General features: G+C 69.5%; 51 protein-coding genes (1 of these 51 only partly in view). 11 read left to right on the top strand and 40 right to left on the bottom strand.

Features of this window, described 5'->3' with window-relative positions; translation table 11 throughout:
* Positions 1-479 precede the first annotated feature (479 nt).
* Positions 480-800, top strand: a complete 321-nt coding sequence (locus tag KPL78_RS27360) for an energy transducer TonB (RefSeq protein WP_219766402.1) — start codon at positions 480-482, stop codon at positions 798-800.
* Positions 801-812: 12 nt separating this feature from the next.
* Here the strand turns inward: KPL78_RS27360 and KPL78_RS27365 are convergent, their stop codons facing one another.
* The 3 genes from KPL78_RS27365 to KPL78_RS27375 form a co-directional block, all read right to left on the bottom strand.
* Positions 813-1040, bottom strand: a complete 228-nt coding sequence (locus tag KPL78_RS27365; RefSeq protein WP_219766404.1) for a hypothetical protein — start codon at positions 1038-1040, stop codon at positions 813-815.
* A gap of 243 nt (positions 1041-1283) precedes the next feature.
* Positions 1284-2477: an MFS transporter gene (locus tag KPL78_RS27370; protein ID WP_219766406.1), complete on the bottom strand. Its 1194-nt coding sequence runs from the start codon at positions 2475-2477 to the stop codon at positions 1284-1286.
* Between the two features lie 206 nt (positions 2478-2683).
* The gene (locus tag KPL78_RS27375; RefSeq protein WP_219766408.1) at positions 2684-3046 is read right to left on the bottom strand and encodes a DUF1127 domain-containing protein; all 363 of its coding nucleotides are present in this window, start codon (positions 3044-3046) and stop codon (positions 2684-2686) included.
* Positions 3047-3208: 162 nt separating this feature from the next.
* On the opposite strand from KPL78_RS27375, the gene KPL78_RS27380 reads away from it, so the two are divergent.
* Positions 3209-4984, top strand: a complete 1776-nt coding sequence (locus KPL78_RS27380) for an aminopeptidase P family protein (RefSeq protein WP_432761296.1) — start codon at positions 3209-3211, stop codon at positions 4982-4984.
* 340 nt (positions 4985-5324) lie between these two features.
* Here the strand turns inward: KPL78_RS27380 and KPL78_RS30680 are convergent, their stop codons facing one another.
* The 3 genes from KPL78_RS30680 to KPL78_RS27395 all read right to left on the bottom strand — a co-directional run bounded on the left by KPL78_RS30680 (position 5325) and on the right by KPL78_RS27395 (position 7662).
* On the bottom strand, positions 5325-6506 hold the full coding sequence (locus KPL78_RS30680; protein ID WP_219766410.1) for a cupin domain-containing protein: 1182 nt from the start codon (positions 6504-6506) through the stop codon (positions 5325-5327).
* A 60-nt stretch (positions 6507-6566) separates the two neighbouring features.
* On the bottom strand, positions 6567-7160 hold the full coding sequence (locus tag KPL78_RS27390; protein ID WP_219766412.1) for a hypothetical protein: 594 nt from the start codon (positions 7158-7160) through the stop codon (positions 6567-6569).
* Between the two features lie 100 nt (positions 7161-7260).
* Entirely contained in the window at positions 7261-7662 is a 402-nt protein-coding gene (locus KPL78_RS27395) for a hypothetical protein (RefSeq protein ID WP_219766414.1), read from the bottom strand.
* A gap of 709 nt (positions 7663-8371) precedes the next feature.
* Here KPL78_RS27395 and KPL78_RS27400 point away from each other — a divergent pair.
* A complete protein-coding gene (locus KPL78_RS27400; RefSeq protein WP_219766416.1) occupies positions 8372-9538 on the top strand; it encodes an acyl-CoA dehydrogenase family protein in 1167 nt (388 codons plus the stop codon).
* A 205-nt stretch (positions 9539-9743) separates the two neighbouring features.
* Complete coding sequence (locus KPL78_RS27405; protein ID WP_219766418.1) at positions 9744-10208, top strand: MarR family winged helix-turn-helix transcriptional regulator; 465 nt, start codon at positions 9744-9746, stop codon at positions 10206-10208.
* On the opposite strand, the gene KPL78_RS27410 is transcribed toward KPL78_RS27405, so the two are convergent.
* Genes KPL78_RS27410 through KPL78_RS27430 form a run of 5 tightly spaced genes read right to left on the bottom strand, consistent with a single transcriptional unit; the run spans position 10205 to position 15326 of the window.
* Positions 10205-11287: an ABC transporter ATP-binding protein gene (locus tag KPL78_RS27410; RefSeq protein ID WP_219766420.1), complete on the bottom strand. Its 1083-nt coding sequence runs from the start codon at positions 11285-11287 to the stop codon at positions 10205-10207. The two genes, KPL78_RS27405 and KPL78_RS27410, sit on opposite strands and share 4 nt — an antisense overlap.
* The gene (locus tag KPL78_RS27415) at positions 11284-12096 is read right to left on the bottom strand and encodes an ABC transporter permease (protein WP_219766422.1); all 813 of its coding nucleotides are present in this window, start codon (positions 12094-12096) and stop codon (positions 11284-11286) included. Before KPL78_RS27415 ends, KPL78_RS27410 begins: the two co-directional genes overlap by 4 nt.
* A complete protein-coding gene (locus KPL78_RS27420) occupies positions 12093-12911 on the bottom strand; it encodes an ABC transporter permease (protein WP_219766424.1) in 819 nt (272 codons plus the stop codon). The genes KPL78_RS27415 and KPL78_RS27420 overlap by 4 nt, the downstream gene beginning before the upstream one ends.
* Before the next feature lie 2 nt (positions 12912-12913).
* Positions 12914-13978, bottom strand: coding sequence for an ABC transporter substrate-binding protein (locus tag KPL78_RS27425; protein WP_219766426.1), 1065 nt, complete (start codon positions 13976-13978; stop codon positions 12914-12916).
* 25 nt (positions 13979-14003) lie between these two features.
* Positions 14004-15326: an LLM class flavin-dependent oxidoreductase gene (locus KPL78_RS27430; RefSeq protein ID WP_219766428.1), complete on the bottom strand. Its 1323-nt coding sequence runs from the start codon at positions 15324-15326 to the stop codon at positions 14004-14006.
* A 667-nt stretch (positions 15327-15993) separates the two neighbouring features.
* Between KPL78_RS27430 and KPL78_RS27435 the strand changes: the two genes are divergently transcribed.
* From KPL78_RS27435 to KPL78_RS27450, 4 genes are all read left to right on the top strand, one after another.
* Positions 15994-16167, top strand: coding sequence for a UTRA domain-containing protein (locus KPL78_RS27435; protein WP_255569528.1), 174 nt, complete (start codon positions 15994-15996; stop codon positions 16165-16167).
* Positions 16168-16266: 99 nt separating this feature from the next.
* Positions 16267-17040, top strand: a complete 774-nt coding sequence (locus tag KPL78_RS27440; protein ID WP_219766432.1) for an SDR family NAD(P)-dependent oxidoreductase — start codon at positions 16267-16269, stop codon at positions 17038-17040.
* A gap of 33 nt (positions 17041-17073) precedes the next feature.
* Entirely contained in the window at positions 17074-17898 is an 825-nt protein-coding gene (locus tag KPL78_RS27445; protein ID WP_219766434.1) for a polysaccharide deacetylase family protein, read from the top strand.
* A gap of 153 nt (positions 17899-18051) precedes the next feature.
* Positions 18052-19638, top strand: coding sequence for an ABC transporter substrate-binding protein (locus KPL78_RS27450; RefSeq protein WP_219766436.1), 1587 nt, complete (start codon positions 18052-18054; stop codon positions 19636-19638).
* A gap of 235 nt (positions 19639-19873) precedes the next feature.
* Here the strand turns inward: KPL78_RS27450 and KPL78_RS27455 are convergent, their stop codons facing one another.
* The 8 genes from KPL78_RS27455 to KPL78_RS27490 all read right to left on the bottom strand — a co-directional run bounded on the left by KPL78_RS27455 (position 19874) and on the right by KPL78_RS27490 (position 28636).
* Positions 19874-20638 (bottom strand): aspartate/glutamate racemase family protein, encoded by a 765-nt coding sequence (locus KPL78_RS27455; protein ID WP_219766438.1) that lies wholly within the window; start codon positions 20636-20638, stop codon positions 19874-19876.
* A 150-nt stretch (positions 20639-20788) separates the two neighbouring features.
* Positions 20789-20893, bottom strand: coding sequence for a cytochrome bd-I oxidase subunit CydX (gene cydX / locus KPL78_RS27460; protein ID WP_219766440.1), 105 nt, complete (start codon positions 20891-20893; stop codon positions 20789-20791).
* 27 nt (positions 20894-20920) lie between these two features.
* On the bottom strand, positions 20921-22075 hold the full coding sequence (cydB, locus tag KPL78_RS27465; protein ID WP_219766442.1) for a cytochrome d ubiquinol oxidase subunit II: 1155 nt from the start codon (positions 22073-22075) through the stop codon (positions 20921-20923).
* 6 nt (positions 22076-22081) lie between these two features.
* On the bottom strand, positions 22082-23677 hold the full coding sequence (locus tag KPL78_RS27470; RefSeq protein WP_219766444.1) for a cytochrome ubiquinol oxidase subunit I: 1596 nt from the start codon (positions 23675-23677) through the stop codon (positions 22082-22084).
* A 78-nt stretch (positions 23678-23755) separates the two neighbouring features.
* The gene (locus KPL78_RS27475) at positions 23756-25441 is read right to left on the bottom strand and encodes an amino acid ABC transporter ATP-binding/permease protein (RefSeq protein ID WP_219766445.1); all 1686 of its coding nucleotides are present in this window, start codon (positions 25439-25441) and stop codon (positions 23756-23758) included.
* The gene (gene cydD, locus KPL78_RS27480; protein WP_219766447.1) at positions 25438-27072 is read right to left on the bottom strand and encodes a thiol reductant ABC exporter subunit CydD; all 1635 of its coding nucleotides are present in this window, start codon (positions 27070-27072) and stop codon (positions 25438-25440) included. The genes KPL78_RS27475 and cydD overlap by 4 nt, the downstream gene beginning before the upstream one ends.
* A gap of 43 nt (positions 27073-27115) precedes the next feature.
* Positions 27116-27856, bottom strand: a complete 741-nt coding sequence (locus tag KPL78_RS27485) for an enoyl-CoA hydratase/isomerase family protein (RefSeq protein ID WP_219766449.1) — start codon at positions 27854-27856, stop codon at positions 27116-27118.
* A gap of 15 nt (positions 27857-27871) precedes the next feature.
* Complete coding sequence (locus tag KPL78_RS27490) at positions 27872-28636, bottom strand: IclR family transcriptional regulator (RefSeq protein ID WP_219766451.1); 765 nt, start codon at positions 28634-28636, stop codon at positions 27872-27874.
* 162 nt (positions 28637-28798) lie between these two features.
* Between KPL78_RS27490 and KPL78_RS27495 the strand changes: the two genes are divergently transcribed.
* The 3 genes from KPL78_RS27495 to KPL78_RS27505 all read left to right on the top strand — a co-directional run bounded on the left by KPL78_RS27495 (position 28799) and on the right by KPL78_RS27505 (position 32514).
* On the top strand, positions 28799-29392 hold the full coding sequence (locus KPL78_RS27495) for a cysteine dioxygenase family protein (RefSeq protein ID WP_219766453.1): 594 nt from the start codon (positions 28799-28801) through the stop codon (positions 29390-29392).
* A 95-nt stretch (positions 29393-29487) separates the two neighbouring features.
* Positions 29488-30906 (top strand): amidase, encoded by a 1419-nt coding sequence (locus KPL78_RS27500; RefSeq protein WP_219766455.1) that lies wholly within the window; start codon positions 29488-29490, stop codon positions 30904-30906.
* Between the two features lie 30 nt (positions 30907-30936).
* Positions 30937-32514, top strand: a complete 1578-nt coding sequence (locus KPL78_RS27505; RefSeq protein WP_219766457.1) for an ABC transporter substrate-binding protein — start codon at positions 30937-30939, stop codon at positions 32512-32514.
* A gap of 42 nt (positions 32515-32556) precedes the next feature.
* On the opposite strand, the gene gyrB is transcribed toward KPL78_RS27505, so the two are convergent.
* From gyrB to KPL78_RS27610, 21 genes are all read right to left on the bottom strand, one after another.
* The gene (gene gyrB / locus KPL78_RS27510; RefSeq protein WP_219766459.1) at positions 32557-34989 is read right to left on the bottom strand and encodes a DNA topoisomerase (ATP-hydrolyzing) subunit B; all 2433 of its coding nucleotides are present in this window, start codon (positions 34987-34989) and stop codon (positions 32557-32559) included.
* A gap of 68 nt (positions 34990-35057) precedes the next feature.
* The gene (recF, locus tag KPL78_RS27515) at positions 35058-36203 is read right to left on the bottom strand and encodes a DNA replication/repair protein RecF (RefSeq protein ID WP_219766461.1); all 1146 of its coding nucleotides are present in this window, start codon (positions 36201-36203) and stop codon (positions 35058-35060) included.
* 454 nt (positions 36204-36657) lie between these two features.
* Positions 36658-37788 (bottom strand): DNA polymerase III subunit beta, encoded by a 1131-nt coding sequence (dnaN, locus tag KPL78_RS27520; RefSeq protein WP_219766463.1) that lies wholly within the window; start codon positions 37786-37788, stop codon positions 36658-36660.
* 265 nt (positions 37789-38053) lie between these two features.
* On the bottom strand, positions 38054-39412 hold the full coding sequence (locus KPL78_RS27525; protein ID WP_219766465.1) for an MFS transporter: 1359 nt from the start codon (positions 39410-39412) through the stop codon (positions 38054-38056).
* 380 nt (positions 39413-39792) lie between these two features.
* Positions 39793-42105 carry a xanthine dehydrogenase family protein molybdopterin-binding subunit gene (locus tag KPL78_RS27530; protein WP_219766467.1) on the bottom strand — a complete coding sequence of 771 codons (2313 nt, stop codon included), beginning with the start codon at positions 42103-42105 and terminating at the stop codon, positions 39793-39795.
* A gap of 85 nt (positions 42106-42190) precedes the next feature.
* On the bottom strand, positions 42191-43114 hold the full coding sequence (locus KPL78_RS27535; protein ID WP_219766469.1) for an NAD(P)-dependent oxidoreductase: 924 nt from the start codon (positions 43112-43114) through the stop codon (positions 42191-42193).
* Positions 43115-43160: 46 nt separating this feature from the next.
* The gene (locus tag KPL78_RS27540) at positions 43161-44024 is read right to left on the bottom strand and encodes a YihY/virulence factor BrkB family protein (protein WP_219766470.1); all 864 of its coding nucleotides are present in this window, start codon (positions 44022-44024) and stop codon (positions 43161-43163) included.
* A 62-nt stretch (positions 44025-44086) separates the two neighbouring features.
* The gene (locus KPL78_RS27545) at positions 44087-44470 is read right to left on the bottom strand and encodes an EF-hand domain-containing protein (RefSeq protein WP_219766472.1); all 384 of its coding nucleotides are present in this window, start codon (positions 44468-44470) and stop codon (positions 44087-44089) included.
* 179 nt (positions 44471-44649) lie between these two features.
* Positions 44650-45570, bottom strand: a complete 921-nt coding sequence (locus KPL78_RS27550; protein ID WP_219766474.1) for an SAM-dependent methyltransferase — start codon at positions 45568-45570, stop codon at positions 44650-44652.
* Positions 45567-45932: a DUF423 domain-containing protein gene (locus KPL78_RS27555; protein ID WP_219766476.1), complete on the bottom strand. Its 366-nt coding sequence runs from the start codon at positions 45930-45932 to the stop codon at positions 45567-45569. Before KPL78_RS27555 ends, KPL78_RS27550 begins: the two co-directional genes overlap by 4 nt.
* A 19-nt stretch (positions 45933-45951) precedes the next feature.
* The gene (locus KPL78_RS27560; protein ID WP_219766478.1) at positions 45952-46212 is read right to left on the bottom strand and encodes a PGPGW domain-containing protein; all 261 of its coding nucleotides are present in this window, start codon (positions 46210-46212) and stop codon (positions 45952-45954) included.
* 125 nt (positions 46213-46337) lie between these two features.
* Positions 46338-47306 carry a Bug family tripartite tricarboxylate transporter substrate binding protein gene (locus tag KPL78_RS27565; RefSeq protein WP_219766480.1) on the bottom strand — a complete coding sequence of 323 codons (969 nt, stop codon included), beginning with the start codon at positions 47304-47306 and terminating at the stop codon, positions 46338-46340.
* Positions 47307-47348: 42 nt separating this feature from the next.
* Positions 47349-48425, bottom strand: a complete 1077-nt coding sequence (gene leuB, locus KPL78_RS27570; RefSeq protein WP_219766482.1) for a 3-isopropylmalate dehydrogenase — start codon at positions 48423-48425, stop codon at positions 47349-47351.
* 14 nt (positions 48426-48439) lie between these two features.
* The gene (leuD, locus tag KPL78_RS27575; protein ID WP_219766484.1) at positions 48440-49039 is read right to left on the bottom strand and encodes a 3-isopropylmalate dehydratase small subunit; all 600 of its coding nucleotides are present in this window, start codon (positions 49037-49039) and stop codon (positions 48440-48442) included.
* A gap of 1 nt (position 49040) precedes the next feature.
* Positions 49041-50465: a 3-isopropylmalate dehydratase large subunit gene (gene leuC, locus KPL78_RS27580; RefSeq protein ID WP_219766486.1), complete on the bottom strand. Its 1425-nt coding sequence runs from the start codon at positions 50463-50465 to the stop codon at positions 49041-49043.
* A gap of 18 nt (positions 50466-50483) precedes the next feature.
* Positions 50484-51524: a LacI family DNA-binding transcriptional regulator gene (locus KPL78_RS27585; RefSeq protein ID WP_219766488.1), complete on the bottom strand. Its 1041-nt coding sequence runs from the start codon at positions 51522-51524 to the stop codon at positions 50484-50486.
* A gap of 98 nt (positions 51525-51622) precedes the next feature.
* Entirely contained in the window at positions 51623-52603 is a 981-nt protein-coding gene (locus KPL78_RS27590; RefSeq protein WP_219766490.1) for a tripartite tricarboxylate transporter substrate binding protein, read from the bottom strand.
* Between the two features lie 31 nt (positions 52604-52634).
* Positions 52635-53444, bottom strand: coding sequence for an enoyl-CoA hydratase-related protein (locus KPL78_RS27595; protein ID WP_219766492.1), 810 nt, complete (start codon positions 53442-53444; stop codon positions 52635-52637).
* Positions 53441-54592 carry a CaiB/BaiF CoA transferase family protein gene (locus KPL78_RS27600; protein WP_219766494.1) on the bottom strand — a complete coding sequence of 384 codons (1152 nt, stop codon included), beginning with the start codon at positions 54590-54592 and terminating at the stop codon, positions 53441-53443. Before KPL78_RS27600 ends, KPL78_RS27595 begins: the two co-directional genes overlap by 4 nt.
* On the bottom strand, positions 54585-56318 hold the full coding sequence (locus KPL78_RS27605) for a hydantoinase B/oxoprolinase family protein (protein WP_219766496.1): 1734 nt from the start codon (positions 56316-56318) through the stop codon (positions 54585-54587). Before KPL78_RS27605 ends, KPL78_RS27600 begins: the two co-directional genes overlap by 8 nt.
* On the bottom strand, positions 56318-57360 hold the 3' portion of the coding sequence (locus KPL78_RS27610) for a hydantoinase/oxoprolinase family protein (RefSeq protein ID WP_219766498.1). 997 nt of this gene lie beyond the right edge of the window; the window shows 1043 of its 2040 coding nt (coding positions 998-2040); the start codon falls outside the window, past its right edge; it ends in the stop codon at positions 56318-56320. The genes KPL78_RS27605 and KPL78_RS27610 overlap by 1 nt, the downstream gene beginning before the upstream one ends.

A 57360-nucleotide genomic window follows, 5' to 3' on the forward strand; every position in this document is an offset into this window, starting at 1 on the left:
AGACGCCGCCGATACCAGCGCCTCCGCCACCGCGTCTTGCCGAACCGCTGCCCACGCCGCCGCGCCCTGACCAACCGGTGCCGCCTTCGGTCGCTGCGCCGCCCAGCCCGCCGGCCCCACCGCCGAGCCAAGTGGCCGAGGCTCCGCCACCGCCACCCCCGCGGCCACAGCCGCCGACAGCCGAACCGATCCGCCCACCCGTCACCGCCGAGGTGCCGCCCCCACAGCGACCGCCATTGCAGCCGCGGCCGCCGGAACCGACGCGCCCGCCCGTCACCGCGGAACTGCCGCCCCCGCCCCCGCCCCCTCCGCCGCCGCCCACCCCGGCACCGCGCCCGCCGACCCAGACGGCCGAACGGGTCCCACCGCTCGACCTCACCAACCGCCCGCCAATCCGGCTGGGCGAGCCAGGCCGGACGGGCGCGCCGCGGCGCGGGTTGGATCTCAGCCCGGGCGCCAATCTGCCGGGACCTGGCGAGGTGGAGCAGCTGCGCGTGCGCGGCGCCGAGGCCGGACCCGACTGGCGCAACGCCTTCCGCCAATGGCTGGACCAGAACCTGCGCTATCCGCGCGAAGCGATCGACCTGCGCGAGCAGGGCCCGGTCACCGTGCGCATCCAGACCGGCCCGGATGGCCGGGTGCGCGGTGTGGAGCTGCGCTCGGCATCACGCTCGATCCATCTGAACTTCTATTCGCAGAACGTCTTCCGGGGTGCGCGGCTGCCGCCCTTCCCGCCCGGCACGGCCGAGGACCAGGTCACGATCGACCTGACGATCAACTACATCCTCTATGGTCCGTAACGGCGCGCGCTGTCAGGCGTGCCCGACCTCGCCGAAGGCGTCGCGATTCGTGCTGCGCACGACGGCGGCGAAGAGGCGCAATGCATCAGGCCCGCCGCGGTCGAGCAGCGCACCGTCCTCCATCTCGCGTGCCAGAATCTCGGCGTGTTCGGCCAGCGTTTCCGCGGCGCGGCGCAGGGCTTCGCGCGACAGGGCGAGTTGCAGGTCTTCGCTCAGTGTATTCCAGCCGGCAGGCCGCATGGTGTTTCCATCCGGGTCAACCGCCGTTCTGGCGTGGATCGTGGCGCTCAATGCCGCAGACCCATACTGGGACCGGACCGGTTAACGGCTCGTAAGGATGGCCGGCCGTGCCACGGGCCGGCGGCCGCCCCTGCCTTCCGCGCGGGCCTGGGAGGCTGCTCCTGCCGACCCGGTTCGCCCCTTGGCTGGCCAGAATATCAGTAGGGTGCCCCGGGCGCGAAGACCTTCCTCCGCTTTTCGGCCCTACGCCACGGCCCCGCGTGGTGCCCGCGTCGCCCAGTTGCTGGCGATCGCGACCAGCCCCACCATCAGCATCACCGGCCAGAACGCGGCGTAGGAGCCTGTGGCGTCCACCACCATCGCCCCAGCCCCCGCGCCGATGAAGCCGCCGATCTGGTGCGACAGGAAGCAGACGCCGTACAGCGAACCGAGATCCGCCACCCCGAAGCGCCGCGCGATCGCGGCCGAGGTCAGCGGGATCGTCCCCAGCCAGATGAAGCCCATCGCCGCCGCGAAGATCATGGTGCCCCATTCGGAGGGCACGGTGGCGGCGAAGATCGCGATGCAAACGGTGCGCGCCAGGTAGATCGCGCCGAGAGCGATCTCGGGCCGGATGACATTGCCGATGCGGCCGCACAGCCAGGATCCGGGGATGTTGAACAGCCCGATCAGCATCAGGGCGGTCACGCCGAGGCCCGTCGGCAAGCCGCACAGCGCGAGGTGCGCCGGCAGGTGCACCGTCAGGAAGGCGAGCTGGAAGCCGCAGGCGAAGAAGCCGAGCGTCAGCAGCGCGAAGTCCCGGTCCGCCAGCGCCCGCCGCGCCAGCGCCGGCAGCCCGGCGAGCCCGACCGGCGCCCGGCCCGGCACGCGCAGCGGCGCCCGCCATTCCAGCCGCGGGCAGATGACCAGCGCCAGCGCCATGGTCGCGGCCAGCAGGGTGAAGGCGAAGGAGGTGCCGCCCGTCTCGATGCCCCATTGCGCGAAGGGCACCATCGCCGCCTGGCCGACCGATCCGCCGGCGGAGGCGAGGCCGAGCGCGTCGCCGCGCCGGTGTTCCGGCACGGCGCGTGCCACCGCGCCCAGCACCGTGCCCGCGCCCGCGGCCGCGGTGCCGAGGCCGGTCAGCACTCCGATCCCGACGAAGAGCGCCACCGGCGTGGGGAAGAAGGCCGGCAGCAGCAACCCGATGGCGTAGATCCCGGCGCCCGTCAGCGCCACGCGCCCCGCACCGAAGCGGTCCGCCATGGCGCCGGCGATCGGCTGGCCGAGGCCCCAAATCAGGTTGTGGACGGCGACCGAAGCGCCCAGCACCGTGGCGCTGATCCCGTGCTCGACCCCGAGAGGCAGGAGGAAGAGGCCGAAGGTCTGGCGCGCGCCGAGTGACAGCGAGACCGAGGCGGCAGCGGAGAGGACGACGATCCAGGCAGCGGCAGGCATGGTGCCATGTCACCCGCCCGGTCGCCTTGCCGCAATCGTTCCGGCGGCATGGCTGCCGCGCGCCGCGTTACCTCTTGAAACATGGCTGGCCGCCCCGTGGGCGGTAGAAACGAAAGGGCCGCAGCCGGGGGAGGCTGCGGCCCTGCGTTGTCATGCAGGCGTCAGGGGGGTTCGGCCTGCACGACCCGTGTGATGGCGATCCGCGCTCAGGCCGCGCGGGGCGCGGGCTTCTCATCGGCGTCGTTGGCGGCGCGTGCCTTGAAGCCAGGCTCGAAGACATTGCCGATATCGAAGCGGGTCATGCCGATATCGCGCAGCTCGCGATCCGACAGGCGACGCAGCGCATTGTAGGTCTCGAGGCGGGCCGGCAGGCTGGCAATGCCACGAACCGCGGCGCCGAGGCCGCGGATGGCAGCCTGGATGCCGCTGAGCACGGCATTCGAGAAAGCTTCCTCACGCGCCGCGGCGGCGGTGGCGAGCAGGGCCCGCACGTTCTCTTCGTGGCGGGAGGCGGCGGTCACGCCGGGCAGCAGCAGGGCAGCCTCGGCCTTGGTGTTACGGGCGTCCATGATAAGTGTCCTTGGTCTGGCCGGCGCTCCATTCCGGGCGCCAACCTTTCGTGTCGGGAATATATTGACGCGAAAGCCACAGGTGGTGCGCCAAGGTCACGAATGAGCCATGCGTCTTGCGCATGAATTCCTGTGGATGCGTGCAACTTTGCAGTAACAAGGATCACAGCCCTGTCTCCGCAAGACCGCCTCGCCGCGCTGCGTGCCCACCTCGCCGAGGCCGGCGTGCAGGGCTTCATCATCCCCCGCGCCGATGAGCATCTCGGCGAGTACGTCCCGCCCTCCGGTGAGCGTCTTGCATGGCTCACCGGATTCACCGGTTCCGCCGGCATGGCGATCGTGCTGCCCGACCGGGCCGCGGTCTTCACCGATGGCCGCTATACCCTTCAGGTCCGGGACCAGACCGATCCCGCCCTCTGGGAATGCCGCCACGTCACCGATGAACCGGCGAGCGAATGGCTCAAGGCCCACGGCCAGGACCTGACCATCGGCTACGATCCCTGGCTGCATCCGGCGCCGGCGATCGAGCGACTCTCCGTGCCCGGCGTGCATCTGGTGCCGCTGCCGGCGAACCCCCTCGACGCCGTCTGGAAGGACCGCCCGACGCCGCCGATGGCAGAGGCCGTGCCGCACCCGCTCGCCTTCGCCGGCAAGGCGGCGGCGGATAAGCGCGCCGAGGCCGCCGCGGCCCTGCGCGAGGCCGGCGACGCCGCCGTCGTGCTGTCGGATCCGCATTCCGTGGCCTGGCTGCTGAACATCCGCGGCGGGGACCTCGCGCATACGCCGCTCGCGCTCGGCTTCGCGCTGCTGCATGACGATGCGCATGTCGATCTGTTCATGGCGCCCGCCAAGGTGCCGCCCGAAACCCGCGCGCATCTCGGCAACCAGGTGGTGGTCCGGCCGCGCGAGGACCTGCCCCATGCCCTCGACGCGCTGCGCGGCAAGCGTGTGCGCCTCGATGCCGACACCACGCCTGCCTGGTTCTCCCACTGGCTGACCGAAGCCGGTGCGACGATCACCCTCGGCGAAGACCCCTGCCGCATGCCGCGTGCCTGCAAGAACGCGGTGGAGCGCGAGGGCGCGCGCAATGCGCACTTCCGCGATGCGGTTGCCATGGCACGCTTCCTTCACTGGTTCGCGCAGGAAGCGCCGAAGGGCCACCTGACCGAGATCTCGGCCGCCGATCAGCTTCTCGCCTTCCGCCGGCAGGTGGACCGGTTCCGTGCGGAGTCATTCCCCGCCATCTCCGGCGCCGGAGAGCACGGCGCCATCGTCCATTACCGCGTCACCCCGGAGACCGACCGCCGCATCGCGCCGGATGAGGTCTATCTAATCGATTCCGGCGCCCAGTATCTGGACGGCACCACCGACATTACCCGCACGATCTGGACCGGCCCCGGCACGGCCCCCGCCGCGTTGAAGGACCGCGTCACCCGGGTGCTGAAGGGCCACATCGCGCTGGCCACCGCGCATTTCCCGTCAGGCGTCGCGGGCCCGCATCTCGATGCGCTGGCGCGGCGGCCGCTCTGGGATGCCGGGCTCGACTACGACCACGGCACGGGTCATGGCGTTGGTTCCTTCCTCTCGGTCCATGAAGGCCCGGTCGCCTTCAGCCGCGCTGCGCGCGTCGTGCCCCTGCGCGAGGGCATGATCCTGTCGAACGAGCCGGGCTTCTACGCGACCGGGGAATACGGCATCCGGCTCGAGAACCTGCTGCTCGTCATCCCCGCCACACTGCCGTTGGCGAGCAAGCCGTTCCTGGCCTTCGAGACGCTCACCCTCGCGCCCTTCGACCGAGCGTTGATCGATCCGTCGCTTCTGACGGCGGCGGAACGCGACTGGCTGAACGGGTACCATGCACGGGTGCTCGCCGAAGTCGGCCCGCAGGTCGGGCGGGATGTGGGGGAGTGGCTGAAGGAAGCCTGCGCGGCGCTGTAGGAGGGCGGAGGGGCCTTGCCCCTCCGAACCATCCTAAAGGCCACAATGCCTTTGGAAACCGATACCTGGTGTTGGGCGGGGGAGACATTTCCCGGCACCCACTCGCGCGCCGTGCGCATCGCGCCATTCGTCACGGCGTGTGCATCCATGGCTGGCGCCACGTGATGGTTTCCAAGGGCCCTGTGGCCTTTGGCGGGCGGGGGTTCCGGGGGAGGGCAGAGCCATCCCCCCGCGCTACCATCGCCACAATCTCCGTGCGTACGGAGCAGGGCCCCTCCGCTTCCGCCCCCGAACGAGGCAATCGGGCCGCTGGTGGGGCGTCGCTGGCTGCTTTCCCCGGCTACACCCGCTCCAGCAGCCCCACCTGCGCCAGCCGCCGGCAGAACCCCAACGCATCCCCGCCGAGCTCCGCCGGCGTCGCGCCATCCTCCAGCGCCATCAGCCAGTCCATCTGCTGCGCGGTGAATTTCTCCACTCCGCCATACCAGCGCAGCACCGCGCCACCGCCTTCGAAAGGCACCAACGTATGGTGCATGCTTTCCGACAGCCGCAGCCGGTCGGTCGGGCAGGGTGTCGGCGTGTGCAGCGACCGCCCGGGCAGGGACATGCGATCGCGCGTGATGCGGTCCAGCGCCGCCATGGCGAGGCGATCCGCAATGCCGGCCGTGTCGAGCGCTGCGAGCGCGGCCGTCAGCTTCTCGCGCAGCAGCGCGATGCCATCCGGCTCGGCCAGGCGCCAGGTCGGCAGGGCGGCGCGCAGCGCGGGTTCCTCGGCCTCCAGCTCGGTCAGCAATTCGCGCAGCATTTCGCCGAGGCCGGGCTCCATCAGCCCGATGGTGATGTGCAGGGAGGGTTCCTCGCCCTGCTGCACCATCGCTTCATGCATCACGCCGCGCGGCAGGTAGAGCACGTCGCCCGGGGACATCAGCAGCTCGTGCGGCTCGCCTTCGGTCGCAACGCTGTTGGTCCAGGGCGTGTGGCGGGTTGGCGCGGCATAGGGGATGGCGTCCCAGACGCGCCAAGCCTTGCGACCGGAGACCTGCAGCACCAGCACGTCATGTGTGTCGAAATGCACGCGGAAGCCTTGGGCGTCCGGCGGGGTCAGGTAGATGTTGGCCTGCACGCCGTGCAGGAAGGCCTTCTCCAACCCGCGACAGAAGCGGGCGAGCGGCGGATGGACCTCATGGAATTGCGCGATGACGAGGCTCGCCCCTGCATCGTGCAGGGCGAAGAGCCGGGGCAGGTCGACGCGGTCACCGCTCTCCTCGATGTAGTCGTCGATCGGCACGGCGGCGCTGCCCTTGCGCGACCCGTCCGCCATGGCGACGCGCGGCGTGCGCGCCGCATCGGTGCGCAGGAAGGCGTCGAGATCGGCGATCGACAGCAGCCCGCTGAAACGGTCCGCGTCATTGCCCGGCATCAGCCGCCAGGCGGTGCCCTCGCGCAGGGCGAGGCCGTCCTCCAGCGACAGGGTTCCGAAGGCCAGGGACCAGGCGTCCTCGGCGAGTGTGGTGGCCATCATGATCCTCGTCTGCGGCCCGCGACGGTAAGCGGGCCGCTGTCGGTGAAGCGGCGGTGCGGCTCAGCGCCAGCCGCGGCCGCGGCCCGGCGCGTCGTTGGGGTCGTTGTCGGTCACGCCGCGCGGCACCGCGCGATAGCCGCCGCGGCCATTGCCCGGTCCGTCACTCGGGTCGTTGTCCGTGATGCCCGTGCCGCGGCGAACGCCCCGGCCATAGCCGGACGGATCGCTCGGATCGCCGTCATTGATGCCGGTATAGGGTCGGCCCTGCGGGCGCGCGCTGTAGCCCCGGCCATAGCCCGGCCCGTCATTCGGGTCGTTGTCCGTGATGCCCGTGCGCGGACGCCCGCGATAGCCGCCGCGGCCATTGCCCGGTCCGTCACTCGGGTCGTTGTCCGTGATGCCCGTGCCGCGGCGACCGCCCCGGCCGTAGCCGGGCGAATCGTTCGGATCGTTGTCGGTAAGGCCGGTGCGGTACTGCACCGGCGTCGGCTCCAGCGCCTCGGCCGCCGGCGCGGCGGCCACAGCGGCGGCGCCGACCGAGGCGACCTGGAGGACCAGCAGGCGGCGGCCCAGGCCACGGCGCGCGGGCTCGGCCAATGTCTTCCCATCCTCGGGCGGCGGCGCGTGCCCCGTCGGATCATTCCTCTCAGTCATCGCAATCACTCTCCTTCCCCGGCCGTATCATCGGACCAGCATCACGGTTTCGGCAAGAAAGGTGAGTGAGAGGTTGGTGCGCGGCCTCACGTCGCGTGGCCTACCAACCACGGCCGCGTCCCGGCGCGTCATAGGGATCGCTGTCGCTGACCCGACGGCGCGAGCCACGGCCCTGTCCGGGGCCGTCATTCGGGTCGGCATCGGTGATGCCGGTGCCGCGGATGCCGCCACCCCGGCCGTAGCCGGGTCCGTCGGACGGATCGGCGTCCGTCAGGCCGGTACGACGCCGGCGCGGATCATAGGTGCCGCGACCTTGGCCCGGTCCGTCCGCTGGGTCGGCGTCGGTGTAGCCGGTGCGCAGGCGGTTTCCGCCCCGACCATAGCCTGGTCCGTCATTGGGATCGGCATCCGTTAACCCCGTGCGCCCGGGTTGCGGGGGCGCGCCCACGCAGCCGGCCAACAGCGAGCCCGCCGCCGCAAGCCCACCGATGCGCAACACCATCAGTCGCCGCCTGAGTCGCGGAGAATCCTTGTCCTGGTGCAATGGCGAGCCCTCCCCACGCCATCCTTCCGCCTGGCACGGGCCGCGCGCAAGGCGACGATGTCGTGGGAAGGGCCCACATCAGTACCGTGTGGTCCCGGCAGCGGATCGGCGCCGCGGGATCGAGGCGGCTGGCCGAAGCCGCCTCGTCCGGCGTCATTCTTTGTCTTGGCCCACAACCCCCGTGACCAGAGGCCATGGCGATGGTGGGCGAGCGGCGCACCCAAATCCGGCGATGCAGGTGGGAAGGTGCGGTTGAAAGCGTGCAGCGCGGACTTGAATGCGAATGATTCGCATTATCGAAATTTGGCGGAGGCATGCAAGTCCCTATCGCCTGCCCGGCGAGGTCTTTCTGCTCGACCTTCCGGCCGTCGTCGGACGTCTGGCACGCCTTCTGCTGCGAAGGCCCGGCGTGGCAGTCGCCCATCCGAGAGTGCTGGTGGACGTGACATGCCCTCACCGGACTCCGCGTGTCGATCATGGCGCTGCTGAGCTCTGGGGTCGCGGGTTACGACGGGGACCAGATCTCGGCCGGCCCGTGGATCATGCGGCGGAAGACGGTGAGCCCCCCAACACCACAGACCGGCCATGACGTTTCGACCTTTGCTGCCGATGGCTTGCCGGTCGTAAGCATGCGTACGATCATCGCAAAGAGAGCGGAGGAAGCATCATGGATTTCGGCCTGTCGCCGGAGCAGGAGGCGATCGTCGAGGGAGTCGCCGCCATCTGCCGGCGCTTCGGCGACGATTACTGGCGCGCCTGCGACGACGAGGCGCGCTTCCCGCGCGAATTCCATGGCGCCATGGCCGAGGGAGGCTTCCTTGGCATCACCATGCCGGAGGACCAGGGCGGTGCCGGCCTCGGCGTGACCGAGGCGGCGCTGATGATGCACACCGTCGCGCGGCATGGCGGGGGCATGGCTGCGGCGTCGTCCATCCACATCAACATGTTCGGTCCGCACCCGATCGTGGTGCACGGCACGCCCGAGCAGAAGGCGCGCTGGATCCCGCCACTGATCGCCGGCACCGACCAGGCCTGCTTCGGCGTCACCGAGCCCAATGCCGGGCTGGACACAACCTCGATCACCACCTTCGCGGCGAAGGTGCCCGGCGGCTATCGCGTCAATGGGCGGAAGATGTGGACCTCCACCGGCCAGGTCGCGAACAAGATCATGCTGCTGACGCGCACGACGAAGAAGGAGGATGTGCGCAAGCCTTCGGACGGCATCACGCTGTTCTACACTGACATCGACCGCAGCAAAGTCGAGATCAAGCGCATCCCGAAGATGGGCCGCGCGGCGGTGGATTCGAACATGACCTTCATCGACGACCTCTTCGTCCCGGAGGAGGATCGCATCGGCGAGGAAGGCAAGGGTTTCTCCTACATCCTCGACAGCCTGAATCCGGAACGCATCCTGATCGCGTCCGAGGCCATCGCGATCGGCCAGGACGCGCTGGACCGCGCCGCGCGCTACGGGCGCGACCGCATCGTCTTCGGCCGACCGATCGGGCAGAACCAGGCCATCCAGCATCCGCTCGCCGAATGCTGGACGGCGCTGGAATCCGCCTGGCTGATGGCGCTGAAGGCGGCCTGGCTCTACGACACCGGCAGGCCCTGTGGGGCGGAGGCGAATGCGGCGAAGCTGCTCGGCGGCCGCGCGGGGCACGATGCCTGCCTGCAGGCCGTGCTGACCCATGGCGGCATGGGCTACGCGAAGGAATACGTGGTCGAACGCCTGCTGCGGGAGGTGATGATCTGTCGCATCGCGCCAGTTTCCGAACAGCTTGTCCTGTCCTTCATCGCCGAGCGGGTGCTCGGCCAGCCGAAGTCGTATTGATGGGCGGCGGCGGAACCGGAGAGGGGCTTTGCCCCCCTCCGGACCACCCCCCACCAAAGGGCCGTGCCCTTTGGAATGCCGCTTCCTTGGCGCGGGGCGCCACGGGCGGTCTGGAACGCCGACGCTTGGGGCCGGGCACCAGGTATCGGTTTCCAAAGGCCCTGCGGCCTTTGGTGGGGTGGTTTGGAGGGGCAAAGCCCCTCCCATGAGCAAGAGAACCCGCGGCGATACCGGCTTCCGCATCGGCTATCTGGTCCACGACGTCTCTCGCCTGCGGCAGGCCTTCTTCACCGAGCACATGCGCCCGCATGGCGTGACGCATGCGCAATGGTGGGCGCTGGGCCAGCTGATCCGCCACGACCCGCAGGGCGGCCTGACCCAGGCGGAGCTGGCGCGGGCGCTCGACCTCGGAAAGGTCGCGACGGGGGCGATGATCGCGCGGCTGGAAGCGGCGGGGCTCGTCGAGCGCCGCGCCGACGCGGCGGATCGCCGGCTGAACCGCGTCTTCGTCACCGCGCGCGGCAGCCGGGTGGTGGAACGCATGGTCAGTGTCGCGCAAGGGCTGAACGCCGCATTGCTGCACGGCATGGCGCGCGAGGATCTGGAAGCGACGCTCCGCGTGCTGACGGAGTTGCGCCGGCGGCTCCGTTCCACGCTGGACGAGGCTTAACCGGCCGGCAGGACGTTGCAGTCGGTCGCGGTCCAGCCGACGCGGACCTCGGCGCCTTCGGACAGCGCGACGCCGGCCGCGCCGACGGGTTGCAGACCGAGCAGCTCCGCTCCGTCTTCCAGCCGCACCACGTATTTCCGCGACTGGCCGAGATAGATCACGTCGCTGACCCGGCCTTGTACGGTGTTGTCACGCGGCGCATCGTCGGCACCGAGCAACGCTACGCGTTCCGGCCGCACCGCGACGATGGCGGCACCGCCGACCCGCAGCCCCGTAGCTGCGTGACCGCGCAGGACGCCATGGGCGGTCTGCACAACCGCCTTTTCGTCCGCGAGAGTCTGCACCCGCCCGGCAAGGAAGGTGGAATCGCCGAGGAACCCCGCGACGAAGCGAGTCGCCGGGCGCTCATACAGCGCCTGCGGCCTACCGATCTGCTCGATCCGGCCGTGATTGAACACCGCGATGCGGTCGCTCATGACCAGCGCTTCCTCCTGGTCATGCGTGACGTAGAGGACGGTGATGCCGAGGTCGCGATGCAGCCGCGCGATCTCGATCTGCATCTGCGCGCGGAGATTCTTGTCGAGCGCGCCGAGCGGTTCGTCCATGAGAAGCAGCGGCGGTTCATAGACCAACGCCCGGGCCAGCGCGACGCGCTGCTGCTGCCCACCCGAAAGCTGCGACGGCAGGCGATCGGCGAAGCCCGGCAAGCCAACCAGCTTCAACGCGGCCTCGACCCGCTGTCCGGCCTCAGCGCGAGGGACCTTCCGCATCTGCAGGGGGAAGGCGATGTTCGCCGCCACCGTCATGTGGGGGAACAGGGCGTAGTGCTGGAAGACCACGCCGATGTTCCGCCGATAGGGCGGCAGCGGAACCACGTCCTGGCCATTCAGCAGGATCGAGCCCTCGGTCGGCTTCTGCAGGCCGGCGACCATGGTGAGCGTCGTCGTCTTGCCCGACCCGGACGGGCCGAGGAAGCTGATGAACTCGCCCTTGTCCAGCGTGAGGTCCACGCCGGTCACGGCGACCACCTGGCCGAAGCGCTTGCCGACGCCACGCAGTTCCAGAACCGGCGTGCTCATCGGCCAAGCCCCGGCATCACAGATGGGCCGCGCCGCCGCGACAGCACCCATTGCAGGGCCAGCAGCGTCATCGAGACCAGCAGGATCACCGTGGCGATGGCGCTGATCTCGGGATTGATGTCACCGAAGACGTTCGACCACATCAGCACCGTCACGGTGCGCAGTTGCGGCGTGCTGAGGAAGAGGGACACGATCAGCTCATCGAAGGACAGCATGGCGGCAAACAGCAGCCCGGCGAGAATCCCCGGACTGATCAGAGGCAGGGTGATGCGCAGGAAGGCGACGCGCGGCGAGGCCCCGAGCGTCAGCGCCGCCTGATCCAGGCGCCGGTCATAGGTTTCCAGCGCCGCACCGACCGTCGCGACCACATAGGGCAGCGCCAGCGCCGTATGCCCGAAGACCAGCGCATGCATCGACCCGACCCAGCCCCAGGAATCGAACAGCAGAAAGATCGCCGCCCCCGAGATGATGTGTGGCACCACCAGCGGTGCCATCAGCAGCGATCGCACGGCGACGGCGAGCGGCCCGCGCCAACTCGCCAGCCCGATCGCCGCGGCGGTGCCGAGCGCGGTCGCGATCGCGGCCGTGATCACCATGATCTCCAGGCTGACGAGGATCGCATCCCGCCAGGCCGGCGTGTCCGCCAGGCTGCGGTACCAGCGCAGCGATAGCCCCGGTGGTGGGAAGGTCAGCAATGCGCTGTCGCTGAAGGAGATGATGACGACGATCGCCATCGGCGCGACGAGATAGACCGCGATGACCGCGGTCAGCACCCAGGCCGCCCAGCGCCAGAGCCGTGCCGCCGTCATTCCGCCACGCGCCGCGCCGGGGATCGCACCAGAAGCTGGGACGCACCGAGCAGCAGCAGCGTCGCCACCAGCAGCACCAGCGACAGTGTCGCCGCCATGCCCCAATCCCCAAGCTGCGAGACCTGAAGCTGGATCATGCGCGCGATCACCGCATCCCGCCGCCCGCCCAGCAGGGCCGGCGTGATGAAGAAGCCGAGCGCCATGACGAAGACCAGCACCGCCCCCGTCGCCAGCCCCGGCAGGGTCAACGGCAGCTGCACCCGCAGGAAGGCGCGCACCGGCCCGGCGCCGAGGCACGCCGCCGCCGGCATCAGCGCCGGGTCCATGGCCCGGATCGACCCGTAGAGCGGGAAGACCACGAAGGGCAGCAGCACATGCACCATGCCGATCAGCACGCCGGTGCGGTTGAAGATCAGCTCCAGCGGCTGCCCGATCACGCCGAGCCACAGCAGCGATTCATTGATGATGCCGTTGTTCTGCAACAGCACCATCCAGGCGAAGCTGCGCACCAGGATGCTGGACCAGAAGGGGATCAGTACCACCAGCGTCAGCAGCCGCGTCAGCCGGGGCTGGGTCGCCATCACATGCGCGAAGGGATAGGCCAGCAGGATGCAGCCGATGGTCGTGGCCAGGCTTATCTGCACCGTGTTGCGGATCAGGCTGGCATAGACCGGCTCCTCCCACAGGCTGCGGAAGTTCTGCAGCCCCCAGACCGGGTCCGAGGCGCTGCGCATGAGCAGCGCGCCTACGGGCAGCGCGAAGACCACGGCCACGAAGGCTGCCGCCGGCAGCAGCAGAAGGCGGGACCTCAGCAAATTCAGGTCAGCCGCCAGGCGGTCCAGCGCCGGTTCACCGCATCGAGGTTGTCGCGCCAGTAGAGGCCATCCTGCAGCACCACCTTGTCGGCATAGGCCGGATTGGTGGCGAGCCATTCCTGAAGCTCCGGCCGGATAAGCCGGAAGGCCTCGCGGTTGGTGGGGGAGAAGACCATGAGGTTGGCGAACTCGGCCTGCGGCTCAGGCCGCGTGACGTAGTCGATCAGCGCCGTCGCCGCCGCGATGTTGCGCGACCCGCGCGGGATGACGAGGTAGTCGACCGACTGGATCGCCTGCTCCCAGCTCAGCGCCAGCTTCGCGCCCTTCTGCACCGAATCATAGACGCGGCCATTGTTGATCATCCCCATGGTGGCGGCGCCGCTGACCAGGATCTGCTGCGACTGGGAATTGGTCTCCCACCACAGGATGTTGTCCTTGATCTGGTCCAGCTTGCGCAGCGCACGCGGGATGTCGAGCGGATAGAGCTTGTCCGGCGCCACGCCATCGGCCAGCAACGCGACCTCGATCGTCGATGGCGCGGAGGCGTTGAGCATCCGCTTGCCGGGGAAGCGCTGCAGGTCCCAGAAGTCCGCCCAGACGCGCGGGTGGTTGTCGGCGGTGAAACGCTCGGTGCTGTAGGCGAGGTTGTAGGAGAAGACGATGTTGCCGACCCCGCATTCGGTGACATAGCGGGGGTCGATGCGGCTGCGGTCGATGACGCTGTAGTCCAGCTTCTCGAACAGGTTCTGCTGTTCGGCGCCGTGCATGAAGGCGGCGCCGACATCGACCACGTCCCACACCACGCGGCCGGACCCGACCATCAGCCGCAGCTTCGCGTAGTCGGTCGGGCCGTCCTGATCGATGCGCAGGCCGGTCGCTTCGGAGAAGGGATCGCAATAGGCCTTCTTCTGCCCGTCCTGGTAGGCACCGCCCCAGGAGACATAGGTGATGCGCTGCCCCTCGAAGCGCTTCTGCGCATGCGCGGCGCGCGCGGCGAACAGCGTCGCGCCGCCGGCCAGCAGGCTGCGGCGCCCGATGCGGTGGCTGTCATGGGACGTCTGGCTCATCCGGGCCTCCTGGGCAGCTTGGGAGTCATGAGGGGGCGGGGCCGCGCAGATTCTCGCGCAGCGTGCGGCCGGTATAGTCCTTGCGGAAGATGCCGCGCCGCTGGAGCTCGGGGACCAGCGCGGTGGCGATATCCTCGAACATGCCGGGGAAGATGGTCGGGGCGAGGACGAAGCCGTCGCATGCATGCGCCTCGAACAGCGCCTGCATGCGGTCGGCGACCATGGGGGCCGTGCCGACCACCATGGACCGCGCGCCGCGTCGGACCACCTGGTCGAAGGTCAGGCCGTCCTCGCGCATCTGCTGTTCGATGCGCTGCTGGGTACCGTCCATGCCTTGGTTGCCGCGGGCATCCGCGACCTGCGCCTGGCCGACCTTGGCGAGATCAACCGCGAGGCCGCTGGAATTCGCGGCGAGGGCGAGTTCGGGATCGATCAGGGAGTTGAGGTGCTCGGCCTTCTCCTGCGCGATCGATTCCGTCTCGCCGAGCACGATCGTCATGCCCTGGAGGATCTTGCAGTCCTCCGGCGCGCGGCCGCGCGCGGCCATGCGGCCCTTCACGTCGTCGTAGAAGGCTTTCATCGCCGGCTCGCCATACTGGGCCGAGAAGATCGCTTCGGCCCAGCGGGCCGCGAAGTCACGGCCGCGGTCGGAGGAGCCCGCCTGCATGATCACCGGCCGCCCCTGCGGCGAACGCGGGATGGAGAGCGGCCCACGCGTCTGGATATACTTGCCGACATAGTTGGCGTAGCGGATGCGCCCCGGATCGCCAAAGACGCCGCGTTCCTTGTCGAGGACGAAGACCCCGTCCTCCCAGCAATCCCATAGCGCGAAGCAGGCTTCGAGCACCTCGTCGGCAATGTCGTAGCGCAGTTCCTTGGGCGGCAGCTTGTCGATGCCGAAATTCTGCGCCTCGAGGTCGGTCGCAGAAGTCACCACGTTCCAGGCGATGCGCCCCTTGCTCAGCACGTCGAGCGAATTGAGCACGCGCGCCAGGTGATAGGCGCTGTGAAAGCTGGTCGAGAGCGTGGCGCCGAGGCCGAGATGCTCGGTGACGCGCGCCATCAGCGGCAGCACTGTCACCGGATCGAGGAAGCTGATCTGCCCGCCGCGCTCGATATAGGTGTCGAAGCCGCCCTTGTGGATGTCATACAGGCCAAACAGGTCCGCGAAGAAGCACCCGTCGAACTTCCCGGCTTCCAGCACGCGGGCGATGTGCTCGTAACGGCTGGGTTCGAGGATGTCGTCAAGCCGGCTGTTCGGATGGCGCCAGGCACCGACATGCATGCCGGTCGGGCCCGTCTTGAGATAGGCCAGAAGGTGCATCTCGCGGCGGCGCGTGCCCGTCATGACTATCCCTCCAGATCCCGGTGGGGCGTCGCGGCGATCGATCGTCTCACGCAGATTCCGACCGGCAGGACGCGCCAGCAGGGCGACGTGACGCAGCGCAGCACGGTGACTCCACGGGGTCAACATCGTTTCCGGACAGGGCTGCCGCCCGGCGCACGCCCGTTGCGATGCATTGCGCGTCACGGAAGGGGTGCGAGGGTCGCTGTCCGTCCCGGCTGGCTCTCCGGAAGGGCCTTCGTTATATTTTTCATGACATAACAAATGGCCAGCACAGGCAGGACTAAGGCAACGCATCCGGACCGATGACGCGATCCATCCCCAGGGGGTGACGGCACCCGACCCGGCCCGATGGCGGCCGCCTTCGAACTCGGGTCCCTTCCGCCGCTCGACACCACCGACGCCCTGCCGTTCTACATGCGGCTTGCCGAGCGGCTGGCGGCACCGAGCCGCGCGAATCACGCAGCGGTGACCGGCCGCGCACTGCCGAGCGAGACGGCCTGCGCCTCGTATTTCGGCGTCAGCCGGCCCCCACCGTGCGGCAGGCCGTGCAGCATCTCGCAGCCGGCGGCCTGGTCTCCCGTGGCCGCGGGCGCGGCACGACCCGCACGACTTCGGTGCGGCCTTCGAAGAGGAACAGCGCATCGCCGACGGCGCGGCGCGCTTCCGGCTGCTCGACTATCGCGAGACGATGCCGCCGGTCTCCGTCACGCAGCATCTTGGTCTCGCCATGGGCCAGACGGTCTTCTGCTTCCGCCGTTGGCGCACCGTGAACGACGCCACCTGCGCCTGTGAGCAGCGCCACCTGCCCTCTGACATCGCGCATCGCCTTGCCGCGTTTTGACAGCCTCCGCGAACGCGCCCTACGCTTTTATCCCAAGGCCCGGCAGGACGGACGGGGCCGCCAGGGAGACAGTATAGGCCCTTGCGGAGAGTCGCGACCTTGGCTGCCCAGCGTGACGATGCATCACTCTTCACCGGTCGCGTCGGCTTGGTGACCGGCGCGGGTTCCGGCCTCGGGCGTAGCGTCGCGCTGGCGCTGGCGGCAGGCGGCGCCCGCTTGGTCCTGATGGATCGCGACGCTGATGGGCTGGCGGACACTGCGACGTCCTGCCCGGGGTCCATCACGGTTGCCGGCGACGTGTCGCAGGGCGCGGACATGATGCGCGCCGCGGAGGCGCTCGATGGCCTCGGCCCGGTCTCGCTGCTGGTCACCGCCGCCGGCATCCTCGGCCCGACCGTGCCGCTGCCGGATGTGGAGGAGGAGGCGTGGGACCGCCTCTTCGCCGTGAACGTGAAGGGCACCTGGCTAGCGCTGAAGCATGTCCTGCCGCGCATGATCGCGGCGGGCGGCGGGTCGGTGGTCACGCTCGCCTCCGGCGCCGGGCTCGTCGGCAATGCGACCTTCCCCGCCTATTCCGCCAGCAAGGGCGCGGTGGTGCTGATGACGCGCAGCGTCGCCGCCTGCCACACCGCACAGGGCATCCGTGCCAATTGCGTCTGCCCTGGCCCGATCGAGACGCCGATGCTGCGCGAGACCTTCGCCTCGGCCGGCGACGGCGCCGCCGAGCGCGAGGTCTTCTTCCGCACGCGCAATCCGATGGGACGCTTCGGCACGCCGGACGAGGTCTGCGCCGCCGTGCTGTTCCTGCTGGGCGACGCGGCTTCGTACATCAACGGCGTCGCCCTGCCGGTGGATGGCGGGCGGCTTGCATGAATCGCCGCAAGGCGTTGGAGAGGACATAGTGGAATGACTCAGCCCGGCGTGAAGTGGCCCGGCGGTGCGCGCGTCGCCGTCACCCTGACCTTCGACTTCGACGCGGAGACGCTGTGGCTGTCGCGCGATCCGGCGAATGCGCAGCGTCCCGGCACGCTGAGCCAAGGCACGTACGGTGCGCGCGTCGGCGTGCCGAAGATCGTCGAGACGCTGAAGGATGCCGGTGTCCCCGCCACCTTCTTCATCCCCGGCTGGACGGTCGAGAACCACGCCGACAAGGCGGAGCTCGCACTCAAGGCCGGGCATGAGATCGGCCACCACTCCTACTCCCATGCCTGGATCGACCCCGCCTTCCCCGACCAGGAAGTCGAGGAGATGGAGCGTGGCCTCGATGCGCTGAAGCGCGTGCTCGGCGTGGTGCCGAAGGGTTATCGGTCGCCGGCGGGCGAGACCAGCGACAACACCATCCGACTGCTCGCCAAGCATGGCTTCCTCTACGACAGCTCGATGATGGCGGACATCAATCCCTATCGCATCGCGGGCCCGGACGGCGCCTCGATCGTCGAGCTGCCCTGGCATTGGAGCCTGGACGACGCGCCCTTCCTGCTGTTCTCGATCAAGACGCCGCGGCCGATCTTCACCAACAGCCATATCCGCGAGGTCTGGCAGGAGGAGTTCCGCGAGATCCATCGCTGGGGCGGTTACTACAACCTGGTGATGCATCCGCAATTCAGCGGCCGGCCGAGCCGCATCGCCCTGCTGCGCGAGATGATCGCATTCATGCGCGGCTTCGAGGGCGTGTGGTTCGCCACCTGCAGCCAGGTCGCCGAGGCCTGGGCGGCACAGGAGACCATTTGAACAGTCTGGCGCCGGCCCGCACCCCACCGGGCCACCCAACGACAGTATGTTGAATTGGGTGGCCCGGTGGGGTGCGGGCCGGTGCCGGACGCGGAAGCGCGCTGCGTGGCACGTTTCCAGACAGGTTCTGACACTGACGAGCGGAGACCAACCATGATGCTGACGCGCCGACAGGGTTTCGCCATCGCCGGAGCGGCGCTGGCCATTCCGCGTCTCGCCCTCGCGCAGTCGCGCGATCGGCCGTTCCGCCTTGTACTCAATGTCGGGCTGCAGAATCTCGACCCGATCTCCAGCCCGTCCTTCGTGACGCGCAACTTCGCCTACCTGGTCTTCGATACGCTGGTCGCGATGGACGGCCAGGGGCGCTACCACCCGCAGATGCTGCAGGGCTGGGAGGCCAGCGCCGACAAGTTGACCTGGACCTTCAAACTGCGGCCGGGCCTCGCCTTCCATGACGGTTCGCCGGTGACCTCGGAGGACGTGATCGCCTCGCTGCGCCGCTGGGGCAATCGCGATTCCATCGGGCGGCGCCTGATGGCGGCGACCGCGGAGCTGACGCCCGCCGGCGCGGATGGCTTCGTGCTCAAGCTGTCGCGCCCCTATGGCGGCGTGATCGAGGCACTGGGCAAGCCCTCGGTCCATGTGCCCTTCATCATGCCGGCGCGCATCGCCTCCGCGACGCCACCCGCGCAGCCGGTGTCCGAGATCATGGGCTCCGGCCCCTATGTCTTCCTGCGCGACGAATGGGTGCCGGGCGAGCGCACCTTCTTCCGCCGCAATGACCGCTACGTGCCGCGCAGCGAACCGGCGGACGGTCTGTCCGGCGGCAAGGTCGCGAAGATCGAGCGGGTCGAGATGATCACCATGCCCGACATCGCGCTGCGCGCGGCGTCGCTGCAGCAGGGCGAGGTGGACTATCTGGAATATGCGCCGGTCGACAACCTGCCGCGCATGCGCAGGGACCGGAACATCGTCATCTCGCAGGCTTCGGGCCAAGCGGAAATGATGTATGGCGTCAGCATCAACCACACCCAGCCGCCCTTCGACAATGTGCTGGTGCGCCGGGCGCTGCAGCAATGCCTGGACCGCACGGAGATCCTGGCCGGTGCGGGTTTCGCGGAGCTCGGCCGGCCGGACTGCACCTCGATGCTGATGTGCGGGACTCCCTTTTCGAGCGATCGCGGCACGGAGGCGATCGTGCGGCCGAGCCTCGACCGCGCCAAGGCCCTGCTGCGGGAGGCTGGCTACACCAATGAGCGCGTGGTGCTGATGCATCCGCTCGATTCCGCGCTGCTCAATCCCTTCGGGCTGGTGCTGATCGACCGTATGCGGCGCGCCGGCTTCAACGTGGATGTGCAGGGGTCGGACTGGTCGTCCATCGCGCAGCGCTGGGTGCAGCGCCAGCCACTCGACCGCGGGGGCTGGAGCGTGCTGCCGGTGGTCTATACGGGCTTCGACATGGCCGATCCTCTGTCGAATCTCGGCATCGGATTCAACTGCACGGGCAACCAGCCCTGGGGCTATTGCGAGGCGACGCTGACACCGCTGATCGAACGCTTCGAGGCAGAGAGCGATCCGGCGCAGCGGCGGGAACTTGCCGCGGAGATCAACCGGGTGGCGACCGAGCAGGTTACCTTCCCGATCGCCGGGCAGTTCCGGGCGCCGGCGGCGTGGCGTGCCGAATTGAAGGGCGTGATCGACTTCGGCTTCCCGGTGGTGTGGAACATCGAGCGCGGCTGAGGCCTTCGCTTGGTGCGCCATGTCCGGATCAGCGGCACTGATCCGGACAACGCGCACCGCGGCGCAACGCGGACATCCAGCCTCGCGGTCGCCCGCGGCGGGGTCGGTGGGCGACAGCATGGGCCGACCCTACGGGAAGGCCGGAACTCCTGGCCGGGAAGCTCCCAGGAGGCGGCGCTTCATGCCGGCGGAGGCAGGACGCGTGACGCAACGGGGCGTGCGATGGCCCGATTGCTCAGCTTGGCACAGCAAAGTCGCGTGGTCGCAGGCCGGCGTGAAAATAGGTGATCATCGAATAGATGTCGTAGACCGGCAGTCCGACGGCGCGCTGCAAGGCGGCGGCATAGGGCGGCATGTTGGTGCATTCCAGCACGATGGCGCCGACCTCCGGGTGCTGCGCGACCAGCGCCCGCCCCGCATCGAGGATATCCTGCTCGGCCAGGTCGACATCCATGTCGTCCTTCTCGCCCTTGATCAGCACGCGGAAGAACTCGCGCCCCGTCTCGGTGCCGACCACCGGGATATCGAGCGGCACGCCCGCGGCTTCGAGATGCCGCGGCGTCAGCGTCGATCCACTGACGGTCAGCAGGCCGACACACTTTCCGGGCGGCAGCATGGCCTGCACCCAGGGCACCTGCATCAGGGAACTGGTCGCGACCGGCACGCCGACCTCCGCCGCGATCTCCTTCTGGAACAGGGATAGGAAGCCGCAATTGGTGGTGATGGCCTCGGCGCCAAGGCGCACCAGTTCCTTCGCCCCGGCGAGGAAATCCGGCAGCAGCCCGGCCGCGCCGTTCAGCACCACCTTCTCCGGGCTTGCGCCACGCACGACATGATAGAGCACCGGGAACGGCCAGGTCCCGCCATTGCCCATGTCGCCATGGATGCGCGGGAAGCGCGCCTCCAGCATCAGGATTCCAAGAGGCGCGCCGTAGAGCGCCTTGCCACCACGGGCGATGCCGCGGGCCGGGCGGAGGGAGGCGGTGGGGTGCTGCGTCATGCCGGAGCCGTCTTGGAGTGGAGGGGCCCAGGTTAGGCCCGCGGCGCTTTCTCTTGAACTGTAGAACCGAGAGGGGCCGGGCTCTCCCCGCCAAAGGCTTTGCGGCCTTTGGCGGGGTGGCTTGGAGGGGCAGAGCCCCTCCAATCGCCCTCAGCGCCGCGCGGCGTCGTCCTCGCGCATCTCGAACCACATCGCGTTCAGCACCGCGAAGGCCGCGGCGAGCGGCAGGCCGAGCAGCCAGGAAAAATACCACATGGTCGTCTCTCCTTCTCTCGCGGGCGTTCAGTAGAGATGCCCGGCTTCCTGCCGGACATCCGATTCCGTCACCTTCCCCCACAGCACGCGATACACCCAGGCGGTGTAGGCGAGGACGATGGGCAGGAAGATCACGGTCACGACGAGCATGATGAACAGCGTCATGTGCGAGGAGCTGCTGTCCCACACCGTCAGGCTCGAACGCGGGTCGATCGACGACGGCAGGATGAAGGGGAACATCGCCACCCCCACCGAGGAGATCACCCCGAAGATCGACAGGCCTGAAGCGATGATGGGCAGCCCCTCGCTGCGGGTTCGCAGCGCCAGGCCGGCGAGCGCCGCACCCAGCAGGCCGAGCCCGGGCGCGATCCACAGCCAGGGCCAGACGGCGAAGTTCGCGAACCAGGCGCCCGGATCGTGCGCCACCTGCTTCGCCAGCGGGTTGGACGGGCCGTCCGTCACGATCGCGCTGGTGATGCGATAGCCGTCGATGAAGGACCACAACAGCAGCCCGGCCAGCGCGTAGAGCACCACCGTCAGCAGCGCCGCCAGCGATCCGAAGCGCCGCGCACGTTCGGCCACCATGCCATCGGCCTTCAGCGCCAGCCAGCCGCCGCCGTGCATGACCAGCATGGACACCGACAGCAGCCCACAGAGCAGCGCGAAGGGATTGAGCAGCCCGAAGAAGGACCCTTCGTAGAAGCTGCGCAGATCCTCATCCAGCCGGAAGGGCACGCCCTGCAGCACGTTGCCCACCGCGACGCCGAAGATCAGCGCCGGGACGAAGCCGCCGACGAACAGCGCCCAGTCCCAGTTGTTGCGCCAGCGCGCGCTGTCGCGCTTGCTGCGATACTTGAAGCTGACGGGCCGCAGGATCAGCGCCGCCAGCACCACGAACATCGCCAGGTAGAAGCCCGAGAAGGACACCGCGTAGAGCGGCGGCCAGGCGGCGAAGATCGCGCCGCCGCCCAGGATGAACCACACCTGGTTGCCTTCCCAGACAGGCCCCACCGTGTTGATGGCCACGCGCCGTTCGACGTCGTTCCGCGCCACGAAGGGCAGCAGCGCGCCGACCCCCATGTCGAAGCCGTCCGTCGCCGCGAAGCCGATCAACAGCACGCCGAGCAGCACCCACCAGATCAGGCGGAGGGTCTCATAGTCGATCAGGGTATGGAGGATCATCTCGGCTCACTCCGCGGGCAGGATGCCGCGCATGGGCGCGACATTGGGGAGGGGTGCGGGCCCGACGAGATCGGCCTCCGGCGGTGGCCCCTTGCGGATGGCACGCACCATCAGCGTCATCTCGATGACGAAGAGGACGCTGTAGATGATGATGAAGCCGCACAGCGTCAGCAGCACCTGGGTGATGCCGAGGCTCGACACCGCGACCGCCGTGGGCAGCATGCCTTCGATGATCCAGGGCTGGCGGCCGACCTCGGCGACGATCCAGCCCGCTTCGGCGGCGATCCACGGCAAGGGGATGGAGAAGACCGCCATCCACAGCAGAAAGCGATACCGGTCCAGCTTCTGCCACGCCGACAGCAGGAAGAAGGTGGCGAGCAGCGCGATGAAGTAGAAGCCGAGCCCGACCATCACGCGGAAGGACCAGAAGAGCGGCGCCACCGGCGGCACCAGATCCCAGGCGGCGGCTTCGATCTGCGCGTCTGTCGCCTTGCGAGGATCGTCAGTGTGGCGCAGCAGCAGGAAGGCATAGCCGAGATTGTTGCCATTCGCCTCGAAGGCCTCGCGCACGGAGGCCGGCACGTTCTCGGCACCGCGCGCGGCGCGGATCTGCTGCAGGGCGTCATAGGCGATGATGCCGTTGCGCACGCGGGCCTGCGCCCGCTCCACCAGTTCGCGAATGCCCGGGATCGGCGTGTCGAGCGATCGCGTCGCGATCAGCCCCAGCGCCCAGGGAATCTGGATGATGTGATGCGTCTCGCGCGCTTCCTGGTTGGGGAAGCCGAGCAGGGTGAAGGAGGCCGGCGCCGGCTCGGTCTCCCACATGCCCTCGATCGAGGCGAGCTTCATGCGCTGATGCTCGGTGGTCAGGTAGCCGCTCTCATCGCCCAGCACGACGACCGACAGGGAGGAGAGCAGCCCGAAGGAGGCCGCCACCGCCATGGACCGCTTGGCGAGCGCAATATGCCGCCCCTTCAGCACGTACCAGGAGGAGACGCCGAGCACGAAGATCGAAGCGGTGACGTAGCCCGCCGAGACGGTGTGCACGAACTTCGCCTGCGCCACGGGGTTGAACAGCACCTCGTAGAAGCTGGCGACCTCCATGCGCATGGTGGCCGGGTTGAACACGCTGCCGACCGGGTTCTGCATCCAGCCATTGGCGATCAGGATCCACAGCGCCGACAGGTTCGACCCCGCCGCCACCGCCCAGGTCGCGGCCAGGTGGCCACGCTTGGACATCCGGTCCCAGCCGAAGAAGAACAACCCGACGAAGGTCGCCTCCAGGAAGAAGGCCATCAGCCCTTCGATGGCCAGCGGCGCGCCGAAGATGTCGCCGACATAGTGGCTGTAGTAGCTCCAGTTCATGCCGAACTGGAATTCCATGGTGATGCCGGTGGCGACGCCGAGGACGAAGTTGATGCCGAACAGCGTGCCCCAGAACTTGGTCATCTCCTTCCAGATGGGACGGTCGGTCATCACATAGACCGTCTCCATGATGGCGAGGATGATGGACAGGCCGAGCGTCAGCGGCACGAAGAGGAAGTGGTACAGGGCCGTCATCGCGAACTGAAGTCGCGACAGACTGACGATGTCGAGCTCCATGCGGCGTGCCGGGCTGCGCCGGCCTCCCCAACGGAGGTTCGCGTCGCGCAGGATCACGCGGCGCGGCGCAGCGACGGCTCAGCCCGGACGCAAAGCGTCAAGTGCCACAGCGAAGCCAGCCTCGCCACGACGCCATATGCCCGTTACCCGACCACTCTCAAGACGGATGAGCCGATCGGCCCATTCTGCCTCGCGCCTCATATGCGCGATGATGAATATAGCCACTTCACCGCGCTTGGCCATGATCTGCGTCAAGATTCCCTGTGCAGTCGCAGCATCGAGTGCCTCGGTGGGTTCATCGAGCAACAGCAACGGTGCCTGGCGCAACAGCAGTCGCGCCAGGGCGAGGCGCCGCTGCTGGCCGACGGAAAGTCCTGCGCCACCTTCGCCGAGAGGCGTATCCAGGCCCCGCGGCAGCGCCTGCACCACACCGTCCAGCCCCGCTTCGCGCAAGGCCCGCCAGAGTGCCGCATCTTCGGCATCTGGTCGGGCCAACAGCAGATTGCCCCGCACGGTATCGTGAAAGAGGTCCACGCGCTGGCTCAGCAGTGCGTGCGGGAGGACCGCGATCGTGCCGGCATCGGGCTGTGCCTCGCCACTCAGCAGCGCGAGCAGGCTCGATTTGCCCGCACCGCTTGGCCCGGTGACAGCGACGCATTCGCCCGCCGCGACGTCCAAGTCGAACCCGTCAAACAAGGGCTGTGCGGCGCCCGGCGGCGTGTAACGCAGGCCGGCCAGACGCAGGGCCAGGCCCAGCGGCGGTTCCGGAAGGCGCGATGGCGCGATGACATCGAGCGCCGGCGCCAAACGCTGCGCTGCCCGCGCGCTGCGGCCGAGTTCGATCGCCCCGCGGCGCAGGGCTGCGAAGGGTTCCAGCGCCGCAAGCGCCACCAGCAGCACCAGCGCGGCCTGCGGGGCGGACAGCGCGCCGCCCTCGGCCAACCCGGCCGTCGCCAGCGCCGCGCCGCCCAGCAGGGCCGCCCCGGTCAGGCCGAAGCCCAGGCCAGCCAGCGTCTCCAACCGATGCAGCGCGTCCTCGGCAGCCGCGAGGCGCTGCTCGGCGGCGTCCATCGCGTCGGCCTGCGCGCCGAGCCGGCCGGCCATGACCAGCGCCACCTGCCCGGCTACGAGATCAACCGCCCGCACCCGCAGCGCCTCAAGCGCCGCAGCACGCCGGCGCGAAGCCTGTTCGGCTGCGCCGGCCAGCCACAGCGGCAAGCCGAAACCCGTCGCGAGCAGCACCAGCGCCACCGCCACCCCGAGCGCCGCATCGAGCATCGCGAGCGCGCCCCCGACGGCCAGTGCCGTGACCGCCGCCGCCGCGCCCGGCACGACGAGCCGCAGATAGACAGCATCCAGCGCATCGACATCGGACGACAGGCGGAACAACAGGCGCGCCGGCCGCGCCGCGAGTGCGCGGGCGGTGCCGGGCACGGCATGGCCACGGAACAGCCTTTCCCGCAATCCGGCCAGCAGCGCGAGCGTCGCATCGTGCGCTACCACACGCTCGCCATAGCGCGCGGCCGTGCGCAGGATCGCCAGGAAGCGGATTCCCGCGCCGGGCATGAAGACGTCGAAGACCAGCGCCGCCGCCGGAACCAGCCCGGCCAGCGCCGTCGCGGTGATGAACCAGCCGGACAGGCCCAGAAGCGCGACGCCCGCCAGGATAGCGAGCGCCGCGAGCATCGCGCCGAGCGCCATGGCCGCGCCCCGTTCCGCGATGAACAGCCCCAACACGCGGCGCAGCGGTGCGAAGCGCCTCATGACAGCTGCACCACCCGATCCATGTGCGCAGCCAGCACCGGATCATGCGTCGCGACCACGAGGGTGCGACCCTCAGCGGCTGCCAGCAGCGCGTGGATGACATCCGCCGCGGTGTCGGCATCGAGATGCGCGGTCGGCTCGTCCGCGAGGATCAGCGTGGCCTCCGGCGCCACGATGGCGCGTGCGAGGCCGAGGCGCAGCGCCTCGCCGCCCGACAGGCCGGCGCCATCTTCGCCGACCGGACGCGTCATGGGCAGGCCGGGCAGCAGGATACGGCGCACGGCCTCGGCATTCAGATCCCGCCGACCGAGCAGGATGTTCGCCCGCAGGCTGCCGGCGAAAAGTGCGGGGTTCTGGCCGAGCCACGCGATGCGACACCGCAGCCGCGCCGCGCTGTCGGGCGTGAGAGGTGTCTCGCCGATGTGGATCGTGCCGGCCTCGGGCAATGCGAGCCCCGCCAGCACCGCCAACAGTGTGGATTTCCCCGCCCCTGACGCGCCAAGCAGCGCCACGCGCTCGCCCGCCGCGACCTGCAGGGCGAAGCCATTGAAGATCGGCCGTGCCGCGCCCGGATAACGGAAGACAAGATCCTTTGCCATGAGGCCCGGCGCCGCCGAGGCAAGCATCGGCGGGACGGCGGTAAGGGCGTCCGGCAGGGCAAGCTCGGGCGGCGCGGCGAGGTCGCGTAGCGCCGCCTGCGCGGCCTCGCCGGCGGCTCGGTCATGCCAGGCGGCGGCAAGGTCGCGTAGCGGCTCGAAAAAGGCTGGGGCCAGCAGCAGCACGAAGAGCCCCGCACCGAGCGACATGGTCCCGCCCCAGGCCCCGAATCCCAGCGTGCCGAGCAGGTGGAACCCGACATAGACGGCGACCATGGCGACGCCGAGCGACGCGAACAGCTCCAGCACCGCGGAGGAGAGAAAGGCTATGCGCAGCACCGCCATGCTGCGCGTCCGCAGCGCCTCGGCCGCGGCGCGCAGGCGCCGCGCCGTCGCATCGACGGCATCATAGGCGCGGATGGTCGGCAGGCCGCGCAGACGGTCGAGCAGCAACCCGTTCATGCTGCCGATCTCGAGCATCTGCGCCTCGCTCGCTACCTTCGCGCGCAGGCCGATCAGCGCCATGAACAACGGGATGAGCGGCGCGGCGACGAGCAGGATCAGCGCGGCCAGCCAGGATTGCGTCAGCACGGCCAGCAACAGCACGGGCGGAACGACGGTGACGCGCAGCCGCGCGGCACGATAGCGCAGCAGATAGGGAAGCACTGCCTCGGCTTGCTCGCATACCGCCGCCGCTGCGGCGCCGGATGCCGGCCGCCCGGCATCGAGCGGCGAACGGGCGGCGAGGCTTGCGACCGCGTCGCGGCGCAGGCCTGTCAGCGATGCGCGTGCCGCCCGGAACAGGCGACGCGATCCCACGGCGTCCACGGCGGTGCGCAGCGCACCCAGGGCGACGATGCCGAAGGCAGGCAGGACGGCCGCCGCGGCACCCTCGCCCCGCGCGATGCCATCGACGACCAGGGCGAGCAGCGCGGCTTGCGGGATCCAGACCAATGCCGCGATCGTCTGAAGCCAGGCGCCGGAAGACAGGCCGGACACGAAGGTCCGGTGCGGCGGGGCTGGTCCATCAGACATGGCGCAGGATTAGGCGCTTGCCCGCGCCGGCTCAACCGCAGGGCTAGCCGGGGGCCAGGTAGGCCGCGATGCGCGCCTTGAGTCCCGGGCGAGCCGCGGAACGGACCAGTTCGGCGAGGTCTGCAGCATCCTGGTCCGCGCTCAGCACGCGGTACAAGGCGGCACGGCTCGTCGCATCCAGGGCCGAGGCCGCCGCCGCGGTTGCGTCGATCACCGCCGGCCAGTCCTCCGGCGGCGCAACGCGTTGCACGAAGCCCATGGCCTGCGCCTCGGCCGCGTCGAAGGTGGTGGAGTCCTCCAGGATCCGCGCTGCCTTCTCCGCCCCTACGATGGCCCCGAAGCGCCGCGTGCCGAGCACCAGGCCGAAGCGCAGCCCCGGCATGCGGAAGGTCGCATCGGGCGCCGCGACGCGGTGCCGGCACGCGGCGAAGAGATCCACGCCCGCGCCGAAATTGCGCCCCTGCGCCAGCCCCAGCGTCAGGCAGGGCGAGGCGGCTACGGCCTGCAACAGCATCTCGATGCGCACGAAGCGCAGCAGCAGGTCGCCCTCGCTCTGCGTCTCGACGTCGGCGAAGTCGAAGCCGGCGCTGAAGCCGCGGCCCTCGCCGCGGAAGACGAGCATCCTTGCCCGCTGCGCATGCGCCTCGGCGACCCCGTCGAGCAACCCGTCCACCAGCGCGGCTGACAGCGCGTTGCGCTTCTCCGGCCGGTTCAACGTGAAGATCCAGATGCCGTCGCGCTGCTCGATGCGCAGTGGAGCGGCCGCGGCCAGTGAGAGTTCCATTCAAGCGTCCTTTCGTCAGCCCGCCGCAGAGTTACGCGTATAACCGAGGGCGGCCGACAGCCGCCTCGCGGCCTGCACCACGCGCGGCGCGAGTGCCGCCATCCGCTCGGCCGTCAGTCGGTTGAGCGGGCCGGAAATGCCCAGCGCTGCGACCGGCCGTTCGAGGCCGTCGAAGACCGGTGCCGCCACGCCGCCGACATCCTCGCGCCATTCACCGCGATTCACCGCATAGCCGATGTCCCGGGCCTTGCTCAGTTCCTCGCGCAACTGCATCGGATCGGTGATGGTCGCGGCGGTGAAGCCGGGCAGTTGCGCCGGTAGGCGATCGAGACGCGCGGCGCTTTCGGTCGCGAGCAGCGCCTTGCCGGTCGCGACCGCATGGGCCGGCGCGCGGCCGCCGACGACGGTATAGGCGCGGACCGCATGCTCGCTGTCGATCTTGTCGACATAGACGACCTCAAGCTGGTCCAGCACCGAGAGGTGGATGGTCTCGCCCGTCGCCCGCGCCAGACAGGCCATGAAAGGCGGTGCGAGCCGGCGGACGTCGAGGCGGTTCAACTGCTTCAGGCCGAGCGCGAACATCTTCAGTGTCGCGCGGTAGCTGCCCTGGACGGTGTCGCGCTCGACATAGCCGGCGTGGATCAGGGTCTGGAGGGTGCGATGCGCGTTGCTGCGGCTGAGGCCGACGCGCGCGGCGAGATCGTCGATGACGCGAAGCTCGCCCTGGGCTTCGGCGATGGCTTCGAGGACGGACAGTCCCTTCAGCAACGTCTTGTCCATCGTCGGACACGCATCCCCTCAAACCCGGCCCAGCCGTGCATCGGCTTTGACAGGCGATATCGTCCGAGACAGATTGGGTCAACGTCTTTCGGGATCATGTTCCCATTATTCGGGATGCCCGGAAAGGCCGAGACACCAAGCTCCCGGGAGTAGGACGCCGCCATGAGCATCACCAAGCTGCGCGATTTCGTCGTCGCCATGACGCGGGCGGCCGAGACCACGCCGCCGGGCGCACCCCTGATGGAGGCCGCACGGCCACTGCTGCGCCGCCTCGTCGCGCAGGATGACTGGCTGCCGGAAGCCTGTGCGGCGCCGGATGCGCAGTACTATCGGCAGTACCTCCTGCACTGCGATCCGCTGGAGCGCTTCTCCCTGGTCAGCTTCGTCTGGGGGCCGGGGCAGAAGACCCCGATCCACGACCACACGGTCTGGGGCCTGATCGGCATGCTGCGGGGTGCGGAGATCGAGACGAGCTTCCGGCGCAACGACGATGGCTCGCTCTCGGTGCAGGGCGAGCCACATCGGCTGGAACCGGGCGACATCGGCGCAGTCTCGCCCGAGATCGGCGACGTGCACCAGGTCGCCAATGCCTTCGACGACCGGGTGTCGATCAGCGTGCATCTCTACGGCGGCAATATCGGTGCCGTGTCGCGTCACGTTTTCGACATGGCGGGCGCCGAGAAGACCTTCATTTCCGGCTATTCGGACGCGGTCATCCCCAATCTCTGGGACCGGTCGCGGGAGATGGCGCGCTGATCACCGTCACACGGCACGTTGCATACAACAGGCGTGCCGCATTGCCTGTCCGATGAAAACGCCCTGAATATGTCGACGGTCATCGAGGTGGGGCGATGGATATCGACGAGATCGGCTATCTGGGCGTGTCGGAACTGCACGCGCTCTATCGGGCGCGGAAGCTGTCGCCGGTGGAGGTCGCCAAGGCGGTTCTCGACCGCATCGAGCGGATCGAACCCAACGTCAACGCCATGATGCGCCTGACGCCGGAGCACGCGCTGGATGCGGCGCGGCGGTCCGAAGCGGTGTACCTGCAGTGCGACACGCCCCGGCTTCTCGAGGGCATTCCCGTCACCATCAAGGACCTGCAGCATACCAAGGGTGTGCAGACGGATTTTTCCACCGTCATCATGCAGGGCACGATTCCGGATGTGGACGCGCCCTGCGTCAGCCGGCTGCTCGCGGCGGGCGGGATGATGATGGGCAAGACGACCTCGGCCGGGGAGTGGGGCTGGAAGGGCGTCAGCCAGGCGATGATTTCCGGCATCACGCACAATCCCTGGGGCAAGGGGCTGAATGCGGGGGCGTCCTCCTCCGGTGCCGGCGTCGCGGCGGCCTGCGGCTATGGGCCGTTGCACCAGGGCGGCGACGGCGCGGGGTCGATCCGCATGCCCGCGCATTTCTCGGGCGTCTATGGGCTGAAGCCGACACATGGGCGCGTGCCGAACTGGCCAGTGTCGAACAACGACAACGCGACGCATATGGGGCCGCTGACGCGCACGGTGGAAGACGCCGCGCTGATGACCCAGGCGATGGCCGGGCCGCATCCATGGGATTTCACCTCCCTTGAAGCGCCGCCGGAGGACTACGCCTCGAAGCTCAAGGCCGCGTCGATGAAGGGCAAGCGCATCGCCTATTCGCGCGACCTCGGCCATGCGCGCGTCGATCCGGAGATCACCGAGGCGATCGAGCAGGCGGTGAAGGTCTTCGAGGAGATGGGCGCAATCATCGAGGAGGTGACGCCCGCCTGGGGACCGCTCGGCCCCGAACTCGCGCGCTTCTTCTGGCCGGCCACCTTCTCCGGCCGCATCGAGAGCCTGCCCAAGTTCGAAAGCGGCATGGATCCGGGCTTCGTGGCGATGATCAAATACGCCTCGGCTTTCACCGCGCCGCAGTTCATGCAGATGCGGGCGCGCCGCTTCGCCTACATCCAGCAGATCCACGAATTCATGGAAGGCTACGATTTCCTTCTTTCGCCAGCCGTCAGCGTGGCAGCCTTCCCCGCGGACAAGCTGCAGCCGGCGCATTGGCCGCAGCATGAATGGGATTGGCTGATGTGGGCGGAATTCTCCTACCCCTTCAACTGGTCGGGCAATCCGGCGGCGAGCATCCCCTGCGGCTTCACCCCCGCCGGCCTGCCGGTCGGGCTGCAGATCGTCGGCCGGCGCTTCGACGATCTCGGCGTGCTTCAGGCCTCCGCCGCCTTCGAGGAAGCGCGCCCCTGGGCCGATAAGAGGCCACCCCTCGCGCAGTAATCACCCCACCATCACCGGAGAGTGCGTGCCATGAAGCGTCGAGACTTCCTTGCCACCGCCGCGGCCGGCGCCGCCTCACTCTCCGCCCCGGCCGGGGCGCAGCAGCGCAAGGTGGTGAAGTTCGTCCCGCAATCGGATCTGGCGCTGCTGGATCCGGTTTTCACCACGGGCCTCGTCACCCGCAATCACGGCTTCCTCGTCTTCGACCAGCTCTACGGCCTCGACGACAGCTTCATGCCGCAGCCGCAGATGGTCGAAGGCCATGTCATCGAGAATGACGGCAAGACCTGGAAGCTGACGCTGCGTGACGGGCTGCGCTTTCATGATGGCACGCCGGTACTCGCGCGCGACGCAGTGGCGAGCATCAATCGCTGGATGCAGACGGATGCCTTCGGCCAGACGCTGCGCGCCGCGACGGAGGAACTGAGCGCTCCGTCCGACAAGGTCATCCAGTTCCGGCTGAAGAAGCCCTTTCCGCTGCTGCCGACCGCCCTCGCCAAGCCCTCCGCCTTCTGCCCGGTGATGCCGGAGCGCCTGGCCTCCACGCCGGTCAACGTGCAGGTCACCGAAATGGTGGGCAGCGGCCCCTTCCGCTACATCGCCAGCGAGCGCGTCGCCGGGTCGCGCAACGTCTATGAGAAGTTCGACGGGTATGTGCCGCGGTCCTCGGGGACGCCGAGCTTCGCCGCCGGGCCGAAGATCGTCCATATCGACCGCGTGGAATGGTTGACCATTCCCGACGCCGCAACCGCCGCTGCCGCACTTCAGGTCGGCGAGGTCGACTGGTGGGAGCAGCCCCAACCCGACCTGATTCCGCTGCTGCGGCGCCACCGCGACATCCTTGTCGAGGCGAAGGAACGCGGCGGGCTGATGGGCATGATCCGCTTCAACCACCTCGTCCCGCCCTTCGACAATCCGGCGATCCGTCGCGCCTTCCTCGCCGGGGTCAACCAGACCGAATACATGCAGGCCGTGATGGGCGAGGAGCGGTCGCTGTGGAACGACCGTTGCGGCTTCTTCCTGCCCGGCAGCCCGCTCGCGACCGAGGCCGGGCTTGAGGTGATGACTGGCCCGCGGTCCTTCGACAAGGTCAAGCGCGACCTGGAAGCGGCCGGCTACAAGGGCGAGCGCGTCGTCTTCGTGGTGCCGACCGACCTGCCTTCGCTGAACGCGATGAGCCAGCTCGCCGCCGACATGTTCCGCAAAGTCGGGGTGAACCTCGACTACCAGGCGCTCGATTGGGGCACGGTGCTGCCGCGGCTGGCGAACAAGGAAGGGCTCGACCGCGGCGGCTGGTCCGTGTGGTGCAACTACATCCCCGGCATCATCGCCACATCCCCGGCGACGCAATCCTATGTGCGCGGGCTGGGGCGTAATGGACCCTTCGGCTGGCCGGAATCGGCGCGGATCGAGGCATTGCGCGACGAGTTCATGGATGCCGATACGCTGGCAGACCAGCAGCGCATCTGCCGCGACATCCAGATGCAGGCCTGGCAGGACGTGCCCTACATCCCGACGGGAGCCTGGATGCAGCCCTTCGCCTTCCGGCGGTCCATCACGGACATGCTCAACGGCTTTCCGCTGTTCCACAACATCCGGAAGGCATGAGTTCCGCGCAAGGCGGCGCCGTGCGGCGCCGCCGGCGTGGCATCACACGTCCAGGTTCGCGACCTTCAGCGCATTCCCCACGATGAAATCGCGGCGCGGTTCCACCAGATCGCCCATCAGCGTCGAGAAGACCTGCTCCGCATCCTCGACATCCTCGATGCGCACCTTCAGCAGCGTGCGCGCCGCGGGATCGAGCGTCGTCTTCCAGAGCTGATCCGGGTTCATCTCACCCAGACCTTTGAAGCGCTGGATGGCCAGGCCCTTGCGCCCTTCCGTGATCAGCCGGTCGAAGGCCTGCATGGGACCCTGCACCGGATGTTCCTGCGAGCCCAGGATCAGTCGCGCCGGCTCGGCCGCGGCGAAGTCCCGCGCCAGCCGGTCGCGCCGTTCATCGAGCCAGCGCCCATCCGCGCTGCGCAGCGCGGTGGCATCCAGCGTGTGGCGTTCGGTCACGCCGCGCACGGTGCGCGCCAGGGTCAGCCCGGTCTCGTCCAGGGCCGCCACCCAGCCACGCTCATTCTCCGGCGCCAGCGCGTTCAGCCGGGCCGACAGCGCCTGGGCAGCAGCGGCGGCGCGCGCCCCATCCAGCGTCAACGCGCCGGTCACCGCGGCCTGCTCGATGAGCTCCGCCGGCACGGTCGCCGCCAGGCGCCGGATGCGCCCTGCCGCCTGGCGATGGAATTCCTGCTCGGCCCGCAGATCATCGGCGGTCAGCAGCCGCCCGTCGAAGAAGCGCAGCGATGCCCCCGACAGCGCCTTCTCGATCAGGAAGTCCTCGAGCGCGCGATCGTCCTTCAGGTAGCGCTCCTCATTCCCGCGCTTGGCGCGATAGAGCGGCGGCTGGGCGATGTAGAGATATCCGCGCGCGATCAGTTCCGGCATCTGCCGGAAGAAGAAGGTCAGCAGCAGGGTGCGGATATGGGATCCGTCGACATCCGCGTCGGTCATGATGACGATGCGGTGGTAGCGCAGCTTGGCGACGTCGAAGCCGCCTTCGCTGGGCTCGGCGCGACCGATGCCGGTGCCCAGGGCGGTGATCAGCGTGCCGATTTCCTGGCTGCCGAGCATGCGGTCGAAGCGCGCGCGCTCGACGTTCAGGATCTTGCCCTTGAGCGGCAGGATGGCCTGGAAGGCACGGTCGCGCCCCTGCTTGGCGGAACCGCCTGCCGAATCACCCTCGACGATGAACAACTCGGCCTTGGAGGCGTCGCGTTCCTGGCAATCGGCGAGCTTGCCGGGCAGGGAGGAGATGTCGAGCACGCCCTTGCGCCGCGTCAGCTCGCGCGCCTTGCGCGCCGCCTCGCGCGCCGCCGCGGCGTCGAGGATCTTGCCAACGACGTCCTTGGCTTCCTTCGGATGCGTCTCGAACCAATGGGTCAACGCGTCGGCGACGGCGGCCTGGACTACGGGCTGCACTTCCGAGGAGACGAGCTTCTCCTTGGTCTGGCTGCTGAACTTCGGGTCCGGCACCTTCACCGACAGCACGGCGGTGATGCCCTCGCGCATGTCCTCGCCGGCGAGGTTCACCTTGTCCTTCTTGCTCGCCAGCCCTTCGGCGACCTTGCCCACCACGCGCGTCAGCGCCTGGCGGAAGCCGGCCAGATGCGTGCCGCCATCCCGCTGTGGGATGTTGTTGGTGAAGCACAGCATCGTCTCGTGATAGCTGTCGTTCCAGCGGATCGCGAGTTCGACGCGGATGCCGTCCTGATCCTTCGACACCACGCTGATCGGGGCCGAGAAGACCGGGTTCTTGCCCTTGTCGAGCCATTCGACAAAGGCGACCAGGCCGCCATCGTAGTGGAAGGCGACTTCCTGCGGCTCGGCGCTGCGTTCGTCGCGCAGCACGATCTTCAGGCCCGAATTGAGGAAGGCGAGTTCGCGCAGCCGGCGTTCCAGCACGGCGAATTCGAACTCAGTCCGCGTGAAGGTCAGGGCCGATGGCTTGAAGACCACCTGCGTACCCGTCGGCTGGTCAGAGGCGCCAACCACCATGCAGGGCTGCACCGTGTCGCCATGCTCGAAGCGCAGGAAATGCTCCCTGCCCTCGCGCCAGATGCGCACCTCCATCCATTCTGAGAGCGCATTGACCACGGCCGCACCGACGCCGTGCAGGCCGCCCGAGACCTTGTAGGAATTCTGGTTGAACTTGCCGCCGGCGTGCAGGCGCGTCAGCACGACCTCGGCCGCCGAGACGCCTTCCTCCGGGTGGATGTCGACCGGAATGCCGCGCCCGTCGTCGCGCACCGTCACCGAGCCATCGCCGTTCAGCGTGACGTGACACAGCGTGGCGAAGCCTGCCTGCGCCTCGTCCACGGCGTTGTCGATGATCTCGAAGGCCATGTGGTGCAGGCCCGAGCCGTCATCGGTGTCGCCGATATACATGCCGGGCCGCTTCCGCACGGCTTCAAGGCCACGGAGGACGGTGATGGAGGCGCTGTCGTAGGCGTCGTGTTCGGGACGCGCGGGCTCGCTCATGCGGCGCGCTTGCTCCTGCTGTGGAAAGGGGGTGTGAAGCGTCTCTGCAATATAGGGTTTTCCGCCCGTCAAGGCGACCCGCATTCGCCTTCCGGAACGAGGATTCCGGGCTGTGCCCGGAAGCGGTCGGCGATGCCCTGAAGGGGGCGGAAAACCTCGGGATCCGTGCCGGTCAGGAAGGCCTGCGCGGGCAGGGCGGCCAAGGCGGCGAACAGGGCTTCCCGCCGGGTCGCGTCCAGATGCGCCGCGACCTCGTCCAGCAGCAGCATCGGCGCGAAGCCGCGGGCCTCGGCGATCAGCGCCGCATGGGCGAGGACGGTCGAGATCAGCAGGGCCTTCTGCTCCCCGGTCGAGCACAGCTCCGCCGGCTGGTCCTTGGGCAGGTGGATCAGTGCCATGTCGGCGCGATGGGCGCCGCGCGCGGCCCCGCCGGCCGCGGCGTCGCGCCGGCGATCGGCGGCCAGGGCCGCGCGTAGGGCGTCTTCCACGGCCAGGGCGGGCTGCTCGGCCAGCGCTTCGGCGATCGGGCAAACCAGCACCATCCGTGCGGCCGGAAAGGCTCCTGTGGCGGCCCCCGAGGCCATCACCGCATTCAGCCGGGATACCAGCGCGCGTCGGGCGGCCGTGGCGGCCACGGCATGGCGGGCCATGGCATCCTCCAGCCCAGCCAGCCAACCCGGATCAGCCCGACCACCCGCCAGCAGGCGGTTGCGCTGGGCCATGGCCTCGTCGTGCGCGGCGACCTCCCGCGCGTGGGTCGGTTCCAGAGCCCAGACCAGACGGTCGAGGAAGCGCCGGCGGCCCGAGGTGCTTTCCTGGAACAACCGGTCCATCTGCGGAGTCAACCAGACCGCTGCGACGTGGTCGGCGAGATCCGCCTGGACCCGCACCGGCTGGCCGTCCAGGCGAAACTGACGGCGATCGGACGACCCCCCCGGGTCGGCACCCGTGCCGATGTCGAAATTGCCTTGGGGCGTCGCGAAGCGGCCCGCCGCGGCCCAGGGCTGCGCCACGGCATCCACTCGCCGACCGAGTTCGCTCATCCGTGCCCCGCGCAATCCACGTCCGGGACCGAGCAGGGAGATGGCTTCCAGAAGGTTGGTCTTTCCCGCACCGTTCTCGCCGGCAATGACGACGACCGGCGCGTCGAAACGGGCGTCCAGGGATGCCCAGGAGCGGAACTCGGTCAGGCGAAGACGAATGAGGCGGAGCACGGGGGTCAGATGGTCGGGCCAGGGCGCAATTGGAGGGGCTCCGCCCTTCCAAACCACCCCGGCAAAGGCCGAAACGCCTTTGCAAGGCTCGACTTGGTGCCGAGCATCACTGGCAAAACCAACGCCGAAACCTGCACTTGCACACGAGGCGCGCTGGGGGCAGCGGCAGGGAAGTCGCGCCCAGCACCGAAAGTCCCCGGTCCAGGTACCATCGGTGGTCCAGAGGGGCAGAGCCCCTCCGATTTCGGCTCCCGCGGTACCTTCCGGCTCATCAGCAAGGCCTTCGGCAACCGATGGCTGGCGACGAGCACGACGGCACCGCCACCAGCGGGGGCAACCACCAGGCTTGGCGCCAGATCGAGGTTTCCAAAGGCCTTTCGGCCTTTGGTGGGGCGGGGTTCGGGGAGGGGCAAAGCCCCTCTCCGGTCGGCCGAGACGCTCGGCGCCGCCCCGCTCACACCCGCATCGGCATCAGCACATAGAGCGCTTCCGGCTTCGCCTCGTCCTTCACGATGGTCGGCGCGGCGCCGTCGGCGAAGAGGAACTCCATCTTCTCGCCGATCTGCGCCGTGATGTCGGTCAGGTAGCGCGCCTGGAAGCCGATCTCGAGCGGGCTGCTCTCATAGGACACGGTGTCCGCGTCCAGCTCCTCCTGCGCCTGGCCCTGTTCGGGGCTGGCGGCGGACAGCAGCAGGTTGTTGCGCGAGATGGACAGCTTCACCGGCCGCGACCGTTCGGAGGAAATCGCCGCGACGCGCGCGACCGCTTCCTCGAAATCCTTCTTCGGCACGGTCAGCTTCTTGTCGTTGCCGCGCGGGATGACGCGTTCGTATTCCGGGAAGGTGCCGTCGATCAGCTTGGATGTCAGCGCGACGGTGCCGAGGCCGAAGCGGATCTTGGTGTCGGACAGGCGGATCTCGATCTCGTCCTGCGTCTCGTCAGCCAGCTTGCGGACTTCCTGCACCGTCTTGCGCGGAATGATCACGCCGGGCATGCCCTTGGCACCATCCGGCAGCGGCTCCTCCACGCGGGCGAGGCGGTGGCCGTCCGTCGCCACGGCGCGCAGCACGGGCGCGCCCTCGGCCTCGGCCGCATGCAGATAGATGCCGTTGAGGTAGTAGCGGGTTTCCTCGGTGCTGATGGCGAAGCGCGTGCGGTCGATCAGGTCGCGCAGCACGCCGGCCTTGATGCTGAACTTCGTGGGCAGCTTGCCCTCGGTCATGGAGGGGAAGTCGTCGACCGGCAACACGGCCAGCGAGGTGTTGAACTTGCCAGCACGCAGCGTCAGCGGCCCGTCCCCGCCGCCGTGGTCGAGCTCGACCCGCGCGCCGTCGGGCAGCTTGCGGACGATCTCGTAGAGTGTCGCCGCCGGTGCCGTGGTGCGGCCGCCGCGCGGCACGGTCACGCCGGCCACTTCCTCGACCACCGCGATTTCCATGTCGGTCGCGGTCAGCGTCAGGCTGCCCTCGGTCTTCGCGTCCAGCAGCACATTCGCCAGGATGGGGATGGTGTTGCGGCGTTCGACCACGCTCTGCACATGCGCAAGAGCCTTCAGCAGTACCGCCCTGTCCACCGTGAACTTCATCGCAGCCCGACGTCCCGATCCGTTAAGGGGCAACCGCCGCGTGCCCGGCGGGGGCCGGGTGCGGGGTCGCCGATGTCCCCTGCCCGACGGCCCCGGATGGGGCCGCGAATCGGCCCGCAAGGCCGGATGCCGAGGGGGCCGCACCATATCAGCGCGATTCCGGCGGGGAAAGGCGGGAAAGCAAAGGCCCTGCATGGCGGAAATCCGCGGCTTTTCGGGCGCAGGACCCAGGGACGGAAGGCAGGCGCTTCCGCAGCCGGCGCCGCTACCGGCCGACCCCAACCCGCGCCACGCTGACCAAGGCCGCGATGGCCGCGAGGCTCGCCCCAGTCGCCAGAGCCAGGCTCGTTCCGTCCGGCGCGAAGCGCGACAGCAGCAGCGCGACCAGGGCCGCGCCGGTGCTCTGGCCGAAAAGCCGGGCCGTGCTGCTCATGCCGCCGGCTGCACCGCTGCGGCTGCGCGGGGCCGCGCCCAGCAGCGTCCGGTTGTTTGGGGTCTGGAAGAAGCCGAAGCCCGCCCCGCACAGGGCCATGCGCCAGGCGATGTCGGCCGCACCGGCATGCTCCGGCGCCAGATACAGCATCAGCATCCCGAGCGACATGGTGGCGAGGCCGAGAAAGCCGAGCCATCCCGCCGTGAAGTGCTCCGTCAACCGGCCGGCCAGGGGCGCGGCCACCGCCACGGCCATCGGCCAGGGCATCATGAGCAGACCCGTGCTCTCTGCCGGGAAGCCGAGCACGTCATGCAGATGGAAGGGCAACGAGACGAAGGCCAGCATCTGCACTGTGAAGCAGGCGACGGAGGTGCAGACCGACAGCGCGAAGATCGGCCGCCGCAGCAGGTCGATCGGCACGAGCGGTGCTTCCTCCTGGCTCTGCCGGCGCACCATCCAGACTGCTGCCGCCGCCGCGATGCCGAGCTGCGCAGCCACCAGTGGCCAGGGCGCGGCATGGCCGATGCTGCTGACGGTGGTGACCACAAGCCCGATCGTGACCGCCGTCAGCAGCGCGCTGAGCGCATCGAAGCGCCGGCTGGACCGGTCCGACTCCGGCAGGCTGCGATAGCCGATCGCCAGGGCGAGCGCCCCGATCGGCACGTTCACCAGGAAGATCCAGTGCCACGAGGCGATGCTGAGGATCAGGCTGGCGGCGCTCGGCCCGATGGTGGAGGAGATGGCCGTGGCCATGGTGGTGAAGCCAAGGGCGCGCCCCAGCAGCCGCCGCGGGAAGATGTAGCGCACCAGGGCGATGTTCATGCTCATGATGCCGGCTGCGCCAATGCCCTGGAGCGTGCGCGCCAGCACCAGCAGCGGCAGTGACGGCGCCGCCGCGGAGAACAGCGAGGCGATGGTGAAAATGCCGAGCCCGGTCAGATAGACCCGGCGATAGCCATGAATCTCGCCTAGCGCTGCGAAGGGCAGCAGCGACACGACGAGGATGAGCTGATAGGCGCTGACGATCCAGATCATATTGGCGGCGGAAACCTCGAAGTCCCGGGCCAGGATCGGCAGCGCCACATTCACCGACATGCCGTCCATTACCGCCACGCTGATGGTGGCGAGCACCCCGGCATAGGCCCAGCCTCGGCGCTCGGGCGGCAAGCCGTCTTCGGCAGTCGTCGTCATTCCGGCCCTGTTGCCATCCACGCCATTGTGCACTGCGGCATAGTGGAGCCGATTGCGCGACGGCGCCATCCGTCGCGAGGCAGGGTCTCATGACGGTCGATGAAAGGAGGGAGCCGAATTATGCATTGCGGACAGGTCGGAGAGGGGCGCCGCCCCTCTCCGAACCTCATCCCGCCAGGCCATGGATGGCCTGGATCACCGGCACTTGGCGTCGGACAGAAGGGCAGTCCGCGCTGCGCAACCGTGCTCCGGCTGCATGGATGGGTCCCGGCGCCAGTCCCGGCTGTCGTGTCTGGTGCTGCCAGGTCGAGCCTTCCAAAGGCTTGCCGGCCTTTGGAAGAGTGGGTCCGGGGAGGGGTAGTGTCCCTCCCCGTGGCGTCTTAGGCCGCCTGCAGCGCCTTCCACACCATCTCCGGCGTCGCCGGCATGTCGATCGCGACCCCCAGCGCATCCACCAGGGCGTTGATGACCGCCGGCGGCGAGCCCACCGCGCCCGCCTCGCCCGCGCCCTTCACGCCGAGCGGGTTGGTCTCGCAGGGCACTTCGACCAGTTCGACCTCGATCGGGGGCAGGTCGTCCGCGCGCGGCAGCGCATAGTCCATGAAGGAGGCCGAGAGGAGCTGCCCGCTCTCGGCGTCGAAGGCGGTGCGTTCCAGCAGCGCCTGACCGATGCCCTGTGTCACGCCGCCATGCACCTGGCCGCGCACGATCAGCGGGTTCAGCGCATGGCCGACATCGTCCACCACGCTGTAGCGGACGACGCGGACGACACCCGTTTCGGTGTCCACCTCCACCTCGGCGATGTGGCAGCCATTGGGGAAGGTGTGGGACTTGATCTCGGCCGTCTCGGTCGCGTCGAGCAGCGTCACCTCCTGCCCCGCCTTGGCCTTGCGCATCTGCGACGCGGCAAGGTCGAGGATGCCGACGGTGCGGTCGGTGCCGACCACGCCGAAGCTGCCGGTGCCAGAAGTGAACTCGATATCCGCCACGGCGGCTTCGAGGTGCTCCGACGCCGCCTTCTTGCCCTTCTCGACGACGGAGGCGGTCGTCACCAGGATCGCCTGGCCTTCGGAATAGAGGCTGCGCGCGCCGCCGGTGCCGCCGCCATCCGGCAGGCTGTCGGAATCGCCCTGGCGGATGCGGATCTTTTCGATCGGGATGCCGAGCTCGAAGCTCGTCATCATCGCATAGGCCGTCTCATGGCCCTGGCCGGTGGACTGGGTGCCGACATAGACATCGGCGAAGCCGTCCTCGGTGAACTTCACCGAGGCATTCTCGGTCGGCGCACCGCCCGTCGCTTCGAGGTAATAGGCGAGGCCGATGCCACGCTTCTTGCCCTGCTTCGCGGATTCCGCCTGGCGTGCGGCGAAGCCGGCCCAATCCATCTTGGCCAGCGCGGTGTCGAGGATCTGCGCGAATTCCCCGGAATCGTAGCGCTGCCCCATGGCCGAGACGTAGGGCATGGAGGAGGACGGCACCATGTTCCGCTTGCGCAGCTCGATCCGGTCGATGCCGATCTCGCGCGCCGCGGTGTCGATCAGGCGCTCGACCAGGTAGTTGCTCTCCGGTCGGCCGGCGCCGCGATAGGCATCGACGGGGACGGTGTTGGTCATCACGCCGATGACCTGGGCGTGGATCGCCTGGAAATTATAGACGCTGGCGAGAACCTTGGTGCCTGCCGCGGTCGGGATGAAGGGCGCGAAGGTATTGAGATAGGCACCCATCCCCGCCCAGTTCTTGGTGCGCAGCGCCAGGAACTTGCCGTCCTTGTCGAGCGCCAGTTCCCCGATCGTGATGTTGTCGCGGCCATGGGTGTCGGACTGGAAGGCCTCGGTGCGTTCCGAGGTCCACTTCACCGCGCGCTTCAGCTCGCGCGCTGCGAAGGCGGTCAGGACGTGCTCCGGATAGATGAAGATCTTCATCCCGAAGCCGCCGCCGACATCCGGCGTGACGACGCGGAAATGGTCGGTGGGCAGCTTGAAGATGGCCTGCGCCATCACGTTGCGCACCAGCCAGGACCCCTGGGTGTTGGTCGTGATGGTCCAGTGGTTCTTCGCGGCGTCATATTCGGCGAGCGAGGCGCGCGCCTCCATGGACGCGACGACGACACGGTTGTTCACGATGCGCAGCTTCGTCACATGCGCGGCCGACTTGATCAGCCCGTCCACCTTGGCGGCATCGCCGACATGCCAGTCGAAGCAGGTATTGTTCGGCGCGCTGGCCCAGAGCTGCGGCTGGCCGGACTCGGTCGCCGTGGCGAGGTCCGTCGCGGCGGGCAGGATGTCGTAGTCGACCTCCACCGCCTCGGCGGCGTCGCGGGCCTGCTTGATGGTCTCGGCGGCGATGAAGACGACCGGGTCGCCGACATAGCGCACCACGCCATCGGCCAACGCCGGGTGCGGCGTATCCGAGGTCGGGGTGCCATCGACCGACTTCACCGGGGCGAGGCAGGGCAGGTCGCCGATCCCCGCAGCCTTGAGGTCCGCCGCGGTCCAGACGCCGAGCACGCCCGGCATGGCCTTGGCTGCCGCCGTGTCGATCGACAGGATCTTCGCGTGCGCATGCGGGCTGCGCAGGACGTAGCCCTGTGCCTGGCCGGGCACCGCGACGTCATCCGTATAGCGGCCGCCACCCTTCAGCAGGCGGGGGTCTTCGACGCGACGGATGGATTGGCTGAGGCCGAACTTCGCCATGCGCGGTGTCTCCCTGGGTTCCTACCCCATCATCTGCGATGCCGGGGCGAAATGGGAAGGGGGGGCGCCCGCCGGCGCCCGGAACTCACGCGCCCTCGACGACGATCCGGCGGCAATGGTCGAGCGACGCACCGATCAGGTTGTCCGTCGCTTCCGGCGTGCGGAAGGCGGAATGGGAGGTCAGCACGACATTGGGCAGCGCCGCCAGCGGATGCCCGGCCGGCAGGGGCTCCTCGACGAAGACATCGAGACCGGCGGCGCCGATCCGGCCGCTGCGCAGCGCCTCGATCAGGGCGGGCTCATCCACGATCGCGCCGCGTGCGGTGTTCACGAACAGCGCGCCGGGACGCATCTTCGCCAGGCGCTCCGCACTCAGGAAGCCGCGCGTCGCGTCGTTCAGCAGCAGGTGCAGCGAGACGACGTGGCTTTCCGCCAGCAGCGTGTCGAGGTCGGTGAAGGTGACCCCCGGCGGGGCGTCCTTCGCCGAGCGGTTCCAGGCCAGCACGCGCATCCCGCAGCCGAGGCACAGCCGCGCCATCTCCGCCCCGATGCCGCCGAAGCCGATGAGCCCGACCGTCTTGCCGGTGAGCTGCATGCCCTCCGTGCGCGGCCAGCCGCCGCCGACCATGCTGTGGTGGATGGGTCCGATGCCGCGGGCGGCCGCCCACATCAGGGCGAAGGCCATCTCGGCGACGGCGGTGTCGCCATAGCCCTTGATGATGTGGACCTTGACGCCGCATTCGGCCTCCAGCGCCTCCGGGTCCATGTAGGACCGCGCGCCGGTGCCGAGGAAGACGATGTGCTTCAGGTCGGGGCAGCGCTTCACGACCTCGACCGGGAAATGCGTGTGGTCGTCGATGGCGATGTCCACGCCCTCCAGCAGGGCGGGCAGGTCATCGGGGGTGATGTCGGGGTTCTCGTGGATCGTGACCGGCAGGTCGGCCGGCCGGTGCAGGCGGCGCATGATCGCGGCCAGTGGGGCATTGGCATCGACGAAGGCTGCGCGCATGGGCGTCTCCCGTTCCGGCGTTTCCGCCGGCGATCCTGCCCGGCGCTCAGGCCGGCGTCGAGGCGTGCTCCTCCATCAGCGCGACATTCAGCTCGGCGCCGAGCAGCACGACGAAGACGCTGACCCAGAACCACATCAGCAGCACGACCACGGCGCCGAGCGGCCCGTACATCAGGTCATAGGTCGCGAAGTTCGAGACGTAGAGCGTGAAGCCAAAGGACGCCAAGGCCCAGATCAGCGTCGCCACCACCGCCCCCGGCAGCGTCCAGAGCACCCCCGGATGCGCCCCGGACGGCCCCAGCCGATACACCACGATCAGGCCGAGGAAGACGAAGAGCAGCACCGTCCCCATGGACAGGCCCCGCAGCGTCCAGGCCTGCGGCGCCGGCAGGCCGAACAGCGCCGCGACCCCCGGCAGCGCGACCAGGGAGGCGATGGCGAAGGTCGCCGCCACCGTCGCCGCCAGGGTGATGCCGATGGCGAGCAGGTGATAGTGCAGGAAGCCGCGCGTCTCCTGCACATTATGGGCAATGTTCAGCGCCCCCAGCATCGCCCGCGTGCCGGCCGAGGCCGACCAGATCGCCACGCCGCCCGAGACGATCGCGCCCCAGCTCATTGACGGGCGCGGCTGCTCGACCAGGGCATGCAGCCGGTCGGCGACGAGTTCATAGGTCTCGAGCGGCACCAGCTCGCGCAGGATCTCGAGCTGCGGTTCGACCGTCGCGCTGTCGAAGGCCATGCCGTAGATCAGCACCAGCAGGAAGATCGCCGGGAACAGGGCGAGCGTCGCGTAGAAGGCACAGCCCGCGGCGGTCAGCGAAATGCGGTCCGACGCCGCGGCGCGCCAGACGCGCAGGCCGATGGCGATCGCACCCTCCCGGGGCGAGCGCGGCTCGTGCAACGGCGGCATGACATCCATGCCGATGGAGCTAGGACAAATCGCGGCGGGAGGGAATCGCCGCCGCGTGACAGTCACGCCTTCGTTGGATCGGCGTCGGTCGCGGGCGGCGCGAAGTTGCGATCGGTCCGCGCCCGCAGCTCCAGCGGTGTGATCCGTCCATCCTGGTCGGTATCCAACCGCTGGAGCAGGGCGGCGAGCGTATTGCCCGTGGGCGTACCCGGCCCCGCCGTCATGGCGGGGCGATGCTGCAATGTTTGCAGCCTGGCGGCGAACTCCTGTTGGCCGCCTGCAGCCTGAAGCCGAGCCGCGTCCTGCTGGCTCTGCATGCGAAAGGCCCGGATGGCCTGGGGGGCAGTAGGGGAACGATCCGGGTCGATCGGCATGGCTGCGTACTCCGTGATGGTCTGGCACCCGTCTTTCTGCCGGGTCACGCCGTCCTGGCGCAGGCGGGTCATTGCAGCCGGCGTGCCAGAGCGTGCCATCGCCGCGAAAAAATCTGGGAGTCTGTCAGGAATGCCCGGCACCGGCCCCCACCCGGCCACCCACCTCAGTATCCTGGAATGGGTGGCCGGGTGGGGGTGCGGGCCGGTGCCGGACACGGAAACGCGCCGTACGGCGCGTTTCCGAACAGATTCTACGCGGCGGCCGGATCGAGCCGCACGAAGGTCAGCTCATGCTTGTTGTGGAAGGCGTGGAACAGCCTTCCGCCGGGGATGGCGGCGAAGGCGGCAGCGGTGTCGTGGTCCGTCTCGCCCTGGAATTTCAGGGTGCAGAAGACGTTGCGCGCCGCCCCGGCCTCCAGCCAGCGCTGCACCAGGGCCAACAGCCGGGCCGGGTAGCAGATGATGTCCGAGAACAGCCAGTCGACCGGCACTTCCTGCCGGGGATCGAGGCCGAAGGCGCTCTCCTGTCGGCAGGAAACGCCGGGCATGGCCGCGATGGCCAGGTCGAGCGGGGCCTTGTCCACCGCGACCACCTGCGCGCCGAGTTTGGCGATGACCCAGGTCCAGCCACCCGGGGACGCCCCCAGGTCGAGGCAGGTCTCGCCCGGGACGGGATGGCGGCCGATGCGGGTCAGCCCCTCCCACAGCTTCAGATAGGCGCGCGAGGGCGGGCCCTCCCGGTCCTCCGCGAAGCGGGGTTCGCCATTCACGAAGGGGCTGGTCTTGGTGGGGGAGGCGAGCATCCGGTCCGGCGCGAGCAGCGTCCAGGCGCCGAGATGCGCGCTCGGCGCCGGCTCGGGGAAGACGAGCGCGCGCGCCTTCACCGGGGGCAGGCGCTCGGCCAGCAGGGCGGAACGGCGATGATGCAGCAGCGGATAATGCGACCAGTTGCGCTGGATCGCCCGCAGCGCATCCGCCCCGGCCTTCACCGAGGGGACGGCGATCTCCCGCGGGTCGGTCCAGATGTCGAGTGCCCAGGGTGCGGCGACCGGCGGATCGGGCGACAGCGCCAAGCGGCCGTGCCAGGTGCCCAAACGCGCCCCGGCACGGCGCAGGTCTTCCTCGACGTCGCGCTCGAAGCCCTCCGCGGCCAGGTAGGCGCTGCGGATCACCGTTTCAGCGCGGCGATCGCCAGCGCGGCCCAGCCCGCCATGAGCAGCGTGCCGCCGACCGGCGCCAGCGGCACCGGCAACGGCGCCCGGCCCGTCACGCTCCACCACACCCCGCCGCAGAAGAGCAGGATGCCGAGGGCGAAGCAGGCGCCGGCCAGGTTCGCCGCGCGACGTCCGCGCTCGACCATCAGCCCGACGGCCAGCAGCGCCAGGGCGTGCCAGCCCTGCATGGTCAGCGCGCTTTCCGCCGCGCGCCGCGGCGCGATGTCATAGGCCGCCGGCGCGCCATGCGCGGCCCAGGCGGCAAGGGCGACGGCGATGAGCCCGGCCACGGCTCCCAGGAACAGCCAGAGACGATGCATGGGCCGGGATGTAGGCCGGTCAGGTCCGGCTGAACAGGCGCCGCACGCGCTCGGCCGCGCCGGCCAGACGCCGACAGGCGGAGGCTTCGAGGTCTTGGACGCGGGAGACGTGCCGCGGCCACCGGCCCTCCACCCAGTTCCAGCGCCGGGCGGCCCAGATGTGCTGGTCCCGCAGGACGAAGACGCCCAGGGCGAGGAAGAGGAAGCCCTGCAGGAAAGGCAGGATCAGCCCGGCCACGCCCAGGGCGAGGAAGGACCAGCCGGTCAGCTTCCGGGACAAGGAAGGGCGCAGGATGACCATACGGGCGGAGATGGGCCGCGATGACCCGCGCCGCAACCAAGGTTACAATTTTGGCGGGCGCCAGGGCCCGCAGACCCGCGGGTGTCCCCGGCGCGCCTGACCTTTCAGCCGAGCGTAATCCCCGCCTCCCGGATCGTCTCCTCCGCATTGCGGCGCTGCCCGGCCAGCCAGGTTGCGAAGACCTCCGGCGAGCTGCCGACCATGACGGCGCCGGCCGGGTCCATGCGCTCGCGCACCTTGGGCGCGCGGGCGGAGACCGCCGCCACGGCCGCCATCCGCTCGATGATCGGGCGCGGCGTGCCGGAGGCGGCGAACAACCCGTTCCAGTCCACCATGTCGTAGCCGGGGAAGCCCGATTCCGCGACGGTGGGCACATCTGGCAGGGATGGCGGCCGTTCCAAGCTCGTCACGGCCAGGATGCGCGCCCGCCCGGACTGCACCGGCGGTCGGATGGACGATGTCGTGATCAGCACCGCGTCGATGCTGCCCGACATGATGTCGCGCGCCGCATCGGCGCCGCCGCGATAGGGGGCATGGACCAGGCGCACGCCGGCCCGGTGCTCGAAGGCCGCGAGGGCGAGATGCCCCATCCCCGCCGCCGGCGGCGTGCCGACCGAGATCGTGTTCGGCCGCTCCTTCGCGACGGCGATGAACTCGGCAAGGGTGCGCGCCGGGAAATCCTGCTTCACCGCGATCACCTGCGGGAAGGCCGCGACCTGGGTCACCGGCACGAAGGCGGTCTTGTAGTCGAAGGTCAGGTCGCGCAGCAGCACCGGGTTGGTGAGCTGGTTCGCCGCGTCGATCAGGAAGGTGTAGCCGTCATGCGGCGATTGCAGCGTGGCGCTGGCCGCGACCACGGCATTCCCGCCGGTGCGGTTCTCGATGACGATGTTCTGGCCCAGCGCCTCCTGCATGTCGGCGGCGATGGCGCGGGCCGCGGTGTCGGCCGCCCCGCCGGCGGCGAAGGCGACGACCCAGCGGATCGGCCGGTTCGGCCAGACGTCCTGGGCGAGCGCCGGCCTCGCCAGGACCGGCGTGGCGAGCGTGGCGGCGAGGAGCCTCCGGCGTGTCATTGATGCGTTCATTGTCGTTGTCCTCCCTGTCTGGTTGCGGATTCAGTTGGCGAGTCGGGCGATCTCCCGTGCGACGGCGTCGCCCATGGCTTCGGTGCCGAGCCGCGTGGCGCCGGCTTCCATGATGTCCCCGGTGCGATAGCCCTCGGCGAGGACGCGGCGCACCGCGGTCTCGATGCGCTCGGCCATTGCTGGCTGGCCGAGCGAGTGGCGCAGCAGCATCGCCCCGCATAGGATCGAGGCCAGCGGATTGGCGATGTCCTTGCCCGCGATGTCGGGTGCGGAGCCGTGCACCGGCTCGTACAGCCCGCGCCCTTCGGCATTCAGCGAGGCCGAGGGCAGCATGCCGATCGACCCCGTCAGCATCGCCGCGGCGTCGGAGAGGATGTCGCCGAAGATGTTGCCGGTGACGATGACATCGAAGTCGCGCGGCCGGCGGATCAGATGCATCGACGCCGCATCGACATAGAGATGCGACAGCTCGACATCGGGGTATTCGCGCCCGACCTCGGTGACGACCTCGCGCCATAGCGCCATGGTCTCCAGCACATTGGCCTTGTCGACCGAGCACAGCTTCTTCCGCCGTCCCTGCGCAGCCTTGAAGCCGGCATGGGCGACGCGGCGGATCTCGCTTTCGGTGTAGCGCATGGTGTTGACGCCCACGCGTTCGCCATTCGTCACATGCACGCCGCGCGGCGTGCCGAAATAGATGTCGCTGGTGAGTTCCCGCAGCACGACGAGGTCGACGCCCTCGATCGCCTCGCGCTTCAGGGTCGAGGCGCCGATCAGCTCCGGAAAGGCGGTGACGGGCCGGAAGTTGGCGAACAGGTCCATGCGCTTGCGCAGGCGCAGCAGCGCATGCCCGCCGCGCTGCTCGGGCGGCCGCAGGTCGCTCTCATAGGTGCCGGCCGCGCCGAACAGCACGGCATCGGCCCGTTCGGCCAGTTCGGCCGTGGCTTCCGGCAGCGGGTCGCCGGTGGTGTCGTAGGCGGCATCGCCGATCGGCGCCTCGGTGAAGTCGAATTGCGGGCCGTTGGCGGCGACGGCGCGCAGCGCCTTCACGGCCTGCGCGGTCACCTCCGGCCCGATGCCGTCGCCGGCGAGCAATGCGATATGCATGAAACGTTTCCTCGTCAGAAGTTCGAGCGATCCATCCGCCGCTCGAAGGCGGCGATGTCCTCCTGGTGGGACAGGGTGAAGGCAAGCTCGTCCACGCCTTCCAACAGGCAATGGCGGGTGAATGGGTCGATATCGAAATGATAGACTGCGCCGTTCGCGGCCGTCACGGTCTGGGTGGCCAGGTCGACGGCGATCTCCGCGCCGGGATGCGCCTCCGCCTCGGCGATCAGCGCGGCCACCGCGTCCTCGGCCAGCACGACCGGCAGGATGCCGTTCTTCACCGCGTTGATGGCGAAGATGTCGCCGAAGGACGGTGCGATCACCGCGCGGATGCCATGGCCCTGGACGGCCCAGACGGCGTTCTCGCGGGACGACCCGCAGGCGAAGTTGCGCCCGCCGAGGATGATGCGGGCATCGCGCCAGCCCTCCCGGTTCAGCGGGAAGTCCGGCACCTCCGACCCGTCGGGCGCGTAGCGCAGGTCGCGGAACAGGCAGGCGCCGTGATCCTCGTCGCGCTGCATGTGCAGGAAGCGCGCCGGCAGGATCTGGTCGGTGTCGATGTTGTCCCGCGCGAAGGGCACGGCGGCGGCATGCAGCGTCGTGAAGCGGTCCATCTCAGCCCCCCGTCATCCGGCGCACATCGGTGATGTGCCCGGTCACCGCGGCGGCGGCGGCCATGGCCGGGCTCATCAGATGCGTGCGCACGCCGGGGCCCTGGCGCCCGCGGAAATTGCGGTTGGTGGTGGCGGCGACGCGCTCGCCCGGGGCCGCGATCTCCCCATTCGTGCCGAGGCACATGGAGCAACCGGCCTCGCGCCAGTCGAAGCCGGCCTCGGTGAAGATGCGGTCGAGTCCCTCGGCCTCGGCCTGGCGCTTCACCGGCGCGGAGCCGGGCACCACCCAGGCCGTCACCCCCTCCGCCACGCGCCGGCCGCGCGCAATGGCGGCGGCGGCGCGCAGATCCTCGATCCGGCCATTGGTGCAGGACCCGATGAAGACCCGGTCGATGCGCAGTTCCTCGACCGGCATGCCCGGCGTCAGGCCCATATAGGCGAAGGTGTCCTGCATGGCGGCGCGACGCTCGGCGTCTTCCTCCTGCGTCGGGTCGGGCACCTGGCCATCGGCGGCAACCGCATCCTGCGGCGAATTGCCCCAGGTGACGGTGGGCGCGATGGCGGCGGCGTCGATCGTCACCTCGCGGTCGAAGCGCGCGCCGGCGTCGGTCGCGAGCGCGCGCCAGCGTTCCACCGCGCGATCCCACTCCGCGCCCTTCGGCGCATAGGGGCGGCCGGCGAGATAGGCGAAGGTCGTCTCGTCCGGCGTGACCATGCCGGCGCGGCCGCCTGCCTCGATAGACATGTTGCACAGGGTCAGCCGGCCTTCCATGGACAGGCCGCGTATCGCGCTGCCGGCGTATTCGATGACATGCCCCGCCGCACCCGCCGCGCCGATGGTGGCGATGATGTGCAGGATCACGTCCTTGGCCGTGACGCCGGCGCCGAGGTCGCCCTCCACCGTGATGCGCATGGTCGCCGGCTTGCGCTGCCACAGCGTCTGCGTCGCGAGCACATGAGTGACCTCGGTCATGCCGATGCCAAAGGCGAGTGCGCCGAGCGCGCCATGGGTCGAGGTGTGGCTGTCCGGGCAGACCATCAGCAGGCCCGGCTGTGTCAGGCCCTGTTCGGGGCCGATGACATGGACGATGCCCTGGCCCTCGTCCTTGAGGCCGAACAGTTGGAAGCCATGCTCGGCGCTGTTGCGTTCCAGCGTCTCGACCATGAAGCGCCGTGCGGGATCGGGGATGGCGGCGGTCTCCCGCGTGTCGGTCGGCACGTAATGGTCGGGCACGCCGAAGATGCGGTCCGGCGCGCGAGGTTTCAGCCCGCGCCGGCGCAGCATGTCGAAGGCCGGTTCGCTGCCGTCGTGGATCAGGTGGCGATCGACATAGAGGAGCACCTGGCCATCGGGCCGTTCCAGGACGCGGTGCCGGTCCCAAATCTTTTCGAACATGGTGCGGGGTGCGGCGTCCTCAGGCGGCATGACCGGTCTCCGGCGTCGTCAGCGTGGCGGGGCGCAGGACCCCCGTGGGATGTAGGTGGTGGGGCCGAGCGCGCGCTGCGGCGGCAGGCCCGGCGTCTCGATCCGCTGCAGCAGGAACTGCGCGGCCATGGCGCCGAGCGCCCCATGGTCCCATTGCACGACCGAGATCGGCGGTGCGTGGAATTCGGCGAGTTCGCTCTCCGCCCCCGCCACGACGGACACATCGCGCGGAATCACCAGGCCGCGTTCCTGCAAGGTCCGCAACAGCCCCGGCAGCAGCGCGGTGCCGGCGACGAAGAAGGCGGTGGGCGGATCGGGCAGATCCAGCAGCCGCGCCGCCTCCTGCTCCGCATAGCCCGTGGCGAAGGAGCCGAGGCGCATCAGCGCCGGATCGGGCTCCAGACCCAGCGCCGCATGGGCTTCCCGGAAGCCGCGCAGGCGCTCGGTCACCGGGCAGGCGACATCCGCGCCGGAGATCACCCCGATGCGCCGATGGCCCAGCGCCAGAAGATGCGCGATCGCCGCGCGCGTGCCATGGGCGTGGTCCACGCGAACGTGATCGAGGCTGTCCGGCCGCATGCGGTCCAGCAGCGTGATCGGCATCGGCGCGTCGCGCAGCATCTTGAGCAGGCGCCGGTCGCGCTCCGAGGAGGTGGCGATGACGAGCCCGTCCACCCGTCGGCGGATGAAGCTCGCCAGCAATTCCTGTTCGCGCGCGAAGGCGTGATAGGACGATGCGACCAACAGCGAGCAGCCGCGCGCATCCAGCTTCTGCTGCATCTGGTCCACGAAGCTCGCCAGGACGGGCACGGTCAGGTCGCGCACGACGCAAGCGAAGATACGGGACGGGCCGCCGCGCAGGCTCTGCGCCGCGGCGTCCGGGGAGAAGCCCAGCCGCGCCACGGCCGCCTGCACACGCTCCCGCAACTCGGTGCTGACATTCGCATGGCCGTTGATGACGCGGGAGACGGTGCCGACCCCCACCCCGGCCGCTTCCGCGACGTCGCGGATGGTCGGCTTTGGCTTCACGCAGCCTGCCGCCATGCGGGACCCGGCCATGGCTCTCCCTCTCCCGGTCCGCCATGCCGCGGCAGGACCGGCCCTGTCCCTTCCCTCCTAGGTGTTCGGCGGGCGCGGGGCAAGGCATGGGGCCGGGTTCAGCCATCCACCCGGATGTTCGCGTCGCGCACCACTTGGCCCCAGCGTTCCGCTTCCGCCCGCAGGAAGGCGGCGAAGACCGCCGGGTTGTAGCCCAGGCTGCTGAAGCCGTTGGTGCGTAGCGTGTCCTGGAAGGACGGGGTGTTCTGCACCTGGGACACGGCTGCATGGACCGTCTCGGCCACCACCATCGGCGTGCGCGGCGCCGCGAGGAGCCCGATCCAGGCATCGGCGATGACCGGCATGCCCTGCTCCGTCAGGGTCGCGACATCCGGCACCAGGGAGAAGCGTTGCGCCGTGGCGACGCCGAGCATCTTCAGCCGGGCCCGCTGCGGCTGCGCCACCGCGACCGGCACCATCATGATGTCCACCTGGTCGGCAGTGATGGCGAGCACACCCGGCCCCGCACCTTGATAGGGAACATGCGTCATCTCGGCCCCGATGGCGCGGCGGAACATCTCGCCCGCCGCATGGGAGACGCTGGCCACACCATAGGACGCATAGGTCAGCGGCGTGGCCGACCCGCGCGCCAATTCGATGAGCTGCTGGAGGTTCTCGACCGGCAGGCCCGGCCGGGCGACCAGGGCGAAGACCACGCTGGCGATGCCGCTGACCGGCACGAATTCCGCAACATTGTAGGGCAGCCGGGAATTGGCTGCGGGCAGCACGGTATGGGTGTCGGCGGTGGCGAGCATCAGGCTGTGCCCATCCGGCGGCGAGCCCAGCAGGTTCTGCGTCGCGACCACGCCATTCGCACCCGGGCGGTTCTCGATGACCAGCGCCTGGCCGAGCTTCTCGCCGAGCCCCGTCGCGATGAGGCGCGCCAGCATGTCGGTGGCGCCGCCGGGCGGGAAGGGCACGACGACGCGCACCGGGCGCGTCGCGTGCCAGGCCGCCTGGGCGAAGGCGGGCCGCGCCAGGGCGGGCACGGCGAGGGCCGCAGCGAGGGCGCTGCGGCGGCTGATGGTCGTTGTTGTCATGGACGGTCCTCCTGTCTCGCGTGGCGGTCGCTCAGCGCCCGGTGAAGCGCGGCGGTCTCTTCTCGTTGAAGGCGGCGATGCCCTCCCGCCGGTCGGCGGTGGGGATCAGTGGGTAGTAGGCCTCGATCTCGAGCTGCATGCCGGTGCGCAGATCGGCCTGAAGGCCGTGGTCGATCGCCTTCTTGGCCTGGCGGATGGCGATCGGCGCATTGCCGGCGATGCGCCTTGCGGTGGCGAGCGCCAGCCCCAGCACCTCGCCCGGCGGGCAGAGCCGGTTGACGATGCCCCAGTCCAGCGCCTCGGCGGCGGAGAAGGGTTCGCCGGTGAAGATGATCTCCTTGGCGCGGCGCGCGCCGATGCTGCGCGGCAAATGCTGCGTGCCGCCGCCGCCGGGCATGATGCCGCGCGTCACCTCGGTGAAGGCGAAGCGCGCCGTGTCCACCGCATAGGCGAAGTCACAGGACAGCATCAGCTCCAGCCCGCCGGCGAAGGCCGCGCCATTCACCGCGGCGATGAGCGGCACCGGGCAGGCGAGCAGCGCGCGCATCATGCGCTCGAACATGTAGTGCTGGCGGGCGAAGGCCTCGTCATCCATGCCGTTGCGTTCGGCGAGGTCGGCGCCGGCGCAGAAGGCGCGTTCGCCGGCCCCGGTCAGGATCACCGCGTGGCAGAGATGCGGGGCCGCTTCGAGCGCGCCGAAGAGGGCGATCAGTTCCTCGCCGAGCGGCGTGTTCATTGCGTTGGCGCGCTCGGGCCGGTTCAGCGTGACGACGAGAAGGCCCGGCTCGGCCTCCTCGACGCGCAGCGTTTCCCAGCTTCGGGCGGCAAGGACATGGGTCACGAACAGATCTCCCGGATCTCGTCGAGCAAATTCTGGTGTTCGCCGAGCCGTGGCGCCCGGCCGGCGGGCATGGGGCGCTGGCCATCGAAGGACACCGGCAGACCGACCGTGCCCGGCCCGCCGCCAGGCGGGGTGGCGATGATGCCGAGGGCGGCGGTCTGTGGGTCGGCCAGCGCCTCGGCCGCGCCCTTCACCGGGCCGCAGGGGATGCCGGCCCGGCGCAGCTCCTCGGACAGCGTGGCGACAGGGCGGCGGGCGATCTCGGCGGCGAGCTGCGAGATCAGCGCATCGCGGTTGCTGACGCGCGCGCCGTTGGTGGCGAAGCGCGGATCCTCGGCCAGTGCGTCGAGGCCGAGCACGCGGCACAGCCGCCCGAACAGGAGGTCGTTGCCGGCGGCGACCAGCAGCGTGCCATCCGCCGTCGCGAAGGTCTGGTAGGGCACGATGTTGGACACGCCCGAGCCGTAGCGCTGGGGCTCGGGGCCACCCGCGAGCAGGTCCGAGATCGGCACCGTCATCCAGGACAGCGCGGTCTCGTAGAGCGACACGTCCACCACGCCGCCGCGCCCGTCACGTTCCCGCCGCAGCAGCGCGGCCAGGATGCCGAGCGCGCCCCAGATGCCGGTGCCGATGTCGTTCAGCGCGACCGGCACCCGTGCCGGCGGCGCGCCGGGATGGCCATTCATGTCCATCAGGCCGGAGGCGGCCTGGATCAGCGGGTCGTAGCCCGGATCGCTGCGCCGCGGCCCAACGCGGCCGAAGGCGCCGATGTTGCAGATGACGAGGGAGGGTTTCTCGGCGAGCAGCGAGTCCGCGCCGAGCCCGGCCTCCTCCAGCGTGCCGACCTTGAGGTTCTGCAAGAGGATGTCGGCGCGGTCGAGGATCAGCCGCCGCAGCGCCGCCGCCGTCGTCGGGTCGCGCAGATCCGCCGTGACGCTCAGCTTGCCGCGGTTGACGGCGTGGAACAGCGCCGAGGCGCCCTCGATGAAGGGCGGGCCCCAGCCACGCGCATGGTCGCCCTTGCCGGCGGATTCCACCTTCAGGACGGTGGCACCGAGATCAGCCAGGATGGCACCGGCGAAGGGACCGGCCAGGCTGTGGCCGATCTCGACCGCGAAACGCCCGGCGAGGGGGAGCGTATCAGCCATCGGCGGCCGCCATCAGATTCGCCGCATCGGCCGGCGAGAGCAGGTAGTCGCGGGTCAGCGCCTCCGGCGTGACATAGCCGTCCTTCAGGTCATCGAGCAGGCGCTGCCGGTCGCGTCGCAGCGGATCGCCATAGCCGCCGGCGCCGGCGGGTTGCAGCAGCACCACGTCGCCGGTCTGGACGATCTCGTGCGGCCCCTTGGCGGGCACCAGCGTCACATCGTCCCCGCGCCGCACCTCGCAGCGGAAGGTGGACCCCGCCGCGCCGCCGAACTGGCCGAGCGGCGGGTGGATGCCACGCTCGCCGCAGGCGGTGAAGGTCGCTTCCTCATAACCCACGCGATAGACGCGGCGGGAGGCGAGGCCACCGCGCCATTCGCCCGCACCTCCGGTATCCGGGACCAGCGACCATTCCTGCACGGTCAGCGGCGAGGTCTGCTCGATGATTTCGACCGAAGTGCTGCCGGCATTGCCGACATAGACGCGCACGCCGTTCACGCCGTCCTTCGTCGCCCGCGCGCCCATGCCGCCGGCATGCGGGTCGATCACGCCGACATAGCGGCGGCCGGTCGCGGTGACGCGCGCCTCGTCCGGGTCCATGCCGCCGAACAGGCCGGAGAAGGCCCCGCAATTGCTCTGCCCGACCACCCGTTCCGGCACCGCCGGGGCCAGGGCGCGGAACAGCAGGTCGATGATGCGTGGCGAGGTCTCGGTATTGCCCGCCACCACCGAGGCCGGGAAGGCGCAGTTCACCACGCTGCCTTCGGGGGCCGCGATGGTTACCGGCCGGTAGCAGCCCTGGTTGATCGGTATGCTGACATCGGTGATGGCCTTCACCGTGAACCAGGTGCTGTTGCAGGTGACCGAGAGTGGGCAGTTGATGCCGCCGCGCGTCTGCGCGCCGGTGCCGGCATAGTCGAAATGGATGGCATCGCCCGACTTCGTCACCTTCACCCGCAGCGGGATCGGCGCGGTCGGCCAACCCGGCGGGCCGGCGACGGGTTCGAGCTCGTCCTCCGCCTCATAGACGCCATCGGGGATGGCGCGGATCGCCTCGCGCATCAGGCGCTCGGAATGATCGAGGGCGCGGCGCATCGCCTCGGCCAGTGCCGCGGGGCCGTGGCGGCGGGCGATGGCAGCGATGCGCCGGTCGCCCACCACGCAGCCGGCATATTGCGACTGGATGTCGAGCAGCCGCACCGAGGGATCCCGCGTGTTCTGCAGGATCACCGTCATCAGGTCCTCGACCGGCTTGTCGTCACGGTAGAGCAGCACCGGCGGGATGCGGATGCCCTCGGCGAAGACGTCCCAGGTGAGGGTGGTGTAGGAGCCCGGCACCTGGCCGCCGATATCGGTCCAGTGGCCGCGCGTCATGACGAAGGCGACGATGTCGTCATCGACGAAGACCGGCCGGGTGAACTGCACGTCCGGCTGGTGGTTGCCACCGCCGAGATAGACGTCGTTGCTGACGATCACATCGCCCGGGCGCAGCCGGTCGCGCCCGATGGCCTCGACCGAGGCCTTGGTCGAGATCACCGCCGAACCGAGCATGGTCGGGATGTCGTTGCCCTGGGCGACGAGCTGCATCTCCGCGTCGAACACCGCGGCCGAGGCATCGCCGCCCGAATGCACGATCGGGCTGCCCGCGGTACGCATCATGGCGAGCTTCATCTCGCGCGCCGTGGCATAGAGGCTGGAGCGCAGGATCTCGTAGGTGACGATGTCCATCACGCGGCCTCCGCCGGGGCAAGGGTGACGACGAGGAGCGACCCCTGCGCGATCTCCGCGCGGTCGCCGGGGCCGAGGACGAGGTTGCTGCTCGCTTCCTCGACCACCGCAGGGCCGGACAGCGAGAAGCCCGTCGGCAGGTCCCGCCGGCGCCAGACCGGCAGGTCCTGCATCACCCCCTTCATCGCCACCTGGCGGCGGCGCCACGGGGCGGGTGCCGCGATCGGCTCGGCGAAGCGCAACGGGCCACGCCAGCCGGTCTCCGCGCGGGCCTCGACGCGGATGTTGTTCAACAGCACGGGCTGGTCCGGCTTGGTGAAGTTCCACAACCGGCGATGCGCTTCCTCGAAGGCCGCGCGGATCGCGGCGGGATCGTGGGAGGGCAGGTCGATCAGGATCGAATCCGGCTGGCCGGCATACCGGCAATCGAGCCGGCGCCGGACGCTGCGCGGAATGCCGGGATCGCGTGGCAGACCCAGGACGACCTCGGCTTCGAGCGCGGCGTAGCGATCCTCCAGCCAGGCTGCGTCCACGGCGTCGAGCGTCCGCTCCACCGCCGCCTGCCGGTCCACCTGCCGATCCGCCAGCACCATGCCGAGCGCGCTGAATAGGCCCGGCGCGGGCGGTACGACGACGCGCGGCATCTCCAGCTCGCGCGCCAGATCGATCGCATGCACCGGCCCCGCGCCGCCATAGCAGAGATAATCGAAGCCGCGCGGATCGTAGCCGCGTTCCACGGTCAGCAGGCGCATCGACTGTGCCATCAGCGCATTCGCGACCGCGCGCACCGCCTGCGCCGCATCGAGCACGCCGAGATTGAGCGGCCGCGCGAGATGTTCGCCCACCGCCGCCTCCGCCGCCGCGCGGTCGAGGCGGAAGCTGCCTTCGAGGAAGGTCTCGGCATCGATGTGGCCGAGCAGCAGGTTGCAGTCCGTCACGGTCGGCCGTGTGCCGCCGCGGCCATAGCAGGCCGGGCCGGGATCGGCGCCGGCGCTCTGCGGGCCGATGCGCACGCCGCCGCCGGCATCGACCCAGGCGATGG

The sequence above is a fragment of the Roseomonas alba genome (genome assembly GCF_019430885.1).
In the GTDB taxonomy this organism is placed as follows: domain Bacteria; phylum Pseudomonadota; class Alphaproteobacteria; order Acetobacterales; family Acetobacteraceae; genus Neoroseomonas; species Neoroseomonas alba.

Coding starts and splice junctions, on each gene's coding strand:
- cydD (WP_219766447.1), bottom strand. CDS start 27,072: ATGTCTGATGGACCAGCCCCGCCGCACCGGACCTTCGTGTCCGGCCTG.
- KPL78_RS27540 (WP_219766470.1), bottom strand. CDS start 44,024: ATGCCGCCGTTGCACGAGCCGCGCTCGCCCCGGGAGGGTGCGATCGCC.
- KPL78_RS27545 (WP_219766472.1), bottom strand. CDS start 44,470: ATGACCCGCCTGCGCCAGGACGGCGTGACCCGGCAGAAAGACGGGTGC.
- KPL78_RS27425 (WP_219766426.1), bottom strand. CDS start 13,978: ATGAGCCAGACGTCCCATGACAGCCACCGCATCGGGCGCCGCAGCCTG.
- leuD (WP_219766484.1), bottom strand. CDS start 49,039: ATGGACCGCTTCACGACGCTGCATGCCGCCGCCGTGCCCTTCGCGCGG.
- gyrB (WP_219766459.1), bottom strand. CDS start 34,989: ATGAGCGAGCCCGCGCGTCCCGAACACGACGCCTACGACAGCGCCTCC.
- KPL78_RS27365 (WP_219766404.1), bottom strand. CDS start 1,040: ATGCGGCCTGCCGGCTGGAATACACTGAGCGAAGACCTGCAACTCGCC.
- KPL78_RS27490 (WP_219766451.1), bottom strand. CDS start 28,636: ATGGACAAGACGTTGCTGAAGGGACTGTCCGTCCTCGAAGCCATCGCC.
- KPL78_RS27605 (WP_219766496.1), bottom strand. CDS start 56,318: ATGGACATCGTCACCTACGAGATCCTGCGCTCCAGCCTCTATGCCACG.
- leuB (WP_219766482.1), bottom strand. CDS start 48,425: ATGCATATCGCATTGCTCGCCGGCGACGGCATCGGGCCGGAGGTGACC.
- KPL78_RS27445 (WP_219766434.1), top strand. CDS start 17,074: ATGACTCAGCCCGGCGTGAAGTGGCCCGGCGGTGCGCGCGTCGCCGTC.
- KPL78_RS27565 (WP_219766480.1), bottom strand. CDS start 47,306: ATGACACGCCGGAGGCTCCTCGCCGCCACGCTCGCCACGCCGGTCCTG.
- KPL78_RS27470 (WP_219766444.1), bottom strand. CDS start 23,677: ATGGAGCTCGACATCGTCAGTCTGTCGCGACTTCAGTTCGCGATGACG.
- KPL78_RS27585 (WP_219766488.1), bottom strand. CDS start 51,524: ATGGCCGGGTCCCGCATGGCGGCAGGCTGCGTGAAGCCAAAGCCGACC.
- KPL78_RS30680 (WP_219766410.1), bottom strand. CDS start 6,506: ATGATGGCCACCACACTCGCCGAGGACGCCTGGTCCCTGGCCTTCGGA.
- KPL78_RS27415 (WP_219766422.1), bottom strand. CDS start 12,096: ATGACGGCGGCACGGCTCTGGCGCTGGGCGGCCTGGGTGCTGACCGCG.
- leuC (WP_219766486.1), bottom strand. CDS start 50,465: ATGCCGCCTGAGGACGCCGCACCCCGCACCATGTTCGAAAAGATTTGG.
- KPL78_RS27600 (WP_219766494.1), bottom strand. CDS start 54,592: ATGGCTGATACGCTCCCCCTCGCCGGGCGTTTCGCGGTCGAGATCGGC.
- KPL78_RS27555 (WP_219766476.1), bottom strand. CDS start 45,932: ATGCATCGTCTCTGGCTGTTCCTGGGAGCCGTGGCCGGGCTCATCGCC.
- KPL78_RS27405 (WP_219766418.1), top strand. CDS start 9,744: ATGAGCAAGAGAACCCGCGGCGATACCGGCTTCCGCATCGGCTATCTG.
- KPL78_RS27535 (WP_219766469.1), bottom strand. CDS start 43,114: ATGCGCGCAGCCTTCGTCGATGCCAATGCCCCACTGGCCGCGATCATG.
- dnaN (WP_219766463.1), bottom strand. CDS start 37,788: ATGAAGTTCACGGTGGACAGGGCGGTACTGCTGAAGGCTCTTGCGCAT.
- KPL78_RS27505 (WP_219766457.1), top strand. CDS start 30,937: ATGAAGCGTCGAGACTTCCTTGCCACCGCCGCGGCCGGCGCCGCCTCA.
- KPL78_RS27590 (WP_219766490.1), bottom strand. CDS start 52,603: ATGACAACAACGACCATCAGCCGCCGCAGCGCCCTCGCTGCGGCCCTC.
- KPL78_RS27485 (WP_219766449.1), bottom strand. CDS start 27,856: ATGGAACTCTCACTGGCCGCGGCCGCTCCACTGCGCATCGAGCAGCGC.
- KPL78_RS27475 (WP_219766445.1), bottom strand. CDS start 25,441: ATGAGGCGCTTCGCACCGCTGCGCCGCGTGTTGGGGCTGTTCATCGCG.
- KPL78_RS27410 (WP_219766420.1), bottom strand. CDS start 11,287: ATGAGCACGCCGGTTCTGGAACTGCGTGGCGTCGGCAAGCGCTTCGGC.
- KPL78_RS27530 (WP_219766467.1), bottom strand. CDS start 42,105: ATGGCGAAGTTCGGCCTCAGCCAATCCATCCGTCGCGTCGAAGACCCC.
- KPL78_RS27495 (WP_219766453.1), top strand. CDS start 28,799: ATGAGCATCACCAAGCTGCGCGATTTCGTCGTCGCCATGACGCGGGCG.
- KPL78_RS27525 (WP_219766465.1), bottom strand. CDS start 39,412: ATGACGACGACTGCCGAAGACGGCTTGCCGCCCGAGCGCCGAGGCTGG.
- KPL78_RS27500 (WP_219766455.1), top strand. CDS start 29,488: ATGGATATCGACGAGATCGGCTATCTGGGCGTGTCGGAACTGCACGCG.
- KPL78_RS27455 (WP_219766438.1), bottom strand. CDS start 20,638: ATGACGCAGCACCCCACCGCCTCCCTCCGCCCGGCCCGCGGCATCGCC.
- KPL78_RS27375 (WP_219766408.1), bottom strand. CDS start 3,046: ATGGACGCCCGTAACACCAAGGCCGAGGCTGCCCTGCTGCTGCCCGGC.
- KPL78_RS27400 (WP_219766416.1), top strand. CDS start 8,372: ATGGATTTCGGCCTGTCGCCGGAGCAGGAGGCGATCGTCGAGGGAGTC.
- KPL78_RS27450 (WP_219766436.1), top strand. CDS start 18,052: ATGATGCTGACGCGCCGACAGGGTTTCGCCATCGCCGGAGCGGCGCTG.
- KPL78_RS27430 (WP_219766428.1), bottom strand. CDS start 15,326: ATGACGGGCACGCGCCGCCGCGAGATGCACCTTCTGGCCTATCTCAAG.
- KPL78_RS27390 (WP_219766412.1), bottom strand. CDS start 7,160: ATGACTGAGAGGAATGATCCGACGGGGCACGCGCCGCCGCCCGAGGAT.
- KPL78_RS27370 (WP_219766406.1), bottom strand. CDS start 2,477: ATGCCTGCCGCTGCCTGGATCGTCGTCCTCTCCGCTGCCGCCTCGGTC.
- cydX (WP_219766440.1), bottom strand. CDS start 20,893: ATGTGGTATTTTTCCTGGCTGCTCGGCCTGCCGCTCGCCGCGGCCTTC.
- cydB (WP_219766442.1), bottom strand. CDS start 22,075: ATGATCCTCCATACCCTGATCGACTATGAGACCCTCCGCCTGATCTGG.
- KPL78_RS27395 (WP_219766414.1), bottom strand. CDS start 7,662: ATGGTGTTGCGCATCGGTGGGCTTGCGGCGGCGGGCTCGCTGTTGGCC.